Below are 57,671 nucleotides of genomic sequence, written 5' to 3'. Positions count from 1 at the left end.
TCTCCTTTATACTGTTCTCAGGAACCTATGTTCGTATATATTTGGATTTTATGAGAACATAAAGGAGGATTATTATGAGTACTTGTTCTTCTTCCGTCCGCCATTATAGAAGCTATAATAGAGACTATCGAAATTATCGAATGAGAAAACTGCTAAGGCAACTATGTTCTTATTTGCTGCTTTTTCTCATGATATTTGGAAGTATGGGCTGGTTCTTCTGGGATTGGAATCAGGCAAACAGCAGAGTAGAGAAACTTGTTTTCCAACCGCAAATCGTTCAATCCGGAGATACTCTCTGGTCCTTAGCTGAGAACTCCGGCCTGCAAATCGATACCCGTACACTCGTTCTTAAGATTATGGAATACAATCAACTCACCGATACCACGATACAAACCGGTCAAGTGATTTATACTCCTATCTCAGAGAATCAACCTTAACTATACTTCTAATCCAGCCTTTCCTCCCATATTATGCATTGTAGAGAGGGGAGAGGGGAATGAGGATACGCAGAAGTATCAAACCGAGACAAAAGCACTGGACTTTATTCCTAAAAGTCCTTGTGATCATCCTGATCAGCACAGCCGTCTGGAAGGGCATACATAAGAAACCGGCTATCTCCTCCGATATCTATCCTTATCTCCTGAATCTACCGGCTGAGCTTGTTTTACAATGTCAGAAGGAAGGGAAAGAGATTTCTCCTACGGCCTGGGCAGATTTAATAGCGATACGAAGCACCGTCACTAAGGATGAGGAACTCTATCTCGTCCAACAGTTGCAACAGGATATAGATTTCGAAGAACTCTCCTGGCAAAACAGTGAATTTCAGATCAGTGAAGAAGCGGTCAAACAAATCCTCTGGAAGCGACATGTTCTTTTAACCTATCCCTTTTATGAACCGGGCCGTTTTGTCTTTCCGGTGATTGGTAAGGTCTGGTACATGGATACCTTTGGAGCAGACCGGGAGGGCGGGGTACGCAAACATGAAGGAACGGACATTTTCGGCGCAGAAGGTATTCCCGTCATCAGTATTGGGAACGGCAAAATTGAGAGGTTAGGCTGGAATCGGCTTGGAGGAGAACGGGTAGGTGTTAGGGGAGAGGACGGGAACTATTATTACTATGCTCATCTAAACACCATAAACCCTCATCTTCAGGAAGGTCAAAAAGTTAAGAAGGGGGATTTTTTAGGAACCTTAGGGCATACCGGAGATGCTCTTACAACTCCTGATCATCTACATTTTGGTATTGAGCTTCCTAATGGAGAGTGGGTCAATCCTTATCCTTTCCTAACTATTTGGCAGCAAAGTCAGGAAGAAAATGCCCTTTCACAGAAGAATTCGATTTCATAGAAAGGACTCTTCACGCAAAAGCTTGCCCTTATCCTTAAAATTAATTATTATATATAAGAGGTCAAGACTAAGATCACCCGATCTACAAGAAAGATTTCAATACATTCTATAAAGAAGGCAAGATATGAGTAAAAAATCAAAGAAAAGAATTCCCTTTACGCTTTTAACGATTATCATCACAGCGATAATCGTTTTAACCTTTTTTCCAGGTTTGTTGGACCGAACAGGTTTAGCGGATACCCTCCATACCCTAAGTTCCAGTCCATCAATTAACAAAAGCGATCCTGTTACAAAGGATGCAGAAAAGACTAGCCCAAACACACCCGGAACTTCTCCTGCTCAATTTTCGGATACCCCTGAATATAATCCGCCTGAAGACTCCAGTTATCTTATGCTTAACCTAAGAACAGGGGAGAGGCTTCTGGAGAAAAACGGAGATACACGCCGAGCACCCGCCAGCACAGTAAAACTTTTAACTGGGCTTCTTGTTCATGAAAAACTTCAAGAGGATGAGCTCATTACCTTAGGAGAAGAAGTCAAGGTCGAAGGATCTGTACTTGGCCTTAAGCCTGGTGATAAGATACTTGTAAAAGACTTATTTACAGCAATGTATGTATTCAGTGCCAATGATGCGGCTAGTGCGTTAGCTGTGGCAGCTTATGGTTCCATGGATGACTTTATTCAGGCTATGAACCGGTATGCCCTTGAACTCGGCTGTACGGATAGTCAGTTTAAGACGGCCAATGGCATGCCGGCACAAGATCAATACACCACGGCAAAAGATTTAGCCATCATTGCCTCAAAATTCACGGAGAATCCAACTCTCATGGATTATGTTAAGCAAAAAAAGGCATCTGTAAACTGGACTGATGCCAACGGATGGAAACAGGTTCGGGAAATCTCTAACACAAATCAACTTTTAGGTATTTATCCGGGAGATCAAGGCCTTAAAACAGGAACCACCACTGAAGCGGGCCAGTGCCTTGTTACATATGTCACAATGGGGGATGGAGACCTCTTATTGGTCCTATTAGGCAGTGAGCAGCGTTATACGGACACAGTTGAGTTATTGGATCAAGGAATAGCTAAGATACGAACACGGGCGGCATTAAAAAATATCTTAAGCAGTCCGGAGGCATTTTATAATATGCCGGGATTTTTCGCACCATAGTCGAGAATGAATAGGGTCAGTTATCTGTTATTGCATAAAGTAGTATCAATAAAGTGATTACCATAAAGAAAACAACCGAAGTTTAATCATTAAATATTGGAGTGCTGAATCATGAAACAATACGGAGAACCTTGTGTTCTTGAACATCGACTCTGTACAGAATGCGGTGAATGCGATCGCTGCGAATTAAATAGGGAAAAAATCTGTGATAATTGCTGTCAATGTATAGAATCTACAGCTGACTATGTAGGGATTGAAATCGACGAAATTATAATCAATACCGAAGATATCCGAACCGAGCACCCTGGTAAAGCTTTTAAAATCAAACACTAAGACAAAACCTTCCCGAAAAGGGAAGGTCCTTATTTTTTTATTTTGGGTCCTATAATGAATATTATGTAAAGTAATAAGGATGGTTGGATAGAGGTGGCCCTGAATTAGCCTGAATTAGCCTGGTTGAATTATTTTGCTCATTTTATTTTGTAATGTGCCAAGTCTATGTGTAATTTCTATTATGTAATGCAATTTTGCTATTTAGCTTTTTACTTTGTAAGCATACCATTGCAAACACTTTAATACTTATACGATAGTATTTATGACGTATTCAATGACGCTGCTCACAAATGCAATTCAATCCGATAGTATAATTTAATTTTAGTATATTCAATTGACCTTTAGCTTGGATTACTCTTAAAATTACGGCTAAAGCAAGATACGGAGCATTTAAAAGCCTCAACAAGGTTTAAAAACTTAATGGCCAATGCCATTTCTATTAATACAGCGGTATTATTACAATTACAACTGTATCTATGTCAAACAATCAAAATTACACAGTTTTCTATAGAACATTTTTCTGACATTGACTCTAAAATCCGTCTAAGATTTGCATGGTTACATAGAACATACTATCAAACCCGATACTGCTTACCACCCAATTTCAACTCTGCGCTAAATATCGTTTTAATACATAGTTGATTTTGCCTCTTTTATCCCCTAGAATATGAGTTATAGAGATCAATATGATCAGCAAATCGATACTCAAATAACTGAATGTAGGTGAATCATCATGGCAGATATTTTTAATATCCCTCTACCCTCTTATGCATTTACATATATTAATCATTTAGGAGTAATCAATCGCTCCCCACATACACAAAAGGCCTATGCTCAGGAACTTTTTCTCTTCCTGCAATTTATTTGTGACTGTAAACCGGACTTCCCTCCCTCCCCTTCTTCCTTGACTATCGAACATATTCAGCAAATTCAACATACTGATATCGAAGCTTATTTAAACTGGGCCCGAACCCATAGGAAAAATGGCGTCAGAGCCTTAGCTCGCAAGCAAGCAGCCATCAAATCCTTTTATCGCTACTTATTGCGAGAGGACTTCATCTCAAAAGACATTACCATAAAGCTTAATCCAATTGCACAGAATCAAAAAGCTCCCAAAGCCCTTGAACCGGAGCAAATTGCTGACTTAGTGGATATCATAGAGACCGGTACGGGCTTAAGTGAAGGTCAACTTAAATACCATCTCTATACAGAGAAAAGAGATTATGCCATCTTCCTGACCTTCATAGGTACGGGCTTGCGATTAAGTGAGCTATATGGCCTAAACTTACAAAGCATCGACTTTAACAAGGGTTGTTTTTTCGTTATCCGCAAAGGAAATAAAGAAACCAACATCTATTTTAACGCCGAAGTCGCGACGGCCATACAGGATTATATTAAGAATGAACGCCCTCGCTATGTCATCCAACAAACCGATGCCCTTTTTCTTTCGATCCAGGGCAATCGCATGAGCAAAAGAGCTATCCAGGATCTGATCAAAAAGTATATGACCATTCTCCAAAACTTTGGTCATAATACGGAGAGCTTTAGTGCTCATAAATTGCGCTCGACCTTTGCGACCCTCCTGCTGCGTGAAACAGAAAACCTGGCCATCGTTCAGGACGCTCTTGGTCATAGCGACCCTAGAACCACAAGAATCTATGCCAAAGTTCTGGATGAGCAGTTAAGACGAGCAGCTGAGCATATTAAATTTCGATGATCTCATTCTCCCCCGTCATCAGCAATCTCTTCGATTGAGTCGATGGTATTGACATTAACCCGATCTCCGTCTGTAAGGGTAATATGATATTCCGCTTTAAGCAGCCCGGTAAAACTTTCTTCAACGGCCTCCAGGTCCTTTTCCGTTAAATAGGCTTGCCCCAAAAATCTCTCCTCATCACCAGTTAGAGTATAAATAGCGTATAGTTTCAACAAGCAAATCATCCTTTACAAAGAATTATTCTGATACTCCACATGAGTAAGCCTTTAATCTATACATAAGCCCATACAGCAAAAATCATAAAATTTCTCCGAAATCATAAGTTCTCTTGTAATCATTCCTTCCTGAACAAAGCCAAAACGCTTATATAGCTCAATCGCTTTAGCGTGATCACTTCTAACCCGAAGATTGAGCTTCTTAATCGTATTCGAATCCTTTGCCCATCGAATCAATTCTTTCAGCATAGCGCTGCCAATTCCTTGCCCCCAATAATCTTTTAAGACCGACAGTCCAAACTCTCCGGTATGCTGGGTTCGTGCCCTTGCCCCATTAACAAAGCTCAAACATCCAATCACCTTGTTGTCGACTAAGGCAAGTAGCATAATCTTATTCTTGGCATTGCGACTTTCTTCAATAATGGATTCCTCATCATTTGCTGATATACTAAGCTCTCCGGATCCGAAGGTCAGAAAATCGGATTCGCCACCAATCTTGTGTAAATAGTTAACTAATTCCTGAGCATCTTCTTTCACTGCTTCTCTGATTAAAATGAGTTGCCCATTTTTAAGCTGAATTGACTTCACATGTTCAACCTTCCTTCCTAACCATAGATTAATAACCACAATCTCATAATGTTCAGAGGGTTTGCGATGTCGGGTTAATGCATGACTATTCTCCCGATGTCCCAAACCCTCTGTCACATCTCATCAACATAGAGTTTTGCACTCTTTATAAAGATATTCTTCGTAAATCTAACTTTTCCTTCAAACTAGAAACCATCAATCATTGTATGAAATCGAAAAATTTGGCTGTTCTTGGATTAGGTTGTCACATCAATAGGCCAACTTCATATACTATATTAAAAACCCGGGAAGATATATGATATTCGCCAGGAGTACAGACTGGTGATGGGTGGCGCCTTGGGCGAAAAGAATTCAAAATCTTCATCGATGAAGATTTTGCCTTACTCTTAGACCTCAGTCCTGCTGGATATTAAGTATAAACCCTATAAAAAAAGCTGCGGTTTCCGAAGACCCCGTAGCTTTTTATTCTTTTTTAAAATTTAATGAGAACTTGCTTGGGAGGGACCAACCGGGGTCGCCCGCTTTTTGACGGAAAAGAGAATCAAGAAGAATACAAGCAGAGCTGTAAATCCGACCATACCGCTATAATATTGGAATCTCAGCGTGGTGATGCCCAATGCCCCCATGACGGCAGCGTAGATATAGCCGGAAAGGAAACCACCCAGATTCATGCCGGTTACAATGATAGACATCGCCATTGGAGTCTGACTGGGGTGTACTGAAGCTCCAGCCATCATATTGATGGAAGTCATAGAAAGGGTTAAGCCGATTCCCATCAAAGCTTCACCAACAATAAAGAGCGGTACACTTTGACTAAAGGCGAACAGGACCTGAGATAAGATGAAAAAGACGAGTCCGAGAGAGAGAGTTTGACGACCAATCTTATTGAATATTTTACCGAAGACTATCCCTGCCAACATACCACCTATGGTCATGAACATCAAGACTATTCCGGCAACTGCAGAATTGGCTCCGATAGTTTCAAGAACAGAAGACATATTGGTCAAGGACGGGTAGTCCAAGATGGTGACAACCCCAAAGGCAATTCCCCAGCCAAAGATCGAAACAGGCATTTTGAGTTTTTCAGCCGGCGCATCTTCCGTACCTGCAGGAAGTTCATGCTTTTTAGGTTCAGGCAGGAAAAATAGAGTGATCAAAAATGTAATTAAACCAAAAGCGTGGGCGAGGAAACTGTAATTCCACTGGATTGAGGCAAAAACTCCGCCCAGCAATTGAAGGACAATACCCCCGATATTCATGACAACTCCGTTGATCCCCATGATGTTTGCTTGCTTGTCAGGTGGGATAAGATTGAAAATCAGGGCAGTATTGAGGGGCATGATCAGACCCAAACCCAGGCCGAAGAACGCTCTGGATACCAGAATCAAAGTAAAATTCGATAAGAAATAAGGAATTATACCGCCGATAGTGAACATCAATGCTGCAAAAAGCACTAAAGTTCTGTACTTAACCGATTTCCCGGCAATGCTGCCTCCGATAATGGCTACCGGAATTGAAACAAGGGAAGGAATAGTGGAAACTAATAAGAGAGTGCTGAATCCAACGTGGGGAAAGGCTGCTCCGATCGCAGCTATGGCAGGTGTAATCGTTCCAACGCCCATCGCGATAAAGGCAAATGAAAAAATGGCCAATAATACTAGGGATTGTTTCTTTTCACTCATACTTACCATCCTTTCCAGTAAATCTTACAACGGATCCTGAGTCGGAGCTTTATTGCTTCTCAGCATTTAATTTGAGCACTTTTACACATTTACCCTCCTTTCCTAATATCGTTATTCCCAGAACTTGAATATATGTCTATACAAATCTATGTCTCATTCTTTATAATAATACGAATATTCTTTATGTCAAGAAATTTTTGTCTTTATATCCAGATTTATATAATAAAAGAGCTCATTCAGGATCAGACCACCTGAATGAGCTCAGAAAAGAGCCGTTAATAAACTAGTCTAAAAGGAGATACTCACCTATTTTCTGACTTCAGCCGGAACAACGATAGGGGTAAGGACACTATCTTTGAGCATTTCTACACATTGAACCATATAAGCTCCAACCTTTTCCGAAGGATCCTCTGCGGGAATTCCCAGTGCTTTAGACACCAATTCCGTCAGGTCTGCCTGCTGAACTTTCGTCCCCATTGCATGACACGTCGCGTTAAACTGAGAGCCGCAACCGGCACAATTGGTAACCAGCCATTCGGCCTTTGTATTCTCTGCTTCTTGGACCCTCTTCATGCCACTATGAGAAACAGAAGCCAAAGAGTCAAAGGCTGATACCAACCCGCAACAAAGCCCCTGTTCTTTAATATGCTCCATTTCCCGCAGCTCTAAGCCGGGAATAGCCCGAAGCACATTGCGGGGCTCGTCATAATGGCCGAACCAGCGGCCAACATGGCAGGAGTCATGATAAGTCACCGTACTATGAACCGGCACTTTGAATTTAAGTCGACCCTCTCCAATCAATTCACTTAAATACACCGCAATATGCTTGAAACGTATAGTGCACTCCAGGCCTAATTCCATAGCTATCTGCCGATAATTCTCATTAAAGGTAGCGTAACATCCGGGACATGAGAAAAGAATCGTGTCAACGCCGGATTCATTAAACATATTTAAATTTCTGCGGACTATAGTCTGAAAATCCTCTTTGTATCCGCCCAGAGACAAATACAGTCCACAGCATTGTTCCTTTTCTCCATAATGAACAAAGGGTATCTCCAATGCATTTAAAATTCTTGTACTATTTTGCGCCATAGTGTCCATAATGGTGCTGGCCCAGCATCCGGACCAATAAGCAAGTTTGCCGTGAGTTTGTACCGGCACATCCAGCCAATTCAATCGCTCATTTCCCGGCACTCCCCAGAAATTACCTATATTCAAAACATTATTGCGAATGATCTCTAAGCCTGTATTATGAAGTTTATTTTTGCTGAATTCATAACGCAAAGACATCCAATGATGAGCATTATGGGAACGCACCTGGCAGACTGTATCACATTTTTTACAGGTTGTGCACGGATAAAGAGCCCTCCCCACTTCATCATCCAGCTTGATCTTGCCTTTGATATATTGATTGAGAATAAAGTATTTTCCTCTTGGGGAATTGCTTTCCCAGGGCACAGCATCAAATACAGTACAAATATTTCGGCAGTATCCACACATGGCGCAAGCAAAAGTATCATCCGTCAAGTCTTCCTCCAAAGGAGAACTGAATTCTCCCTTTTGCCATTTCGTTAATAAACGCCCGGCTAAACCGATCACACCACTTCCCGCATTAGCAATCTTCATCGCCCCGCTAAGCATTTTGATGGGAGATTGTTTATCCAATGATGGAGGTATGACCTTGCCCGGATTCATAATTCCTTCCGCGTCAATCGACTGTTTATATTCCCATATCCTCTCCAGTTCTTTTTGTCCATAAAAAGATTTGGCCCGATCTGTAAAATACATACCCAGGGTAAAGACCCTTCCGCCCATTTTTTCCGCCGCATCAATGACATCCAGGGCACAAGCATAGGCAAGGGGAAAACCTAATTTTCTTTCATCTGTAAGCATAAAACCAAGAAGGGAGATCTCCCCCACTCCGACCATGGTGCCCTCCATGGCAAACTCACCTTTATATTTTTCTTCTACTTCACTGACAAATTGGGCCAGTTTGCCGATCGGTAATACAACCTCACTGGCAACAAAGGTAGGACCTAACTTTTTAAACCGCATAGGATAGAACTTTTCCCGCCACTCTTCTTCAGCCAGTTTGTCCCGCATTACATTCCCGCCGTGTTTCGCTGTTAATTCCTTAACCTGCTTTTCCGCCGCTGATCGGCGGTGCTTTGGAAATACTATGGTGACCAAATATTCGTCTTCCGGAAGAGAATAGTGTTCCTGGGCTTTTTGCTTTAAAGCCGTAAATGAGGGTGTCGAAAAACCTACATTCCATACCGGTACCTTGGCTTTTGATAAATTGGTAAGAAAATCTGCCGCACTTTTTAAGTCTGGAAATGAGGAAAGCATCACTCTTTCTTCATCGATCTCCCTTAGTTTAACGATAACTTTCACAATGATACCTGTAGTTCCACATAAACCATAGACATTGGCTATTTCTTCACCGGCAAAAGTTTTCAATTCTCCTGTCGGCAGCACAACATCAACGGAGACAATATTTTCCCCGCACTCCCCATATTCGTAACCGCCATAGCCGCATCCCCCTTGAGCTACCCATCCTCCAACCGTTGAACTATTCGAACTGGAGGGATAGGTTCTCAACGTCTGCCCCTGCTTTACCAACTCCGACTCCAGGTTACTCCAAATTACCCCAGGTTCAACAGTTGCCGTCCCCTTCTTATTATCGATCTCCAGCACCTTATTCATTCGCACAAGATCGAGAACAATTCCCCCTTTGGCAGGGACACTTCCTCCAAAACCGGCACTTGCTGCTCCTCTCGGAACTATGGGAATCTTTTCTGTTTGGGCCATTTTTACAATCTCAATAATTTCATCCACATTGATGGGCTGAACAACTGCGTCTGGAAGGCAACGGATCAAAGAGCGTATTTGTTCCGGCATAATCCCCATATCATGTGAATAAACCAACCGTTCAATCTTATCAAAACGAGCGCGGTCTCCCAACAATCTTTGAATTTTATTCATTTGACCTGTTGTCAGGTTGTTTTTCATGAACAAAACCTCCTTATACTCTTTGAATACACCCCTACCCCTAGTATCTTTCCGCAAGGTTCTTCATCCCAAAAGCAATCACATCCTTTTTGAGGTTAAAAATATTTTCACTAATATTAAATTATTATACAAAAAAATTTGATCCCCCCTTCTCTGTCTAAGGTTGAACGATCAGCAAAAACTTGCTTTTGAACCAAGGTTCAATTTAATTCAACCTCAACTAAATTATACTTAGCTATTCGACGGTAAACCCTATTCTCCTTCCGCTTTTTAGAGATAAAATGAAATTTTCAGATTTTACTACTCACTAAAAAAACTGCCTCCCGGCAGCTTTTATCTAATCTGAACTTAAACTGTTATGGTCTTTCTCCGCTTTAGAGGACAGCAGAGCTCTGTTGCGTTTGAAAAACTGAATATAATTAAGGATAAATTTCAAATCTCCGGCTTCAAAATCCCGAACGGCTCTTAATACAGATTGAACCCTGGGATCACCCAATAGGGATAAAACATCAGGATTAAGAGAAGATAAAAGATTTTCCACGTCTTCCTGCTCTAAGAGAAAGTAACAGACAGATACCCCTAATGCTTCTGCAATACTTTCCAGGGTATCAAGGGAAGGTTCCGCCTGATCATTCTCAATCTGGCTTATCATAGACGGACTGACTCCTGCCTTATCCGCCAATGTGGAACTTTTTAGCCCCAATTTTTCCCTTTCTCTTTTAATTCTCCCACCGATGGATAGTTTATCGGCTGACTTTTCCAGAAAATACCTCACCGTAACATTGAGTACCTCGGCCAACGTGTTCAGGGATTCAAAATCCGGCTTGTCGGAGCCTTCTTCATAAGCTCTGATAAGTTCAGGGGATATTCCCGAGAGTTCACTCAACTCTTCTATGGAGAGACTTCTACCTTGCCTGATAAACTTTATTTTTTCTCCATAAACCTTTTCTGTATCACTATCCAGAAGATAAGTGGGGGAAATGTTCAATACTTCGGAAATTCTTCGCACCATAGCTACAGAAGGTTTTTTTATCTCCCGTTCAACAGCACTGAGAAAAGAGCAGGAAACTTCCAACTGATCTGACAAAGCCTGAAGGGTTAATCCCCGTTGTTTGCGGAAATCGCGGACTTTCACACCTAGACCCATTTTAACTCCACCTTACAATCTATAGACTAGACTATTTTATTATAATTCAACACCTTCTTAAATACTCCTCCAAAACATCTCTATATAAGCGATTGTAAATAAATAAAGGGGTTGCCTGCCGACAACCCCTTTTGCTATCTTGGTTCAACTAATACACTCTTTTTGCTCCCACATAAGCATTTTTCCAATAGGGTGTAAAGCTATAAGTGATGACACCTTTACCGGATGTCGCACTGATAAATTGTCCGTCTCCCAGGTAGATCCCCACATGGCTGACAACACTGCCTGAGTTGAAATTAAAGAAGACCAGATCCCCTGGAATTAAAGAGTTAAAGCTCACAGCGGTACCTGTTTGGTATTGCTGGCTGCTGGTCCGCGGAAGAGTAATTCCATTTTTCTTAAATACATATTGGGTAAATCCGGAACAGTCAAAGCCGGAAGGTGTCGTCCCGCCCCAGAGGTAAGGGACACCGGTATAACCTTTGGCTGTGGATAAGATCTTTTGAGTTTTAAGGGAACGATTCGTGGTACTTTTGGAGCTCAAGGCTTTGGTCAATGCTTGTTGGGTTTTAGGTCCAACGATTCCGTCCACTTGAATCCGGGAATTCTTTTGGAAAGCCTGAACAGCTGTTTTTGTCTTGGCACCAAAAATTCCATCAACGGCACCCACCTCATAGCCAAGGGTTTTCAAATTCGATTGCAATGTCACTACAGCCGAACCTCTTGAGCCAACTTTAAGCAATGGGGTAGCGGCCTGAGTAATCTGAGCGCTAACCAGAACCATCACGAGTGTGACACTAAGCAGAAACACAATTCTATTCTTCAAAAAAATACTCCTCTCCTCGTTGATTAAGGAAGCTTGTCCTGTTGATTAAGGAAGCTTGTCCTTAAGTATAAGGAGAGGCGACTTAAAGGTAAATGCAAAGTTGTTTCATATTCTGGTCAATTTTTCCTCAATTGGCTTCCGATCCATGCGGTGCAGTTCAAATTATAGCCCCACACCAAAAATTTCTTGACCGCAAGAAGGACAATTTCCGTTGTGGAGAAGATTCCGGATTCGATAGTTCTCCCGTAAAATCACCTTTTTCCCACATTGAGGACAAATAGTGTTCTCTCCCCCAGCGATATTTCCCATATAGACGTAATCTATTTCTTCTTTGGCAATTTCCCAAAGTTCCATCAGCTTTCGGGGAGCCGTGGGCGGAGTATTGAGTTTATAAGCCGAAAAATAACGGCTTAGATGCCAAGCCAGAGGGGTATTGAGTCTGCGAAGCCATCTCCCTAATTCCCGAAACTCTTTAGGGTCATCATTGGCTTCAGGAATGACTAAGGTCGTGATCTCCAGATGGACGCGCCCGGCTAATCGTTCTACCGTGTCGAGAACCCAGGACAGTTTGCCGCCGCAGAATTTTTGGTAGAATCCTTCATTGAACGCTTTAATATCGATGTTTACAGCATCGATTAAGGGAATAAGCTCTTCTACATATCGCGGAGCGATGGTTCCGTTACTGACGAATACCACCTTACCACCGTCCTTATGAACAAGGGGAGCTGTGTCCCGGATCATTTCAAACCAAGTGGTGGGTTCCGAATAGGTAAAACATAAGCCCAAAGAACCCCGGGCTTGTTCTGCCAGCTCATCCGGTGTAACACGCAATCCCCTTTGCTGGGATTGAGAAATTTCATAGTTTTGGCAAAAGGTACAGTTAAGGTTGCAGCCGAAGCCACCCACAGAAAATACCCAGCTTCCCGGATGAAAATGGAACAAAGGTTTTTTCTCGATGGGATCAAGGTGCCAGGATGCTGCTTCCCCATAATTAAGGGATTCCACACCATTTCCCCTGTTTCCCCGCACATGACAACGCCCGACCTGTCCTGAACGAAGCTGACAATGCTGGGGACAAAGCAGGCAGCTTGCAGTTTTTCCTTCCATGGATAACCCTTACCTCGTTTCCTTTGCATCAGTTACATCAGATGATGATGAATGATCACTCAAAATAGCGAACGACCTCAAACCGCCACATTTCTACCGGCTCATCCGGGCCTAATCCAGCTTTACGCTTGGCTATGTCCACTTGCTCCTGGGCTGTGTTGATTCCTTCCAAGCGGGGGAGCAGCAGCCCAGTTCTTCCCCGTCCCCGTACAACCACACCATAACGCCAGGGATCAAGCTCATCCATACCGCTGATTTTTTCCATCTCTCCCAATACATCCACAGAAATCGTCAGGGAGGGTAATTCCTCTGCTTCCACCGGCCAAAAGCGGGGATCTTCCCTTCCGGCGGCAATCGCATTATGCTCAATTTCTTGAGCCAGATTTTCCCGAAAGGGAGCAGTGGTTCCAATACAGCCGCGCAAATCCCCATCTTTGTGAAGGGTTACAAAACAGGGGCGCCGCAGCTGCAGTAAGGGGACATCAGGAACTGTGAGTCCTTGAGTCGTGCCCTTGTTCAAATAGGCTTCAAGGCATTGTCTGGCCCATTGGGGTAAAGGAGAGGATTGGTACAGTTCAGCTGCGAGATATCCCACCCCGAAATGTCCTTCATAGGAAAGAACCCTGGGCAACCCTTGCTGTACCGCTAAGGCCAGGCGCAAACTCCGCCAACCGCATTCCCCGGCTTCCTCGGCCAAGTCCCGGGGGATCTTCTTGATGGCAGAGGGCTCTCTGGATAACCCTTCAAAAATCTTAGTGTCAAATTGAGGACCCGAAGGATGAAATCCATAGGGACCATCGTTTTTTAAGCGATGGGAAAGATCTCCACTGGCTACCAGGGCAATGGGCTCGGCATAACTTTTGAGAATATCACGGATGATCTCCCCATAGCCTTCAGGATTCTCCAAGGGCATACTCATTACCACAAGCTTACCGTCCCAACCTGCTTCCTGTAGGAAATACAAGGGGACAAGAGCTCCATGATCCAGTTTTCCGGATGTGAGCACCCCTCCGGGCAGTTCCTTGGCTAAAGTTCCGGCCAGGAGTTGATTATTGGAAAATAACAACTTAACTTTAGGCACTCCAAATTGGGCGAAATCCCCTCTAAGGGTCTCATCCTGAAGAATGACGACTCCATCCCGCAAGAGAGGAGTATGAGGAGAAACGAGGACAACGGTGTCGATCTGAGCTTCATATAAGCTCCTGGCAAGATATCGGTAAGCTTCCAGAGTAGCTGAGCATTTTCTTTCCTCTCCCTGTCCTATCTCAGGGACAAGGAGGGGCGGATGAGGGACAAAGATAGAATAAACCAAGGGCATAGCAATCACCTCTTTATATCTTCACTATCTTTACCGCCGGTGGTATTTCTATACCATCAATCTTACCTATCCTTTGACAATGAGTTCACTTATTTTCCCATCAAGCCGTTGGAGACATTCGCTCTCGTGTGCTTTCATTTCCAGCAGTTTTTCTATAATCATTTGCACCTGGTTTTTGATGTTTTCGACGCTGGCTTGGGATTCATTAATTCTGCTTTGCATAAACCAGTCCGCAATGATTCCATCAAAGAAGAAGTCGGCAAATTTGATAAATCCTTCTGTTTTAAGATTTAAGTCCGTGCCAATGCGGATATCTGTTAACTCCGTTCTAAACTGACGTAAGAGACTTTGGGTTTTCTCAATCTCGGCTTGGGCAGAATTAATATGGGAGTGCTTAGCCAGGCCGGAAATCATTCCCCCGCCGAGAAGATCCCAAGTTCCCCACCCTTCCGCACTTGAAAGACTACCCAGAGCATTGTTAAGACTATCGAGAACCCGGTTTCCCACCGCAATGGCTTCATTAATTTCCTTAAGATTAATGCGCCTGTGAGATACCTCATCAGTAAGCGCAATGATTTCCTGAGCTTTTGCTCCCTTCTCTTCCAGGAGCATTTTTCGCTTTTGGGCATAAAGATCCTTATATTCTAAGGGGCAGTCAACATAATTCAACCGCTCCAAAGAGAGCTTGGCTATACCGGAATGGACTTCTTCAATATCTTTCAAAGCTTGATCGTATTTGAGCCTGGCCGCAAGGGCCTCACTCCGCTCCTTCTCGATCCGCTCCTCTAAATTTCCCATCACTGAGTAGAAAAAAGCGGCCAGACCTTTATTTTCCAGCTTTTCTACATCAATATTCTCTTGCTCCAAAATCCTTTTCAGCTTTTTTTCATGGGTTTCGAGTTCCTGGAGCTCCCCTCGCAACTCCTTAAGCATGGCATCAATCTTCTGCAGACGGGCAGAGCCTTGTTGGGCTTGGGCCAGCCTTGCGTTGAGATCCTGATTCATTCTATCACTCTCCAGTCCTTTAAGGATCATACTGAAAGTCGCTACTTTCTTCATTCAACATATCTCCCAAACCTCCTCCCCTCCCAGACTATTTTTATTATTGTCCATGAGGATATGTAGGTTAAGGGTAAGAGTAAAGGCCGGACAAAGAACGTCCAGCCTTTCGAAATACTTGGCTATACTACATGAACGATATAATCATTAATAATCACATTGACCAATCCGGCCCCGCTCTTTACCCTGGACTCCCTCTTCAGGGATTGGGCTTCCACATGGGTCACCGTACCGCCGGCTTGAATGATGTGCAGGATCTTATCTTCTTTAGGTCCGATAGGGATCAAGGAGACCAGATACCCTGTCTTTTCAGCATCAATCTTGGCAATGGCTATCCCTCGTCCGGCACGGCCCTGGGGTTTATATTCATCAAAGGAAGTCCGCTTAACATATCCTTGCTCAGTCACCGTGATCAGATCTCCTTCCTCCCCGTCAGCGGCGGGTTGAATCAGGAGGGCATCCACCACATAGTCCTCTGCGTTTAAGGTCATGCCTTTCACTCCTCGGGATTTCCGGCCCATGGGATTCACTTCAGCCTCGGCAAAACGTATGGCCTGGCCTTGAAAACTTGCTAAGAACAGATCTCCTTCCCCTTCGCTGAGGAATACCTTAATGATTTCATCCTGGTCCTTTAAGCCCATGGCCTCGGGAGTTCTTGCGTTGAGGAAATCTTTTACCGGACTTCTCATGACCTGCCCATCCCTGGTGACAAAGACAAAGTGCTGTCCTTCTTTGCCTTCTCTTAAGGAAAGCATGGCAACGATGCGCTCTTCCTCCGGCAAGGGGAACAGGTTATTGACGGCTCTTCCCTTATCCTTGGCTCCTCCTTCAGGAACTAATTTTGCTTTGGCATCATAGTATTTGCCATTGTGGGTGAAGAAAAAGAGGGTATCCTTTGATGTACAGGACAGCTGTTCCGATATTACATCCCCGTCTTTAAAGGCAAAAGCAACGGCATTAATCTGGCTCTTCCGGGTTGGGGTGGGCATCTGTTTGATGAACCCCTTCTTCGTCAGTAAGACTTCCATGGGTTTTTCCGGCTCTTCAAAGGCGCTAAAATCGATGTCGTCCCCCGCATCCTCAGGAAGAATCAAAGTGCGGCGATCATCCCCGTATTTATCAGCGATCTCTTTAAGTTCATTTTTGATGATAGCATAGACTTTGTTCACATCAGCCAGAATGCTCTCCAGATCAACGATTAGTTTTAAGATGTCCGCATATTCCTTGCGGATACCATCCAGCTCAAGATTGGTTAAATGCTGAAGCCTCATATCCAATATGGCTTGGGCCTGAGCCTCGGAGAATTCAAACCGGGTGATCAAACCAGCCTTGGCCAGGGTTGGAGTTTTACTGGAACGGATAATGTGTAAGACTTCATCCAGATTATTAATGGCGATGACCAAACCTTCCAGGATATGAGCCCGGGCTTTGGCTTTTTCCAGTTCATATTCCGTTCTGCGTATAACTACTTCTTTGCGATGCTGAAGATAGGACCGATTAATCTCTTTTAACCCCAATACCCGGGGTGTTCCTTCTTCGGTAATGACCAGGTTGATGATACCAAAGGTTTCCTGGAGCTGGGTGTATTTATAGAGAAGCTTCAGGATCTGTTTGGGATCCGCGTCTTTTTTGCACTCCACCACAAGGCGTATCCCTTCCCGGTCTGATTCATCCCGGACTTCACTGATTCCTTCGATCTTGCCATTTTCCGCTTGAGTTTCTATTTTGGCAGCCAAGGTGGATTTGGAGACTTGGAAAGGAATCTCGGTAATGACAATGAGATTTTTGCCGTTTTTCCCGGACTCGATGACCGCTTTTCCCCTCATGATCACTTTCCCCCGGCCACTCCGGTAAGCCTCGGTAAAGCCCTGGGAACCGATAATCAGGCCTCCGGTAGGAAAATCCGGTCCCTTGATCCTTTCCATCAACTGTTCTAAAGTGACATCTGGATGATCGATCTGGAAGATCAGGGCTGCTACGACCTCCCGCAGGTTATGGGGAGGGATATTGCTGGCCATGCCCACGGCGATTCCCGAGCCGCCGTTCACTAAGAGATTCGGGAAGGGGCTGGGTAAGACGATGGGCTCTTTTTGGCGCTGATCATAATTAGGCTTAAAAGGAATAACGTTCTTTTCAATATCCTGGGTCATCAGCTGGGAAAGAGGAGTCATGCGCATCTCCGTATAACGCATGGCCGCTGCACCATCCCCGTCGATGGAGCCAAAATTCCCTTGTCCGTCAATCAAAGGATAGCGGGTAGCCCAAGGCTGGGCCATACGTACCGCGGCATCATAGATGGAGGAATCCCCATGGGGGTGATATTTTCCCATGCAGTCCCCTACCAGGCGGGCGGATTTGCTGTAGGGTTTATCAGGATTCATACCCAGCTCGTCCATGGCATAGATAATCCGCCGGTGAACAGGCTTGAGGCCGTCCCGGACATCAGGAACAGCCCGCTGTAAGATCACATGTTTGGAATAGCCCAGAAAGCTCTCCGGCAGAACTTCTTCCAGGGAGCGCTGGGTTATATTTTCTTCAGGAATGCTCATTCTTTCACCTCAAGTTGAATTTACATATCATCTTCCGTAAATACGATATTTTCCATTAAGAACTCCCGGCGGGGGTCCACTTGTTCGCTCATGAGGATCTTCAGTTTCCGCTCCGCCTCCAAAGCATCATCGATGGTCACCTGGATCATGCGGCGATTGACAGGATTTAGGGTGGTCTCCCAGAGCTGTTCCGGATTCATTTCCCCTAATCCCTTATACCGTTGAATCTTGGCGCTTTTACCCAATTCCCTTAAGGCATCCTTCAGCTCAGCCTCGTCATAGGCGTAGCGGACCACCTTACCCTTTTCCTTTTCTGCCTTATACAAAGGTGCTTGAGCGATATAGACTTTCCCTCCTAAAATAAGGGGTTTCATATAGCGATAAAAGAAGGTAAGCAGCAAGCACCGGATATGAGCTCCGTCAATATCGGCATCGGTCATGATGCAGACACGGGCGTAGTTGGACTTATCCACTTCAAATTCTTTACCGATACCTGCTCCGATGGCTGTGATCATACTGCGGATCTCTTCATTTTCCAGGACTTTATCCATCTTGGCCCGATAGGTGTTAATGACCTTCCCTCTTAAAGGAAGAATAGCCTGGAAACGGCGATCCCTTCCAGTCTTGGCCGAGCCGCCCGCACTATCCCCCTCCACAAGAAAGAGTTCATTGCGGCTGCGATCTTTTTCACTGCAGGCAGCTAATTTGCCGCTAAGAGCTTTGACTTCAGCGTCCCGGGCTTTCTTCTTCAACTCCTTGGCTCTCTTAGCCGCCAGACGCTCCAGACAAGTGGTCAATGCCCGATTGATGGCATCCTTGGCCACGGCCGGATTCTGTTCAAAGAAGGTACTGATCCCCTCATTGGTCAGGGATTGTACGATACCCTCCACCTCTGTATTGGAGAGCTTGGTTTTAGTCTGCCCCTCAAATTGGGGTTCACGGACTTTTACGGAAAGAACGCAGGTTAAGCCGTCCTTAAGATCATCCCCAATCAGGCTTTCATCCTTTTTGAAGATGTTGTTTTTCTTGCCATAGGCATTAAAGACTTTGGTCAGAGCCGTACGGAATCCCGACTCATGAGTCCCCCCTTCATCCGTGGGAATATTATTGACATAGGAACGAAGGTGCTCATCTTCCCCATCGTTGTATTGAATCGCACATTCAACGATAATTTCATCCTTTTCTCCCTTGAAGAAGATAGGCTTTTTATGCACGGGGTTATAATCGGACTCCTTGTTAAGGTGTTCAACAAAGCCGATGACTCCATTCTTGGATTGAAAGGTTTCACTTTTCGGCTCTTTGCGATGGTCTGTTAACACAATCGTTAAGCCGGGATTAAGGAAAGCAAGCTCCATCAGCCGGCTGCGCAAGGTGTCAAACTTAAAGGATGTGGTCTCTTTAAAGATCAGCGGGTCCGGCTTAAAGGTGACTTTCGTACCGCTTCCTTTAATCCCCTTTTTAATGACCTTAAGATCGGATTTCAGTTTCCCTCCGCCTTCATATTCCAGTTGAAAGATCTTCCCCTCCCGGCTCACTTCCACGACTAAGAAGGAGGACAGGGCATTGACAACGCTGGCCCCGACGCCATGGAGGCCTCCGGAGGTTTTATAGGATTGGCCGTCAAACTTCCCTCCGGCATGGAGTTGCTCAAAGGCCAGCCGTACTGCCGGAATCTTCTTGACAGGATGAATATCAATCGGCACCCCCCGGCCATTATCCAGCACGGTCAAAGAGCCGTCAGCATTGAGAGTGACTTCGATGCGGGTGCAAAAACCGGCCCCCGCTTCATCGATAGCATTATCGATGATTTCCCAGGCGCAATGGTGCAGCCCTTTGCTCCCTATAGAACCAATATACATACCCGGACGTTTGCGCACAGCCTCCAAACCTTCCAGGACTTGAATCGATTCAGCATTATATTTTGAATCCATGGACAAACTACTTCCTCCCTTTCGTCAAACCGGCAAATAGATAACTTGATCATACTACCATAAATAGCCAACAAATGAATGTGGCAAGCTTTACTATTATACCATACAGTTTTTTTATGGAGTATTTTTCTCTTTTTCGCTAAACACTAAACATTTTCCTTTTATGAGGACGAAAAATAGCCCCCTGCAATCCTTATTTAGAACAATAAGGTTGAAATAATAAGGACATTACATTGAGTCATCGTGACTATGTAATGTCCTTTGATGTTTAACTGCCTTTTTTATTTTGGGTTTTGATTGGGCCGTTTCATAATCTCGATCAATTTAGCTATTCCCCAGCCTATCACCGCATAGACAATCATAGCGACAAGGGTAGCCGGTTCTAAAATAGCCTGAGTCTCAACCCCTCGGGCAGAAGCGGTGTGGAAAATTCCCAGAAAAGGACTCATCAACAGATTCGTCAAGGAATAGATTCCGGATACAAATCCGCTGGCCGGATTTGCTCCCAGAAGTTTAAAGATGAGGCGGAAAGCTAACAAGACTTCAATGACGCCCAGGATGTAATAAACGATTCGTTGCCAAGCCCGTATTTCTTCACTATGGTTCATATAGTTTCACACTCCAAAGTTTAGTCTTAGATAGTATGTGAGATAACCGAACCCTTTTATGTATAAGGTATGGTCCTTTTTTCCTATTTTACATATTTCGTTCTAAACCAGGTAAATAGTGTGGTATAATCGACGTAAAAGGTCATAAGAAAGGATGAAATAGTGAAAAAGGTAATTTTTACTCTAATTGCTTCATTTACCCTTGTGGTAAGTGCTTCTATAAGCGTCTACGCCAGCCCTTTGGCTTATCCGATAGAGCGACTATCCGGCCAGGATCGGGTTGGAACAGCCCTAAGTATATCTGAAAAGGGCTGGACCTCAGCTGATACTGTAATTCTTTGTGAGTATGCTGATTTCCCGGACTCTATTGCCTCCACTCCCTTTGCTGCTAGTCTAAATGCTCCGATCCTTCTTACCCAAGGTACCGCTTTGGATTCAAGGGTTCGGGACGAGATCAAACGCCTGCAGCCAAGCAAGGTGATCCTCCTGGGAGGAACAGGAGTGCTTAAACCCACCATTGAAGAGGACTTGGGAAAATTCGATTTTCCGATCACGGTGGAACGAATCGGTGGCCAAAACCGTTACGAAACCTCCATCCACCTTGCCCAGCGGGTTCCCAATGATACCGTTATCCTTGCCAATGGGGATGACTTTCCTGATGCCTTATCGGCGGCAAGCTTTGCCGGGATAAAGCAGATTCCCATCATCCTCACTTCGAAAAAAACGCCGGAATCCGTCCTGAATTATCTGAAAGAAACCCAACCCAGTCAACTTATTGTCATTGGCGGAGAGAATGCCATACCTTCTGAGGGGCTTACGAATCATGGTTTTTCTATAGAAACCCGCCTCGGCGGCCAGAATCGTTATGAGACCAACGCTGCCGTCATTTCTTTCGTGAAGGATTCCTATGAAACCGACGATCTCTTCTTAGCATCGGGTATTACTTTTCCTGATGCGGTAGCAGGAACCGTTCTGGCTGCAAAATATAAGGCTCCTCTTTTATTGAGCGAAAAAGAAGATATCCCGGCCCCTGTTTATACATACATGCGCGAACACATGAAAGTGGAGCCCCCTCGTCAGAGCCCGGAAACTCCAGCGACCCAGCCCAAGCAAGGGAAAATCACACCCTCCGGTGGACTGAACCTTCGTGAAAGCCCCTCCTCCTCCGGAGCAAAGATTGTTACTATCCCCCAAGGAACAACAGTCCCCCTGCTTGAGGAACAAGAGGGCTGGTATAAGACTACTTATGATTCCCAGACCGGTTGGGTTGCTGCAGACTATCTGACCCTTATCAATTCATCGGATTCAGATAACCAGCCTGTAAAGCCTGCTGAGCCGAAAAAACTCGAAGGAATGATTACCGCCGACAATGGCCTGAACCTGAGAAATAATCCTTCCTCTACCGGGGATAAATTAGTGACTATTCCTAAAAACGCAACCATTCAGATCCTCGCTGAACAAAGCGGCTGGTACCAAACCACTTATGAATCCAAGACAGGCTGGATTTCCGCAGAATATGTATCATTAATCTCTCCACCTGCCAAAAAAAATGGCATCATCACAGCTGCCAATGGTCTGAACCTCAGAACTTCCCCTTCCTCCACCGGAGAAAAAATATCGACAGTTCCGGTGGACACCCTTTTTGAAATCAATGAAGAGCAAAACGGGTGGTACAAAATAAGTTTTGAATCCCATACCGGCTGGGTATCCGCTGAGTATGTCGATATTGTGGAAAATATCAAGGACGATACACCAGAGGACTCCACTGCTAAAAACCCTGATACCAAACCGAATCCCCCCAGTAAAGATACTCTTCCTGAGATAACCATAGATTTAAGTGTTAATGGGACAGTCTATATCTTAGGTGGTTCAGGAGTAATTAGTTCAACGGCTCAGTCCATTATTGAAGGCAAAGCATCTTCTAAATATAAGGAGAATTTGAGGGAATTCCCCGCCCTGCCTTCTGAAATCAAGAGCGAAGAGCCTCCGCAAGAAGAGGAACCTAATAACCCAGAAGACCCTACTCCGCCTGCCAACACCGATTATGATCCTTCCCAGGAAGTCCTGGTGGATCCTTTTGCCGGTATTCCTGAGTACGCTTTAGCTGGAAAAGTGATTATGATCGACCCTGGTCATGGCGGACCGGATCCCGGGGCTTCGGGGCCATCCAAAACCCACGAGAAAAATAACACCTTACCCATCGCCCTTGCTTTAAAAGATATCCTGACTCAAGCGGGAGCGGAAGTTCTGATGACCCGCGAAGATGACCGTTCACCCTCTACTGCTCCGGTATATACGGAATTAGAGGATCTTAAGGCCCGTGTGGCTCTGGCCAATTCCTGTAATGCCGACCTTTTTATCAGTATTCACAATGATTCCTTTACTAATTCTGAAGTAAGTGGTACCTCGGTCTATTATTCTTCGGCGAATCCCAAGAACGGCGAAAGTCTTCATCTTGCCAGCAATGTCCGCACTTCCCTCATCAGCACGATCAACACCAAAGACCGGGGGGTAAAGCAATTAGGATTTTACGTTTTAAGCAATACAAAGATTCCAGCGATTCTTGTCGAGACAGCCTTCATATCCAATCCCTATGAAGAGGCGCGGCTCCAAAATTCAACGTTCCGCCAAAATGTAGCGGCAGGTATTTTCCAAGGAATCTATGGTTATTTCACTACCCCTATACCTAAGGATTAAATAAGGCTCAAAAGCTCCGGACCTTTAGATAAGCCCATGGAACCTGGCATTCCATGGGCTTATGTTTTATTGACTATAATGATCAATCGATTGGACAAAAAGAAGCATGCTGTATTTAGCATGCTTCTAAGGTATATATAGTTCTGTTATTCATCTTCTCAAACTATGACTTTCCTTTCTTACTATAAATTCCAAAAGCAGCGACTCCAAATAGATAGCCTATTCCAGTTCCTAAAGCAACTGTAAATACTAGAAAGCTTGGTTTGAAAAACATGCCAATAATTACACCAATAGCACAGCCAAAAATCATTCCCATTGGTATTAAACTATCCATTAAATCTTTAGCGTCTCTTGATTTTATCATCATACCTAAAAGTTCCTTCCTATGTTAACTTTATCATTCATATTAAATTAAACTTCATTCCTATAATACCATACGCATGAATTGTTTTGAATACACACAAATTTCCATAAAGAGTTTTAGGTAGTAATAGTGAATTGTCTGTCGAAATATTGATAATTTTATATAATTATAGAATTATTGTCGATACAATTATATTGACTATGAGCATGAAAAATATAAAATAATAGTGAAAGAGTACACTTTCTTTTAATGGTATGACCATTCAGCCATATGACTATAAAACGAACACTTTCGTCTAATTACAAGTCTTTACCCTAATTTTCTTCGCTTATCCTTAAATTGCGGATAAGGTCTATCAAAACAAAGGAGGGCTGTGTATGGGACCATAGGTGTTTTCTTTTAATGAAAACTGAATAGAAGAAGATGGAGGCGGATCCTTTATGACATGGACTCAAAACTATACTGCCCTTGGGGACAATTTATTTCTAACAGCCCTTGTCGTTGCTATCCCAATATTCTTCCTCTTCTGGGCGTTGGCCATTAAGAAGATGAAGGGCCATATTGCCGGTGTTTTGACTCTTATCATTGCCTTTGTGGATGTAGTGCTCCTTTATGACATGCCTGTTAGTGTGGCGTTCTCCGCTACGATTCTTGGTATTATGAATGGTTTATTTCCTATTGGCTGGATCATTATTACGGCTGTCTTCTTTTATAACCTGACAGTTGAGGCGGGGGCTTTTGATGTCATCAAAGGTTCTATTGCCTCCTTATCCAGCGACCGACGTCTACAAGCCCTGCTCATTGCCTTTTCCTTCTCTGCTTTCATGGAAGGGGCCGCCGGTCAAGGTGCTCCTGTCGCTGTAGCTGCCGCCATACTTATCGGTCTGGGTTTCCCGGCTTTACCGGCAGCTGTAATCTGCTTGGTTGCCAATGTTCCTCCTGTACCCTTTGGTCCTGTGGGAACGCCTACTATTACAATGGGTAAGGTAACCTCGATGAGTGATGCTGTACTGGCTCATGGATTAGCTATCAATATGTCCTTATTCTGTATTATTATCCCCATTGCCATGCTTCTTGTTCTATGTGGTTGGAAAGCGACCAAAGAAGTCCTTCCAGCAGCCCTTGTGAGTGGACTGAGTTTTGCCATCCCCTTCTATTTTCTGGCCAAATTTAATGGTCCTATGCTGCCCAGCGTAGTCGGTTCCGTTGTTTCCATAGTCGCCACAGCATTTTTCATTAGAGTTTGGAGGCCCAAAACCCTATGGCGTTTTGAAAATGATCCGGAGGTTCCCAAAGTAGCTCAGCATCAGTACTCCGGCGGACAGATCTTTAAAGCATGGTCTCCTTATCTCGTACTCATGATTTTAATGGGAATCTGGGGAACCCCCCAGTTTAAGAGCTTTGTCGCAAATGATCTCCAATGGTTCATCAATATTAAAGAATGGCCGGGTCTTCACGGCTTTGTTATGCAAGCCGCTCCCATCGTCTCCGAACCCACGATCTATGCCGCCAGCTATAAATGGGATATTTTTGGTTATGCTGGAACGGCAATGCTCATCTCGGCTATCATCACCCTGTTTATTTTGAGAATATCTCCTTCTACCGCCGTCAAAGTTTTTGGGAAAACCATGAAACAATTAGCTTTTTCCCTGATTACAGTTATGTCCGTCCTCGGTCTTGCCTGGTTGGCCAATTATTCCGGAATGTCCTTTACCCTTGGCTTAGCCTTTGCCTCGACGGGTATGCTTTTCCCCTTCTTCTCTCCGGTTCTCGGATGGCTTGGTGTATTCCTTACCGGATCCGTGACCTCTTCAGGTGCCCTGTTTGGAATGCTGCAAAAAGTTACCGCTACTCAGCTTGGTATGAACCCGGTTCTGACCGTCACGGCAAACTTGCTGGGGGGGTCTATGGGTAAACTCATTTCCCCTCAATCCATTGCTATTGCCTGTGCTGCGACGGGATTGATTGGCAAAGAAAATGAAATCTTCCGTAAAACGGCCAAGTATTCCGTTTATCTTTTGCTTATCGTTATGGTGATTATCTTCCTGGAAGCCTATCTTACACCTGGGCTGATGCCCGTCATTACCAGCGGTGGCTAATCCCTCCTGAGGATTAGATGAAACAAAATGCCCTTCTGGCTTACTAGCTCAGAAGGGCATTTTTATTTCCCAAGATCTTCCCAGTGTTCATAGGCCTCATAGAGCAACTGCAGACCGCTGGATTTATCCTGGGCCTCTATCGCTCCTCTTAAGCGGGCAATACTTACGGTGAAATCATTGATCTCATTGCGTTCCGCACTAAACTGGACACGCTTAACGACTTTATCCCAGTCCTTAGATAAATTATCCCAATGATTCTTGGCTGAATCCCAATTTTCTGTTTGGATTTCTTGGATAATCTGCTCTATCCTTTCCGGTATCCCCATTTCATTTCCAAGTGGATTTTTCAAATAATTTCCGCTTTGCATTATGAGAACAAAGAACGCAATGGTAATTATCGGCATACCAATCACTAAAAACTTTCTCATGAATTTTCTCTCCTTAGTAAGGTCCTTTATAATCCCCTATGTCCACAGGATTTTGTAAGCGGTCCTCATAAAGATCGACATAAAGGCTGCCCGCGGGATTCAGGGAGGCAAAAAACACTTCCGATACATCCTTTATCCCTTGTTTTTTCAACTCTTTACGAAGCCATTTTTCATCTCTTTTAAGCTGCCTTAAATTTTGCTCAATAATTATACCATCATAGATCAGTTCAGAACTAATGCCTGAAAAAGAAGCTTTCATCTTCATATCCTTAGGAGTTAAAGGCAGATACTCCGGCTTTTGCAATACAGAGAGCTGGCCATTAGGTTCCAGTATGGCAAAATCCACTTGATTGGCATCGAAAATCCCTTTGTTGCGGAGAAGTCCCATAATCTCGGTTACACGATAGTTCATCTTTCTTAGCACATTTTCCATAATCTTACCGTTCATAATGACGATGACTGGCTCCCCTTCTAAAACTTTAGCTGCATAAAGCCATTTCACCGTAATCTTTTCCATGATGTATCCCAGAGCAGCCCATGTTATCAAGGCCACCCAATGGGGCCACGCTCTGCTGGACAGATCGGTTGCTAACGAAGCCGCCATGGAGCCAATCGTAATCCCCAGAACATAATCAAAAAAAGTCAGCTGACTGATTTGAGATTTGCCAATAATTCTCGCAAAAATAAACAGGGAAAAGAACCCGATCAGCGAACGTACAACAACAACTAAACCCTCACTCATTTTTTCACCCTCGACATGTTCATTACTTACCCCTTATTATCCATTCATTAGCGCTGTTTTATTCTCTAATTTATTGATCAGAAATAATAATCTTTTTATCTTATAGTCGCGGGAAATCTAAAAACCCCCTAGGCCTGAGCTTAGGGGGACAGCTTCACTATGGGTAAATGACACTTATTCATATGGAACTAAAAGATATGACTGAGAGGCATGATGATAATTCCGGCAAATGTAGCGAACAAGGCCAGGCGAGGGTGTCCGTATTGCCGGGAAGAGGGAATGAGTTCTTCAATGGCAATATAAATCATAATTCCGGCCACGATGGCGAAAATTGCCCCTAAGTTAAAGCCGTTGATGAAGGGACGAAGCACCAAAAAAGCCAGTAAGGCACCTAAGGGCTCCGCCATCCCCGATAGAAAAGTGTATTTAAAAGCGTCTTTCTTTTTTCCTGTAGCATAATATATGGGCATAGCCACGGTAATCCCTTCAGGTATATTATGCATACTAATAGCGACCGCTATGGAAATACCCATGGCTAAATCCTCATAACCGGCACTGAAGGTAGCTATCCCTTCCGGGAAATTATGAAACATGATAGCCAGCATGGAAACAAACCCCACGCGATATAGATTCTGATGAGGCTTATCCTTTTCGTTGGGGTCAGGCTCTTCGTGAGGAACAAAGTGGTCGATACCCAAAGCAAAGAGAATTCCGCACAATAAAAAGGCTACAGAAAGAACCAAGCCCCTTTTTTGTCCCATGTATAGAATTAAGGACTGTTGGCTCTGAGTCCATAAATCCAAAAACGAGACGGAAAGCATCACCCCGGCAGCAAAGCCCAAAGAAGCTGACAGGATCTTTTCGTTTTTTGATTTAGTGATAAAGATAATTAAAGCCCCTAATAAGGTAGCCATCCCTGCGATGAAGGATAATAAAAGTGCAATCAATGCGCGTTCGTCAAGCATTGTTATTCTCCTAAATCCTAAAATAGTTCGTAGCTTAACTAGTGTAAGGTCTATTATATCATTAGGATACAGGATTTTCTACGCTCAATCCTGGTTAAACAGTGTTACAGAGTAGCCATTCATAAATCCTGGAGAATTGACTTTCGGCCCTTTTTCAGGGCAGAGTAGTCAAGAAATGGCTGCCCATACTCCATAAAGGGCAGCCATTTTCAAGACATTTATTCTGATAATAATCGCTTCTCCCCGGTAATCGCTTGAATATCCTTGATATCCTGGGAAATTTCCATAATTCCCAGATATTCACCCTCTGCATTCCGTACTGCATAATAGCGAATCAAGACATATTTATCCCCCATTTTAATCCAAAAATCTTCATGGTCTTTCTTACCGGACCTAAGCTCTTCCACCACTTTTTCAACCACATGAACGCTGGCGGGGGGATGGCAGTTTTCTACTCTGCGTCCCAGTACGGTTTTAGCACGAGCGAAGATCCGCTCTTTTCCCTGAGTAAAGTATTTTACAGTGCCGTCACTGCCGACAAAGGTTATATCGAAAGGCAAGGTGTTCATCATTGCGTTGATCTCTTCTGGAAGCAATTTTCCAGCGTCAAGCTCTACATATCCATCTTGAATGGATCTATGATCCTGTTGACCGTCATTCCGAGCATTGCCCTGACCTTGAACATGGCTTGGCTTCCATACTCTTTGGGGCTCATCAATCAGACAATAGCCGATCTCATGGCCGGCTTCAGCAATAGCAATCCACTCATCTTCAGAAAATGTCTCCAAAATCATGGGGAAAAGAATGTTTTCTTCTTTAAAGATCATCTCAGGAACCCGGGTTACTGCTTCTTTAGCTTTTTCCAGGATCTCCTCTTTATTGGGAGGCTCACTGCTCAGAAGTTTACGGGTTTCTTTAATGACTGCCCGGATTTCATCATCTACTCCCCACATGACTTTAGGGGGTGCTGTAATTCCGTGTTTTTCCATGATGGGGAAGAGGAGATTCTCCTTACGGCTATAGTGTTTGTCGATTTCCCACAAGCTCTGGAAAGCTGTGCTTAAAGTTTCCAAAGCTTCCCGATCACTGCTGGCTTCATAGCGTTCTAATTCAGGAGTAATGACATTTTTCAATAAAGCTTCCAATGCCTGATTTTCCAATTGAAAAGTATGGACAGGATGTCCCCCTTGCTCTTCACCTTTATCCGCTGTATGAATTTGCTGGACGGAGGTCCCCAGAACAGCTGCATGGACATCGCAGAGGCGCTGGATCTCCTCCACCGGCATCCCTTCCTGAATGAGGGCTTGTTCCATCTGGGAGATTTCCGTTGCGGCAAGACCTTCAATCAGTTGACCAAAACGTTCTTTTACATCTTCTACAGGTTGACCGTTGTGCAATTCCATAATGAGCTCTTTTAATACTTTTTGACGATAACCGCGATTATTGATCAGTTCACTCATACTATTCACTCCTATTCAATAATTTCATAACCATTTTGCGCAAAGACCTCTTTTATATATTCCATGCTGATCTTTTTCATAGCCGCACCCTTTGGTACGGTCATAAAACGTCCGGCTGTATTAAGCATTCCTGGATTGGTTATATCCTTAAAGCCCAGTTCTTTCATGATTGCCACCGCTTCCGGGTTTGCGGAGCATATTTCGTAGACGGTCTTTGATAAATCGATGGTTTTCATAGCATCACTCTCCTACAAGACCAGCATAAGGCTTAGCAGCGATTCGATCTGTGATTTCACTCATACATTTAGATATTTTTTGCCTAGTCGCTAAAATCATACTTTAGATCTTGGTCTTTTCCCTATGAAGAAACCTCCATATGAAATAATAACCGGCTGCTGTGATTAAAGCCGTCAATGATCCGCTAAGCAGATCGGACATAGTGTCCTCTAGGCCTCCTTTCACCATTTTCACCGGCAATAGAATATCTCCCGTAAACTCAAACATTTCCCAAAGAGCACTGCAAGCGATGGAAAAACATAGTGAAAGTATCGCTAAAAACAGAGTGAACCTTGAATCCGATAGTTGGCTCACTTTTTTAAAATTAGATTGCATAATATACAAAGCAAATAGAACAGAGAGAACCCCAAAAGCTCCATGAAGAAAAATATCCCACCACCATAGCATTTGATAAAACTTCCTGATCTCCCCGAAATATTGAGCAAGAAAAATGAAAACAACCCCGGTCAAGAGAAATCCTGGCGGAAGCTTTAATTCCGCCCGATTGGCAAGATAGTTGAGTAAAAATGGTAGGATTAGGAGGGCCATTGCCAAAGCCGAGAGACCCAGATCCTCCCACTGCTTTCCCCATAATGCCGAAATCCCATTGATAAGGACAGTCATCTCAAAGATCAGCGCAATCACAACCGTAAATTTGCCAGTCTTATTCATTCCTCTTCTCCTTTAGAATAGCTCCATACGATGGCAAGCATATTGTCTCAATACTATGTTTCCCTTGCATAGGGTTATAATTCCCGCACTTTTCTTTTACAATTTGCTCTATAAAGGATACAATAAGAGTTGTATAATGATAGGCAATAACTTAATTTGTCGAGCTAGACACAAAAGGAAGGTATCTATGACCATAGAGAACGAAAACTTGACTCGCTTGACCCTAGATGGCAAGGAAATTATCTTAATTGGTACTGCCCATGTGTCCAAGCAAAGTGCCGATTTGGTTAAAGAAGTGATTGAAGCAGAAAAACCCGACTCCGTCTGTATTGAGCTGGACGATCAACGCTATAAGTCCATTGTCGAAGGGGAACAATGGAAAGAAACTGATATCTTTAAAATCATTAAGGAAAAGAAGGCGACCCTGCTTTTAATGAACTTGGCGATTTCCTCCTTCCAAAAGCGTTTAGCCAAGGAATTTGGCACCAACGCCGGGCAGGAAATGCTGCAAGGGATTGAATCTGCCAAAGAAGTGGGAGCCGACTTGGTACTTGCTGATCGTAATATTCAAATCACCTTCTCCAGAATATGGCATAATGTTGGCTTCTGGGGAAAATGCAAGCTTCTCATGGAAATTATCCTCAGTATCTTTGATGATGAATCCATCTCCGAAGAAGAATTGGAAAAATTAAAATCTCAGGATATGCTCAATGGTATGCTCAAGGATTTCACAGAAAGCTTTCCCAAGCTTAAAACCCCATTGATCGATGAGCGGGATCAATATTTGTCCCAAAAAATCAAAGAAGCTCCTGGAGATAAAGTCGTAGCAGTATTAGGAGCGGCTCATGTTCCGGGTATCAGAGAAGAAATCCATAAAGAACATGATTTGAAGGCTTTAACTGAGCTCCCTCCCAAATCTATTGTCCCCAAAATTATCGGTTGGTCCATACCTGCCCTGATTATCGCCATCATTGCTTATACCTTTTACTCCAATCCTGATGCGGGAATTCAACAGACCCTGAGTTGGGTTCTGTGGACGGGCTCTCTCTCTGCCTTAGGAACTACTCTGGCCTTTGGTCATCCCCTGGCTATCGTGACGGCATTTCTTGCCGCCCCCATTGCGGCCTTGCATCCCCTCATCGCCGCCGGCTGGTTTGCAGGGTTGGTCCAAGCCTATTTCAAACGTCCTAATGTCAGGGATTTTGAGAACCTTTCCGAAGATATTCTCAGCGTCAAAGGCTTTTGGAATAATAAAGTGACGAGGATCCTCCTCACCGTCGTTTTTGCCAATATCGGCAGCTCCATGGGCACCTTTATTGGTGGAGCGGATATTGCCCGTTTATTTTTCCAGAATCTATAAAGGAAACTTACTTCAGGTGGAGTTGTGACTCCGCCTGAAGTTTAGTTGACTTATCCTCTCGAGGATAAAGGAAACTTGACTCATCCTCTCGAGGATAGAACCGGCCTATTAAACAGCGAAAGCCAAGAACCGCCTTTAACTATGGATGGCGTGGTTCTTGGCTTTCTTCATATTCTTCATCTAAACGTCTTTCAATTTCCTCATCCGTGAGATCAAATTCCTGGGCATAGTCTCTGGCCCGTTGACGTTGTTCATAGTAATATTGGCGGCGCCTTTCCCTTTCCTCATAGGGATCTGGATTTCTGCGTTGGCGATGGCGTATAGTCTTAAAAATCATATAACTTATCAATGAGGTCAAGAGAAGCATAAGTATGCTTTGTATAGGATTCCCGAATCCAAAACCAATGATCATCCCTATCACGTTCCTTCGCTCCAACCTTTATCAATAACCAGTTTCACTTCCATTAGCCAAGCGGAACTCTCCGACCTGGCGATCATAAATAAAAACTTCGCCGGTTTCGATCATATAGTGCCAGCCGCTAAGGAGAAGCTGCCTGCCCATGACCTTCTCATAAATATACGGGTAGGTCATTAAATGCCGCAATTGCTCCACCACATTGATCTGCTCCATCATCCATTCGCGGACCCTTGGTTCATCCTCCGGGAATTCTGTAAGGACTCTATTTCTTACAGATTCCATAAGCTCCAGCCACTTTTTAGTGTGGGGCAGCTCTTCCAGTTTATGCGGTGCATTTAAACTGGCTGAACAACCTCCGCAGTTTGAATGTCCGCAGACGATGATGTTCTCCACTCCCAGCATTTGTACGGCATACTCTATGGCTGAAGTAGTGCTTACATATTCTGTTGTTTCCCGATAAGGGGGAACAATATTAGCTACGTTGCGTACAATGAACAGCTCTCCGGGCAAGGTTCCCGTAATCATACTGGGATCGATGCGGGAATCTGAACAGGTAATAAAAAGGGTATGTGGTTTTTGGTTGTCCTTCAATTCATTAAAAAGTTGCTTATGAGTCTCGAAATCCCCATTGCGGAAATTCACGATCCCTTTCAATAGTTTTTCCGTATCGATCACTCTCCCTTAACACATTATACTATGATTCTATTGCAGGTGTAAAAAACTAAAAACAAAGCGTGTACGCCGCTTTGTTTTTAGCTGCTATGGTCTATATACTTTAGTATAATCCCGACTGGACAAAGCTCTGATACTCTACAGGATTTTTGAGCAGTCCTTTTTCTTGAAGCCAGTCCAGAACCTTATTGACGTCCTTTTCTTCAGGAAGCTGTGGTTCGGAGTAATGCTGGACCTTATAGGATGCGGCGATGCTTTCTGGTATGTTCACATTCTTAACCAGAAGCTCCTTATACTGATCCGGTGAGGCATTGATAGCCTGAACCCCTTTGGTATAGGCTTGATAATAACGGTTTAAGGCATCTTTTTTCTCGTTGAGGGTGTTACTGCGGACAATGGTCACCGATTGAGAAAGATTCTCCCCTTTAGTGTCTTCCGCAATGATTTTGGCACCTTCTGAAACCACGTAGGATATCTGAGGATCCGGTACCACAATAGCATCAATCTGATTGCTCAAGAGCATTTCCACACGCAGAGGGAGTTTCGCAACCGTCGTCTTATTGACTTCCGATGGATTGACTCCTCCTTCTAAAAGGAGCTTATCTGTAACGTATTCAATAATGGAATTGTTGGAGATGCCGATACTTTTTCCTTTTAAGTCGGAAACGGTCTTAACATTGCTGGCGGGTGAGGCTATAATGGCAAAACGTCCTTCCTCCGGTGTTGCACCAAGGGCTATAGAAGTAACCCGCAGATTTTCTCCCGAGCTTTTAAGCAAAGCGGCAATCATGATATCCGTAATCATACCATCCAGCTGTCCCGTCTGAAAAGCACTTTGCAACTCCACCGGGCTCTGGAAAGGAATTAATTGGACCTCCAGATTCTGTTCAGCAAAATAGCCATTTTGCTGAGCAACCAATATAGGCAGATTTTCTTCAATATTCATGGACCCGATGGTTAATTTGTTCGTTGATTGGGGGTTTCCCGGGTTGGCGGTATTCTGTTGTCCGCATCCTGTGACCAGGGATAAGACAAGAACCAAGGTCAACAAAAAGCTGAAAAAGGATTTACGAACCATTAGATTTTCCTCCTGCTTATTTCAAAATATGAACTTAAGTTCATTTCTTGATTTCTATTAAACTCTCTTTTTTTATAAGTGTCAATAGTTTTTTAATAGAATTAGGTTATCCCTATTGTTATGGATTAACCCAAGAGCAGAAGAACTTTTCGCAGGTATCGAGCAGAAGATAGATAAAGAATCCCATTAAACCCATGGCGATGATCCCGGCAAACATTTTTTCATAGGCTAAACTGCTCCAGGAATTCATGATAAAATAGCCAATCCCCTCTTGAGTCGCATAAGTCTCCACTAAGAAAAGGATGGCCATTGCCGTTCCTAAGCCCAGTTTTAGTGAGGTCAGAATGGACGGAAGGCAGGCAGGAAAATAAACATGCCTATAAAGCTCCAGGGTTGAGGCCCGCAAGGACTCCACGGAGAGGACATATTCATGCTGCACATTACGTGCAGCATCCCTTGTCGTTACAACAATCTGATAGAAAACAATCAAGGTAATCATGACAATTTTAGAAACATCGCCAATTCCCAGTAAAATAAGAAAGAGCGGCAGGAATACCACTTTAGGTACCGGAAAGGTCAGGTAAAGAAAAGGAGCGGACAAGTCATCGGCCCGTTTGTTCTTTCCTAAAAATAAGCCAAGAGGGATTCCTAAAACAGCGGCTACAATCAAGCTGATTCCCACCCGATAAAGGCTCACCCGCAAATGGGGCATAAGGTCGCTAAAAAACAATTCCCCAAAAGATTGGAGGGCTTCCATAGGAGGGGGGAAGGCCACGGTCTGAAGAAGCATTGACAGCATCTGCCAAACAAATCCGATGAGGATTACTGTTACAAGGGTGGCCAACAGTTTGGAGGTGAAGGATTTTAAAGGCATGCCTCACACCTCCCACGCAGGCTTAAGCGCAAAGTGTTGCATACCTTAAGAAACTCCATTTTTCCCCGGGCTTCATAATCCCCTGCTAAAGGATTGTGGATCTCTTGGGTAATGGTTCCTGGACAAGGGGACATGACGAAAATCTTATGGCCTAAAAACACGGCTTCCTCAATATTATGTGTAATAATCAGGATGGTAAGCCCCGTCTCCTGCCAGACATTGAGAACCAAATCCTGCATCTCTTCCCGGGTCAGGGCATCCAGTGAAGAAAAGGGCTCATCCATAAGGAGAAGTTCCGGACTAAGCACCAAAGAACGTGCAATAGCCACCCTTTGCCTTTGCCCTCCGCTTAATTGAATAGGAAAACGCTTCCGTAGATGCAGCAAGCCTAACTGCTTGAGAATCTCTTCTGTACGTTGAGCGGCTTGAGCAACCTTTATTCCTTTTATCTGCAAACCCAGTCTGACATTATCCCATACCGTTTTCCAGGGCAAAAGTCCGTATTCCTGCAAAATCAAAGCAACCTCGTTGCTTTCTTTGGGGGGAGCGCCTTTTAAAAGAACGTTTCCCTGATAGTTCTTATTCAGGCCTGCCACCACACTTAAAAGGGTACTTTTGCCACACCCGGAGGGACCAATAATGGCTCCTATTTGTCCCTTGGGAAGATTTAAGTTGACATCCTTCAGGGCGGGGGTTAATTGACCGTGCTGGGAATAGACCACATTTAATGATTCAATTGCTAAATAATCCATACCTTTATCCTTCTTCATTAACTTTAAATCTCCCAATCCCGCGCATGTTGTAATCAATGAGGGTCTTATAGGCCAAATCAATATCCTTGGGTTCACCCTTGCCAATCCAGGAGAGAATGACTTCACGAAAGGTTCCCACAAAGGCTGTAGCGGTGACCTGGGTATCCTGCCAGGGAATCAAATGCTCCTCCATGAGCTCATCCAAATCAACCTTAGTCAAGCGGATCAAATCTTCTTCAATATCTGCGTATTTAGTGTTCAATGCCGTATGGATCTGCGGAAACTGTTCCAGAAGGATTTTGGCTAAGTACTTCTCTTTCAAAAACAAGTGAATACAAACTTCCATGGAGGCTTGCAGCTTGTCAAAGGTATTGCTGTACTGAGCCCGTTCCTGCTTGATTTTTGCTAATAATTCCGCATAGATCTCTTTAACAATCATGTCCACCAGGGACTCTTTATCGGTAAAATAAAGATAAAAAGTCCCCGTAGCGATTCCGGCCCGTTTGGCGATGGACTTAATGGAAACCTTGCCGATCTCTTCCTCTTCAGATAGGATTTCCTTCGCGGCTTTGATTATCCTTTTCCGACGCAATTCTTGTTTCTCAAGGACTTTATCCGTTTTATTGTAAACCATAACTAACTCCCTTTTTATAATGAAAACCCCGAAAACGCAGCTTACCTACCAGTACAAAAATGTCCATAAACTGAACTAGGATTCAATTTCTGGACAAATTGTACTCTTTATTATTTTTCCAGTCAAGTAGTAAACATAAGTTGATTTAGAATACCTGCGATATCATTGGAAACACCAAACAAACTACAGTTTAAAATAATTAGAAAAGGATTTATCAGGGAGACACCTAATTAATAAAGGAAAACCAAAGGGTTATCGGAGGTGCTTTATGATTTATGAAGGAGCTGTTTTTCGTCCTCCCAGTGAGGCTTCCAGCCTGATTCTGCAAGTCACTCTTGGCTGCCGCCATAATCAATGTACTTTTTGCAGTATGTACAAAGGAAAAAGCTTTCGTATCCGCAGTATTGAGGAGATTATGACCCTTATTGATGCCGGATATAGGGCCTATCCCCATACAGAACGAATTTTCCTCGCCGATGGTGATGCACTGGCCATTGAAACAGATGTATTGGCTAAAGTTCTAAAAGCGCTTTATCAGCGTTTTTCCCGCCTGAAGCGGGTAGGAATCTACGGAGGGCCTAAGGATATCCTGGAAAAAGGCCCCGAAGAACTTGCCCTGCTTAAGGAGCAAGGGTTGAGTATCGTCTATCTGGGGGTGGAAAGCGGCTGCGGGACGATCCTTAACCTTATCCATAAAGGAGTCACCCCTGAGGAAATGATCAATGCTGGTCAAAGAATTGTGGCCAGCGGGCTGAAATTATCCTGCACCATTATTTTGGGGCTTGGGGGCAAAGAACATTCCCAAGAACATGCCGTTGAGACCGGAAAAGTCATCAGTGCTATTGATCCCCACTACCTGGGAGCTCTCACCCTCATGCTGGCACCGGATGCTCCCCTCATCCAAAAGATACAATCCGGCGAATTTACCCTTCTCAGCAAATGGGAAAGTCTGATCGAGCTGGAACTCATGGTTCAAGGCTTAAACTTAAAGGATTGCTTGTTCCGCAGCAATCATGCTTCCAACTACCTCCCTCTCAAGGCCCATCTTCCTCATGATAAAGAGGTGCTTTTATCCACCTTAAAGGAAGTCATCGAGGACAATCGAGAAGAAGCCTTAAGGCCGGAATACTGGCGAGGGCTCTAAAAATAAAAATCCTAGCAAGGCATGCTGCTTTTGCTAGGATTTTTTAGGGTTATTCCATCAATACAGAAGGGGTTTGAAGATTATCGGTTCTGTTTTCTATTAACCCGATATAGGCTTCTTTATATTTTACTGCAATAAGCCCTATTGATATCCCTATAAACATCAGACCGCTCAAGATAACCATACTATCATCTCCCTGAGTTGTATTCTATAAGCATTTCACTGTTTAAGCTGCGACAGTTGTAATTCTATATAAATAGTATCACCATTTGCGGCAATAAAAAAGACTGCCTAAAAATGTCAGGCAGTTCCCTATAATCTGTATTATTCGAAAATTAATGCAACTATCCAATTGATGTGTAAACGCACTTTATTGTGCTAAATATCTCCTATAGTGCTAAAGCCGCTTTCCTTTTTTGATGAGGAGAAACCAATTTTTAGATTCTTGACGCATGAGAAAGTAAACGGCTAAAACTTGGATAGACATATCGATAAACTGCAGCAATCCATTTAAAGGGGTCGTAACAAAAATAGCAAGCAATTGAGGCAAATAAACGAGGAAGGTGACCAGGGTTAAGATGATATAAAATTTACGTGCCCAGTCTTTATTCCGGGAAACATGATATACAAAATATATATTAATCAGAACACCTAGGAATATAAGATAAATATAAGCTTGAAAATAGTCTTGACCCGGAGCAGTAGGGATATTAAGATATCCGACCAAGGCCCCTAGAGCTGTAGCAGTGAGCATTAGCTTTATAGCATAGTCGACCTCTTTAGGCCGAATCACTACCGGTGAATAGATTTCTTTCGCCATACAACTCCCTCCTCATTCGAAAGCTTGAAAAGAAATACTCTCATCAGCGGCATAGGCTTCAACTAAAATTTGTACAGGATGGACGACTTGAACATCAGAGCCGGCTTGCTTCAGTCCATAACCTAATTGCATAGTGCAGGTCGGGCAGGACGTTGCGACAAAATCCGGATTAACAGCCAGGGCGGCGTTAATCTTTTTTTCTAAGACTTTCATGGACAGGTCATGATGCATCACTGTAAAGCTTCCGGCGGAGCCACAGCAGCGGTCTGCATTTTTCATTTCTACAAATTCTACACCTGGAATTTGGGTGAGGACTTCCCGCGGTTCCTTGAATATTTTTTGTGCCCTTTTGAGATGGCAAGGATCATGGTAAGTCACTCTAATCTTACGTTCTTTTTTACCAGGTCGGATTCCCGTTTTCTTCACAAGGAATTGACTGAGATCCCAAGTCTTTGCAGACAACTGCCTGGCCATTTCATATTCGTATTCCCCTTCCGAAAAAAGATGAGTATACAGCTCTTTAAAGGTTGAGGAACAGGATGCACAGTCAGATATAATCGCGTCATAATCTTCTTTGAATAGAATCTCCATGTTGTGCTTCGCCATCTCTTTTGCCGTAGCTAATTCGCCATAAGCCATATGAGGCATTCCACAACATTTTACCCCTTCCACTGTAACGACTTCACACCCGTTATAACTCAACACCTTTACTCCTGCCACAGGAACATCCGGATAGATATGGTTGGTGGCACAACCTAAGAAATATGCAACTCTAAATCTCTTTTCCCCTTGGGCTGGGGTTACCACGGGAATACGCGAACGGGCCGGTTTTTTATTCACATCCGGCATTATCTTTGCACAAGCATTTAACTTCTTGGGAAGGAGATCAAAAAGCTTCGTCTTACTTAGAGCGCTGTGTAAGCCTGTTTTTTGATAAAGCCCGGCTAAGGACATGCTGGCATAAAGCAGCCCCGGACGGGTTAAGAATCCTTTGAGCAGTGCTCCTTTCATAGCAGGCTGTCTCATCACTTCATGGAGATAATTGCGGGAAGCCATGATAATCTCATCGGTGATCACACCGGAGGGACATTCTACGGCGCAGGTCTTGCAGAGCAGGCATGTATAGACAATCTCCGCTAACTCCGGGGTGGGCTTAATCTTGCCCTCCTGAAGTTGCTTAATGAGAGCCAGTCTTCCTCGGGGAGCGCCATATTCTCCCTTAATCTCGGCAAAGAGGGGGCAATGGGCGCGGCAGGTCCCGCATTTGACGCATTTCTTAAGTTCTTCCGCAAAGTTTAAATGGTACGTAGATTGCATCTTAACCCCTCCCCAGCGTCCATATTTTCCCGGGATTCATAATGAGTTTGGAATCGATAGCTTTTTTAATAGACCACATGACATCGAGAGCAATTCCATGCTCTTCCTGCATATACGGAACTCGTGCAAAGCCTACCCCGTGTTCTCCAGTTGTTGAACCACCCATTTCTAAGGCCAGGCGATGAATAGCTTCAGCCACTTTATGAGTTCTTTCCACTTCATCCGGATTTAAAGGATCCATGATCGGTGCAGTATGCATATTGCCATCCCCAATATGACCATAGATCACCACGGGAATCTCGTATTCAGCACCTATATTGCGAATAGCTCTTAGGGCTTCAGGAACTCTGCTAATGGGAAAGCAAACATCTTCACCGGCAAATATCCGTGTTTTTCCTTCCATGAACCGTGCAGAAGCTGCCCCTATAACCGCTCTCCCTTGCCAAAGCTTCGCCATACGGTCCGCATCAGTGGCCCACTCCACACTGGAAGCTCTTTTTTCAGCTATCGCCTTAACTTGGGCCCCTTCCTCCATGACCGCTGCCTTTGACCCATTAATCTCAAAGAAGATGGCTGCTTCCATTTCAGGAATGTTCAAATCAGGTTTAAACTTATTGGCACAGCGGATTCCCCCATCGTCGAGGATTTCGATTCCAGAAGGTATCAAACCAGCCTTAAAGACATCAAGAACAGTCAGGGCACTATCTTCGAGCTTCTCAAAAAGCGCTAACATAATTCCACGCGATTGGGGCTTAGGCAGAACCTTCAAACGGATTTCCGTAATGACACCCAAAGTCCCTTCAGAACCACAATAAAGCCGGGTTAAGTCAATACCGGAAACGCTCTTTAAAGCTTTAGATTTTAAACCGCCGGTTTTCATGACCTCCCCGTTAGGCAGGACCACTTCTAAGCCCAGAACATACTGAAACGTTGCTCCATATTTTACCGCCCGCAAGCCACTGGCATTGTTACAGACCATCCCCCCCACTGTAGCCATTTTCGAACTTCCAGGGTCCGGCGGAAAAAATAGCCCATAGGGGGACAAAGCATCATTTAAATCCGCATGAACAATTCCCGGCCTGACAATCACCTGCATATTCGCATCATCGATCTCAACGATACTGTTCCACCCGGAAAGATCGAGAACAATACCCCCGTTAATAGCTACACTACCGCCCGTTTGACCGCTTCCTGCTCCTCTGGGAGTTACCGGAACTTCGTTTTCCCAGGCATACTTCATCAACCGGGATACATCTTCTGTACATTCAAGACAAACAACCACGTCCGGATAATATTCTGTTTGCTGAGAAACAAAGGAACTGTCATAGGTGTAACAATAACGTTGAAGCTCACTCTTGAGCACTCTCTCTGGTTTAAACATCCCTTCCAGGTCTTGAATAAGCTGTTCTTTTGAAACCATAGACTCTCCCTCCTAGAATATTAAGTGTGTAGAATTTTAAACTACTGCCGGGGTTCCGAGATTTTTCCCCTAAGGGCTGATTGGGCAACGGTCAAGGGGGAAGCTAAATAAATCTCAGCATCTTCTGAGCCAATCCGTCCCGGTGAGTTTCTAATGGTCGTTGTAATGGCTTTATCCCATGGCGAAAGCAATCCGAAGTGCTTGCCTGGGCATGGACCGCAGCCGGGTGGCATAATGACTGCACCACTGCTGCGTAGGATCGTGGAAAGGCCTAGTTCATCCATTTGATTAGCCACAGTCCTTGAAGCGGGAGTAATAATTAACGTAACTTGAGGATGGATCGTTTTCCCTTCCAGTACAGAAGCACACACTTTCATATCTTCCAAACGGCCGGCTGAACAACCGCCGATTATAGCTACTGTGATGTTTCTCCCTTCGAGATTCTTTACCGGTAAGACGCTTGTTGGCGCCGGTGGTACAGCAATCATAGGTTCCAGGGAACCGGCATCAATGGTAAAATCTAATCCTTCCCCTTTTTCTGGGGTAGGTATGATAAAGGCCGTAACGGCTCCTCCTTCAGGAAGTAAATTGCATAATGCCATTTTGGAATCCATACTAGCCTGCTCAAAATAAGAGCCTGATAAAGCCACCGCTTTCCCTTTGATCTCCCCACTAAGGGTTCCGAGAATTTTTAATGCGATATCCCGAGCTGAAATATTGGCCCGTGGATTATTTTCTATGGTAATGTTCACTAGTTCAGGAACGATTAATGTAAAATAACCTGTTTCCAGCGGTGTAATAAGTTGTTCAGCTGAGAGGGAAAAAGCAAGGACACCAAAAGCTCCCGCTGTAGCCACATGTCCATCCGCCCCCACGATGATCATTCCAGGTGATAGAGTCTCTTCTTCAGCGAGAACTTGATGCAATACCCCTTCACCATGGGTATACAACTTAAGGTCTTTCTCTTTTCCTAACTGATAAAGTTCTTGATGAAACATCCGGTCTGAGATCGATGGGGCCGGATAAGCATGGTCCAGTGTGACCATTACCTTAGCCTGATCAGTCAATTTGTAACCAGAGTTCTTCCAGGCTGTTAAAACCTTGGGCCATGTACCATCATGTCCGAGAATAAGATCCGGCTTGAGTTTAATGTCTTGCCCGGCAACGACATTCGGCAGAGAAGACGCTTGAGCTAATGACTGATAAAAAAAGTTCAAATCAATTCCCCCTCTTCTTAAAAAGTGCATTGGTTGGCTCGTTCCGATTGTGTATTCAAGGGGAGCCCCCCTATGCAGGGGGGCTAAAAACCAGTGATTTCTACGCGAGACCAAGAACCGTAAAGAGCAACCAACAAAGTATTGCGCCAAAGACCGACATGGAAAGACCCCAAATCATCATCCCCTTGAAAAGAGGCTTAGAATCAACGGAATCCGGAGCACCCGAGATAAAGACCGCTCCTGTCGTGGAAAGTGGACTCATATCGGTGAGGTGACCTGCCACCACAATCGTTGTGATTAATGCCGGCAGCGCCGAAGGATCTGAGCCGATTTTTTCCAGGAGAAGGGGAGCCATGGGCAAGAACGCAGGCATAATAACTCCTGAAGTGCTGGCATAAGCAGATACTATGGCTGAGAAGAAACCAACCACCAAGGTTGCTGTAAACGGTGTTGAAAAATTGGCCATGATTTCGGCGAAGAGTTCGATTCCGCCGATGTCTTGCATGAGACCAACCAAGACGCTAACCCCTGTGACCAGAATAATTGCTCCCCAGGGCATGGCCTTAAAGGCAGACTTTTCATCAGCACAGTTCATTAAGATCAGGATAGAGCCCAGTAGGAACGATACTAATCCGATATCAAGCTTGAAGCCGATAACACAGATAATCAAGATCCCGACTGCCCCAAGAGTTGCTTTTTGAGCAAAATTGAAAGGTTCAACCACCATTGCGGCTAATACTTTAGCAGGGCTATTGGTATCATGGCGTACTTTCCAAAGCTTTCTTCCCCCAAAAAGGAAATAAGCAACTCCTGCAACCAAGATATGGACGAGCAGCATGCTGATCCACATACTTATGGCCATATCCGTGATCCCCATTCCGGCCAGAACGCTGTTCCCGACGATTCCATTGGGTGCAAGGGGAGACATAGCACCGGCTTGGGCACCGTTTCCTACCACAAGCGCCATAAGAAGTGGGGGAATCCCGACTTCAGCGGCAAGAACCATGACAGGAGCAGCCATCAGGGCAGAAATTGAAATCTGTCCCGGGCCAATTGAGGAAAGAATGAAGGCAAGAAAGAAAAGCACGATTGGGATTATGGCCACATTCCCTTTGGCCGATTTAACGGTATACTTTGTAATCTTATCCAAAGTTCCATTGACTTGGGCGATTCCAAAAAGGAAGGTTACCCCGGCCAGCATAATGAACAAACTTACAGGATACGCTTTAATAAGCTCTTTAACCGGAACACCACCGATCAAATGCCCAATGACAAGAGTTAAACCCAGGGCCAAGGTTCCCAGGTTTGTATTTCTCCAGATGGATACAATAATAGCTAATACCAAGGCGACTAGAGACAGTACATCCATATTGCTCGCTAGAAAATCCAACATACTACTCCCCCGCAATTTTATTTTTTAGCATTTCAGTTTGCCTATAGTACACTATGTTCTTTAAGCGCTCGCATCAATTCATCTTCACAATCTGCTCCACCCTTGACATTTGAGTCGAAGGGGATAAATCGGTAATTGTCGGCTTTCTCTCCCAAAACTTCGGCTGTAACTCCAAGAGCCATGACCAGGCCATTAGGTTTTAATCCCTTGGTTACATCACTTACTGCAAATAAGCTATTATCCAGTACTACGATAACATCTGGAGTGGTCTCATGTTCTGAGCGTTCAATAATGACCTTTTCAGAAATTCTTATGGTAGAGTTGGTGGGATTGCCAGGTCGAAATGCTCCAAATCCATCAAACACCTGGACATGTTTACCTTCGGTCATAAGCTGTTTTCCTATTGTTCTGGTTATTTTTCCTACAGGCTGCCCAAAACGCCCCAAGAATTTTATTTCGATCATGGATCTCACTCCCCTCGCCCATAATAGGTATCCACAGATTTTTGAAAACTTGAAATGTGATCCTCATTTAAATGTTTAAAACGTCCTTGGGATTTAAGATAATCTGCTACTGGAGTAAAGCTCGGCTCGTAAGTCCGGGTTCTTTTTCCTTCATCGACTTCAAAGAGTTCCCAGAGCCCGCATTCAGTTGCCTTCCTGGAGATTTCAATCGTTTCTTCGGGTTTGATCTGCCAACCGCGGTGACAAGGGGCCAGGATATGAATATAGGAGAAACCTTTCTTAGCGGCAGCCTTTTGAAACTTCGCCATGAGATCTTCAGGGTAAGCTATATTCGCACTGGCAACATAATCAATACCGTGAGCTTCCATAATAGCCAGCATGTTCTTCTTATGAACTGTTTTCCCTAAAGCACTATTACTGGTCATAGCATATAAGGGAGTTTGGCTGCCGGTTTGACCGCCTGTATTCATATACATTTCATTATCATAGAGAACATGAATCATGTGTTCTTGACGCTCAGCCGCACCTGTAAGGGATTGGAACCCGATATCCGCACTCCCTGCATCTCCGCCCCAGGATACAACATGAACATCCTTAATTCCCTGGATCTCCAGGGCTGCTCGAATTCCTGAGGATACCGCCGGAGCACATTCAAACAAGGTATGGTAGAAAGGCACTCCCCACGTTGTTTTGGTATTATTACCACCCAGGGTGGCCATACAAGATGCCGGGATTGTGATAATAGTCCGTTCGCCAAGAACCTTCATAGCCTGTCTTCCGGCGATTGCTGCTCCGCATCCTTTACATCCCACATTGCCCTGTCCAAACAGTTCTTCTTTTGGAAGCTCTTTAAAATCTATCATCATTCATCCCCCCTTTATAATCCGATCCATGCGGAAGTATTTGTCTTTGAGTTACTGTTCTCCGTATGTTCCACTGCTTCTTTTACTTCTGGAATGCCGCATTGGCGTCCGCCTAGTCCAAGGATTACCCCATTGATCACTTGGTTTCCATAACCATAGGAAGCTGCCTTAATCTCTGTGGCTAAAGCTCCTCCCACACCGAAAACAATATTTTTATCCAGCACTGTCACATACTTAGCATTTTTTATTTGGGCTAAGATCGCTTCTGCTGGGAAGGGCCTCCAAACCTTGACTTTTAATACTCCGATCTTCTTGCCCTCTTTTCTCAATTCATCCACTAAAACCCTTGCTGTACCGACAATAGACCCCATGGCCACGATCACATGTTCAGCATCTTCTGTTTTATATCCCTCTACAAGCCCACAAGAGGTTGTGCCGAACTCAGCATTATAGGCTTCAGCTGTTTGCGGAATCAGGGTTAGTGCCTGAAGCATAGCCTGGTTTTGTTGATACTTATAATCAGTGTAGAATTCAGGGCCGGTGACGGTATTTACTCCCCTAGGGTTATTAATATCAAGAGCAGGTTGACGGTTTAAAGGGAGGAATTTTGCCACTTTCTCCTGTTCCGGTATATAGACCTCCTCCAATGTATGGGATTGGATATAGCCTTCGTAGTTCACCATAACGGGAGTGCGTAGTTCCTCGGCAACACGGAACGCCTGAATGGTGTTATCCATAATATCCTGATTGTTTTCGCAGAACATTTGAATCCATCCGCTGGCTCCTTGGGAGATCGCATCACCATGTTCCGGAAAACGGCTGTGAGGAGCTGATAAAGCTCTATTGGCTACTCCCATGACAATGGGTTGACGAAGACCTGCCGCGTGATAAACGACTTCCGTCATGAGCAATAATCCCTGAGAGTTCGTTACTGTATAACTGCGTGCTCCGGCTAATGAGGCCCCCAGCACCGCTGCAAGGGCACTATGATCGGATTCCACTCTTATGAACTTACAATGAAGTTCTCCGTCCTCAATATATTTGCTTAGTCTTTCCATAGCTGGAAAAGCAGGGGTAATAGGGTAATACCCCAGCACTTCGATCTGAGCGAGCTTGGCACCTAGGGCAGCTGCTTCACTTCCTGTAATAAGTGCTTTATTCATTAGATTTTCTACCTCCTTGCCCTAAAAAATTCCTCGTGGACCTGTGTATTCCGGCACCATCTCAATTCCTTCACTTTCTTTGGCACAGATGCCGCAACCTTTGCAATGCTTATAACTCACTACGATCTCGTCTCCCTTTAAAAAGAGGGCTCCATCCGGGCAATAAAGCAGAACAATGGGGTTGACCAAGGTCTGATCAATAATCACCGGACGAACAATACGTTGAATGGCTGAATTCGGTGATTCCGCCAGGGAACCTGGTTCAGCTGAAGGAACAACAGGCAGCTCCTTTAATACCATATCTTCAACACCTCCTTGCTTTTTGGTTACGCCATAGATTAGAGCAAGAAGCATGCCAACCCCATTGCCATAAATGGATAATCTCAAAAATAGCGGCTATTCTTATTGAGAAATTTTTTTTAAACCCTTGATTTTCAAGAATTTATTGAATTAAATAAAATAGTATTTTCGAATACTTTATTTAATTGTTCAATTTAATTGATGGATAATTTCGAAGATAAAAAAATAAACGCCCTGAATGTTTCAAGTCTGAAACATTCAGGGCGTTCAGATATGTAACGCTTGTTCACTTATGAAACACTCACCCCTTCTGTGTTACAGCTAGATTACCCCTGAAGTTTTCTCCACAAAGTAGTCCTACTTATTCCCAAGCGTCGGGCGGCTTCCGTTTTGTTTCCTCCCACTTCCTCAAGAATTTGTAGGATCACTTGTTTTTCTAATTGATTCATAACTTTGTCGCCAGAAGCGGGCAGAGGAGCAAAAGAAAACGTCTTATTGTCGGGGTTCTGGGGCTTTGGAGTAGCTGGTCTTTTTTCCGCCGAAATTGCCCCTTCATCCATGAAGAGGACATTTGAGATTTCCTGGGACGTAATTTCGTCCACCCATGGGCGCATAGCCAATCTTTCCATGGCATTGCGGAGCTCGCGAAGGTTTCCGGGCCAGGCATAATCTAAGAGGCATTTCTCTGCTGCGGGAGAAAATTTGCCCATAATCTTTCCTCGTCGGGAACAGAATTCATTTAAGAACCGGTAAGCGATTAATAGGATATCCTTGTCTCTGACCCGAAGGGGAGGGATTTTGAGGGAGAGCACATTGAGTCGAAAATAGAGATCCTCCCGGAAGGCATTGCTCTCTACCATTTTCCTCAGTTCCCGATGAGTTGCAGCGATAAGGCGTATATCCACAGGAATAATGCTGCTATCCCCTAAGCGCATAACCTCACCTTGCTCAATAACCCTTAACAAACGTGCCTGCAGCATGGGAGACATTTCCCCTACTTCATCAAGAAAAAGTGTTCCTTGATGAGCCATTTCAAACACACCTGCTTTGCCACCCTTGCGGGCACCTGTAAAGGCTCCCTCCACATATCCGAATAACTCACTTTCCAGAAGGCTTTCAGGCAAAGCTGCACAATTTATCGCTACAAAAGGCTCATTTTTTCGTTTGCTTGCATTGTGAATAGCGTGAGCAAACATTTCTTTTCCAGAGCCTGTTGCTCCTTGAATCAAAACAGTTGAGTCAACCCCCGCATATTCTTTGGCTAAATTCTTGGCATTCACCAAAGCCACACTATGACCAAGGATATCACGAAAATGATATTTGGCCGCTAAGCCTCGATCGGCAAGCTTTCGTCTGACTTTCCCTTCTAATTTTTGCAACCTCTCGATTTGCTGAAAGGTGGTAACAACCCCTTCGATCTTATGGTCAACAAGAATAGGCACCCGATTAGCCAGAACTTTGGTGCCTCCAATCTCCATGAATTCTGCGATTTCAGCCTGACCACTGCTCAGTAATCTTTGACATCCAGCATTGGGAATGATATGGGTAATGAATTTTCCGATAGCATCTTCTGCCTTCCAACCGGAAATAGTTTCGGATGCCTTATTAAAGACCGTAATCTTTCCTTCCCTATCAAGAGCAATGATTCCGTCATAAGAAAATTCCAAAATGGCTTTGAATTGTTCCGCTTTTTTCGCTTCTTGCTTGCGGACAAAATTAACCCGGCGGGCCTCCTCTATGGCTCGCCGAACAGAATCCATCCCTGAAGAAATAACCACGGACTTCATCCCTTGTCTCCCAGCTTCATTAGCCATAGCGACTTTACCCATGACCACTTCCACTCCCTGCTCCCGCAGGTATTGAACCCCTTTGCTGATATCTTCCAGATCATTATGGCAAATATATTTCACGAGTTCATCCTCGACGGTCTCGGTGAAAGCATCTAAATCTAAATTATTCACAACTTCCTCTACATCCACAATTCCGACGCGCCGCCCCATTTTCTTCGCTTCGAAAAAAGCTCGGACAATATCATATCCGCCGATGGAAACTTCCACTAAAGGAAGATCAAGGCCGGCATTGTGCAACTTCCAAAATGTAACTCCCCGAGTAATCAATACATGATAACCCATCTTTTCCGCTTTCCTGGCCAGTTCTACAGCAGCATCCATTCGGGATACACTAATGGTTACATCATTGCTTCCCTGGCAAACTTTTTGAGCCACCTGAGCAATATCTGAATAAGGTGCTAAGAATAAAATCTCCGGCACAATAGTTACCTCCTGGATTAATTCTATTTCTTAAAAAAGGATTCGATAAAGATTTCTAAGATTCCTGCTTAATAGTTTGATTTTTCTAATTATTTAAAACAGCTCTTCAATAGGAATTTCTTCATATATAAATAAAAAACACTCACAGGGAGTGTTTTTTATTTATAGGTAAACTTTATCAATCTTTAATTTATTTCATCAAACCTAATCTTTGGATCAGATGAGGAAGTGCCCGCTCGAAGCAGACTCCATATCTGCGCTCTTGATTAGCTTCTACGGTAAGTTGAATGCATTTCAAGGTATAATCCACCGCAATTTGAGTAGCCTCTGCTAAAGAAAAATTATTGAGAAGACCGGATAATAAGGTACTGCCAAAGACATCTCCTGTGCCATGGAAGTAACCTTCCACCCGCTCATTAAAGGCATAGCTTACACTATCCGTCTTCCGATCATAGCAGGCTGCGCCAAGTTTTGCGGAGTCAAAAGAAATACCCGTTAAGACGACTTTTTCAGCTCCCATGTCGGAAAGTTTTCTTAGAGTTTTCTCGATATATTCCTGGGAATAGTCATCTCCTACATACTCTTCCTCAAGCATAAAGGCTGCTTCAGTTAAATTCGGCACGATGATATCGGCCATGGAGCAGAGCTTTGCCATCCCTTTAGCCATCTCCGGAGAGTATACCGAGTAGAGAACCCCATTATCCGCCATAACCGGATCCACCATAACTAAGGTGTCTTCTCCTCCAAAGGTTTTAAAGAGATCGGCCACTAAATCTATCTGGGCAAAGGAGCCTAAAAAGCCGCTGTATAAGGCGTCAAACTTTAGATTAAGAGATTGCCAATGCTTGGATATGGGCTCGATATCTTCAGTCAAATCCCGATAGGTGAACCCTTCAAATCCTCCCGTATGGGTTGACAGGACTGCTGTGGGCAATACTCCTGTATCAAATCCTGCAGCCGAAAGAATAGGCAATGCTACGGTTAATGAGCATCTTCCTACACAGGATATATCATGGATAGCCCCTACTCGTTTTTGTCTTTCCATAGTCACTTCTCCTTAACAAGATAATTAAATAAATTAGCAACGGTTAATTATAGCTTAAATAGTTCCCATTGAAAAGGTCAGCTATAAAAGCAGGATCATTAAGTGTTATGCTTTCTTATTTAGTCTTAGGTTTATTCTTTATGAAGTAATGAATAATATTCGGATTGCTGGTTTTGCGGGGTTGGATTTCAAATTGCTTTAATGAGGAAATAAGGGGAGTCAGCTTAGTATGCCCATAGTTTCTGGTATCAAAATCCGGATAGCGTTTATTCAGTCTTTTACCCACTTCACCTAAAAATGCCCAACCATCCTCGTCAGAGCTTTCTGTAACAATAATGCGAATGGTGCGAATCAAATCATCCAGGGAAGCCATCCCATCTTTCGTAGGATCATGCTTCTCATTTTTTAATTGAGCACCATTATCAGATGCATTGGTAGAGACGCCGGCGAGAACTTCTAAATACTTAAATTTCTCGCAAGCAGCGATAAAAGGTGTGGGGGTTTTTTTCTCGCCCATACCGATGACATACATTCCCGCCTCCCTTAAGCGAGCGGCCAGCCGGGTGAAATCACTATCGCTGGACACGATACAAAATCCATCTACATTTCGGGAATACAGGATATCCATGGCATCAATAATCAAGGCTGCATCGGTTGCATTCTTACCTGTAGTGTAACTATATTGTTGAATGGGTGTGATGGAATAATTAAGGAGAACGTTTTTCCAGGACGATAATTGAGGTTTAGTCCAGTCCCCATAAATTCTTTTATAGGTAGGAATGCCATGATTGGACACTTCATCTAAAATCGACTTAATGTATTTTTCCGAAACATTATCAGCATCGATGAGTACTGCAATATTTTTATCATTATCCATAAGATATCCCCTTCAAAACGAATTAATTTCAATATGTAGCGCAATCTATCCTTACCAGTATTAGTATAATGGAACTTCATTTTACTTACAATACGAATCGCACCCCCTTATAAAAAACCGCTTCTTCAAGCGAAGAAGCGGTTCGTTGTTTTGTTTTGTTTATTTTATGATAAGGATTTTAGTCGCCCATGGCTAAGGCTGGCTTTTTGTACTTTTTAAGTTCAAAGAACAAGAATGTTCCTGTCACAAAAACAGCCAAACCATCCGCTATGGGTGCAGTGACCCATACCCCTTCAATACCGTAGAACTGAGGGAGCACCAGCAGGAGGGGAATAAAAAGAAGCACTTGTCTGGAAAGACTTAGGATCGTAGATTGAACCGGTTTTCCTACTGCCTGGAAGTAGCTGGAGCCCACGATTTGAAAACCGATAATTGGCATCAATGCCAGGAAGATGAGGGATGCATGGACGGTTAGTTCTGTGAGTGCTACGTCGTTTTTACTAAAAAGCCCCACCACTGGAACGGCAAAAAGATGCAGCAGAATATATCCGCCTGTGGCCATAGCGGTGCTTACAAGAACTGCCTTTTTCAAAGTCTCTTTGACCCGCTCATAATTTTGAGCTCCGTAATTATAGCCGATAATGGGTTGTGCTCCCTGGCTGACTCCGACAATGGGCATAAGGAGCAGCATGGATATACTCATGAGAATTCCCACTGCTGAAAGAGCCAAATCTCCGCCATATTCCCTTAACGTATTGTTCAATAGAGTTTGTTGAACACTGTTCGCTATTTGCATGGCAAAAGGTGCAAAACCAATGGTTAAGGTCTTTAAGACAATGGACATATCCAGCTTTAAATATTTGGCTCTCAGCTTAATTTTACTGCGTCCAAGAAGGAAATGGCTCAGAACCCATATTGCCGAAACGGTTTGACCGGTAACTGCTGCCCAAGCGGACCCTTGAATTCCCCAATTAAAAATAAAAATGTAAATGTAGTTGCAGACAATGTTAATGACAGCACCTATAATCTGAGTCAACATGGCGATACGAGGATTACCTTCGGCACGAATAAAGTTGTTCATACCAAAGGCGATAGAACCCGGTACTGCACCCAGCATAATAATGTGGCTGTATTCTTTGGCATAGGGCAGAGCCTCCGGGCTGGCGCCAAACATAATTAAAAGAGGTTCGGCATTAAGGAAGTAAACGATGGATAAAAGAAAAGGCAAAAAAATAAGAAGAGCGGTAGCGTTGCCCGCGATTTTTTCTACTTCGTCCATCTTTTTTTCACCCATGCGAATGGAGATTAAGGCAGTGGCCCCCACACCCACCAGCATGGCGACGGCCATCAGCAGAATCATCACCGGCATGGCGACGGTAACTGCTGCGATCGCTATATAACCAACACCCTGACCAACGAATATGCGGCTTATAATATTGTAGAGAGCATTAACCAACATCCCGATAATCGCCGGTAAGGAAAATTCCCAAAGTAATTTTCCAATGCTATCATTTTTAAGACTAATCATTAAAACACTTCTTTCTCACTCGATAATCTTCTTTTTATTTTGATGCAATGCGTTAAACTTGCACCCGTTTAAGGAAATCAACGACCAGCTGCAAATTATCTTCAAAAGACTGAATATCCTTTGCATCAAAAGCAGCCAAAGACTCTTCCATCTTTTTTGTAAAAGCAGCAATACGCTGATTGATTATATCTTTTCCTTTAGGACTTAAGTAAATCAAATTTTTTCGGCGATCCTTGGAGTCAACGGAACGTATAATCAGTTCCCTTTCCTCCAGTAGATCAATCAAGGCTGTCAGGCTTCCTTTTTCAATATCCAAACCCTTACCGATCTCAGTTAGGGTTTTCGGATTTTCATGATAAAGGAGATTGAGAATTTTTATATGGTTTTTCTTCAAATCGGAAGGATTATCTACATCATTACGAAATTGGAGACAAAACTTCTCATGGTATAACCCCATAAATGCAATCATTAATTTATGAATCTGCTTTGTATTATCATAGTTCATTACAACCACCTACCTTTAAACAAAGAAAATAAAACATAAGAATTCAGACAGTTAGTAAACTAACAATAAGCATACTTAAATATTATAGTGATAAACAGTCTATAATGCAAGCCCTTTATTTCGAAAGCTAGGGCATGGGAAACCTGATATGCACAAAGAAAGGGATATCCTTAAGACATCCCTTTCATGAGTAACTATGTATTTCACGATTTTCGATGATTATCGGTCTTGAAAGACGGGTTTGCGTTTTTCAAAAAATGCCGCTACCGCTTCATCCTGATCTTGGGTTCCGCAGCAGAAAGCCGTTTGAATCTGTTCCAGAAGCAGACCTCCCGCAATGCTGCTATCCGCCGCCGCATTGATCGCTTTTTTGCCGAAACGCACGGCCCATGGCGGATTATTGGCAATCCGTTTGGCTAATTTCATCGCTCTTGCTTGTAACCCTTCGTAATCCTCTTCGACAAGCTCAATAAATCCTATCTGCAATGCTTCCCGGGCATCGATTTCCTCACAGGCTAGAATCAGCCGTTTAGCTTGCCCCGGACCTATAAGGCGGGGTAAACGCTGGGTCCCTCCCATATCCGGTGCTAAACCAAAACGAGCCTCGGGTATTGCAAAGCGGGCATCGGCTGAAGCCAGCCGAATATCACAAGCCGTGATCATTTCGAATCCCGCTCCATAACAAATCCCGTTGACTGCGGCAATAACCACGGCATTCATCTCTTGAAAACGGGTGTAGGTACGCTGGATTTTCGGAATATTGGTAATGACCGATTTTGAGTCGAAGCTCTTAAGTTCTTTCAAATCGATTCCGGCAGAAAAGTTGGGTCCTTCGGCATTGATAATAAGCACACGAATTTCAGGGTTATCTTCGATGTCATCCTGTATTTTTTGGATTTCCATCCAAGGTTCGTAACCGAGAGTATTCATCTTCTCAGGCTGGTTTAAGGTCATGGTAGCTATTGGGCCATTGCTCGTTACACGAAAATATTTATACTCCTCCATGTTATTACCTCCATAAGTTTTATTTGAGTTTTAAGTGCTTAAGAATAGAGTAATCAAAGGGTGGAAAGGATTCTAATAGCATTTGGATGGTCACCTTTCCTAAAGATTCTTCAAGAGCCTTTTTCGCTTCCTCAAAAGGTGGTCGAAGCACTTCGTTGATCCGGCTACCTATAGGACAATATAGATTAGGATGATCGTGGAGACCAAAGAGGGCATTTTGATCTGTTAATTCCACCGCTCGATAGATATCCAATAAAGTGATCATCTCCGTATTTCTGGTTAGCTTCGCCCCTCCGGTACCCGAAGGAATGGAAATAAGCTCTGCTTTTTTTAAATACCTCATAATGCGCCGTATCAGAGCCGGATTGGTATTGACACTCACGGCAAGGACTTCACTGGTTACTTTTACATCCTCAGGACACCAGGCAATAATGATTATAATTTGCACAGCTACAGGAAATCTGCTGCTTAATTGCATTATCTAGTACCTCGATTCATTTGGATGACTTTACTTCCACCCGGCAGGGAATCCGGCGATGAATGGGAGTGCACATCTCATCTCTGTCCGTGCTATGCACCAATTCATTGACATTGACCCCATATTGAGTGCCCTCATAGATCAGCCCGCCCCCGTGTCGAATATAGACACAGCCTTGGGCAGCGTAAGGACTAATCTCAACTTCGATCTCCGCCGCAGATGCCTTTGTGGTTATTTTAGCTTTATCCCCGTCGCTAATTCCCAAATCTTTGGCATCTGCCTCGTTCATAAGCATAGTTGCCCAACGCTCTGATCCATTCCACTGAGGATTGCGCATCATGGTGTTGGCAACGGTCTCATGATGAAGTCCTGCGTGCAGTATCAGGGGATAGTTCTCAGGCAACTTCAAATCGGCCCTTTCCTTATCAATAGTGGCTGCTTGAAGAGGTTCAAAGAGTTCTTCAATTTTCAAGGCAAGCTTTTTATCTTCCGTGCGCAGCATTTGGAAATTGTCGCCCTGAAATTTGGCCAAGACTAAACCTTGGGGATGCTCAAGGATATCCTGAAACATCTTTTCAACCATAGTCATATCTGCGGGATAGCCCATGGCCACCGCTCCGGTTTTAAAGGCTTTACTGCTGTTTATCAGCAGACCCACGATTAAAGCCTGGTTAACGGATCCGAGAGCCTTTCCCAGAGTTTCCGCCAGGATAAGAGGGGCAAACCTGGCGTATTGAGGGTTTTCCATAAGATAAGCATTCATAGTCCCTAAATATGGGGTAATTCCTTTCTTCCCTGCCTCATAGAGACTATCCGGCAGTTGCGGCAAAAAACCCATGGCCTTGATTAGTTCTAAAATGATGGCTGAACCCTCCTTGGCTTCAGGACTGATGGGCTCAAGGACAGGCTGACGCATCTGAAAATAAAACTCCGGGTAGGAGTAATTAAAGCAAGTCGTATCGTAGGACTCCAAATAACTGAGACTTGGCAGGATATAGTCACACAATCGGGCGGTTTCTGTATAAGCAATATCAATACAGACTGAAAGCTCCAAGGCCTGGAAAGCCTTTTCATAAGCCAAGGTATCCGGCCAGGAGCGGAGCGGGTTACAAGCGCTGACGATCATTGCGCGGATCCTCTCCGGATGATCGCTGATTATCTCATCCGGCAATATGGTCGGTGGAAATACCCCCAACACGGGAAACATCTTATGTTTGACCGTACGCCAGGTTTTAGGGTTTCGTTCATCACTGTCACTTCCCATAGGATAAAGGAAGGCGGGGAAAATCTGACCCCCTTCCACAGCCAAGCGTCCCGTCATGGCCCGCAAAATATGCAGTAAGTAATTATTGATAGTGGAATTGCGATTCATATAGATTCCCAAATCCTGATGGATACAGGACTTCGTCTGGGAAATCACGCGAGCTACTTCTACCACATCCTCATAATTAAGTCCACAGACCTCTTCCACGGCTCTCTTAGACTCGAAGCCGTTAAAGAGTGGAGCAACTTCATCCCACCCGTTCACATGGTCTTCAATAAACTTTTTGTCTTCCCATTCCTGATCCAAAATAATACGGATGATGGCTTTTAAGAGCAGAGTATCGGACCCTGGGCGCAGGGCTAAATGAATATCCGCAAACTTAGCCGTTTCGGACAGGCGAGGGTCAATAACAATCAGTTTTTTCTGGGGATTCTCAGCAAATTCCTTAAGTAAAATACGAGTGCGTGGTTCCTGGTGACTCATCCAGCCGTTCCAACCCCAGGCCACTAAAGTGTCCGCCCGATGGGCATCCGACATCGAGGTCAACCCCTGTTTTCCAGCAATACGGCCATCCACCCAAAAGACATTGGAAAACTCCTGTGCCAATGAAGAGTAATAATAACGTGAACCCAGGAAGCTTAAGAGTCTTAATCCTGTCCCTACTTCCATCTGTCCGCCGACATTACCTCCGCCCACATAAGCAAAGGATTTAGGTCCATAGTGTTCTTTTATGGACAACAACTTTTCGGAAATTTCACCAATGGCCTGTTCCCAGCTGATTCTCTCATGATGGTCTCCTACTTTTTTCAGGGGGTAATGAAGGCGATCCCCGTTGCGCGCATAATGGGCAATCCTTAGGCCTTTTCGGCAGCAATAACCAAGACTTCGGGGATTATCCTTATCCCCACGTACTTTAATGATATGATTCTTTTCTATCTCCAGTTCCAAACCGCAATTCTGTGCACAGAGTATGCAACCGCTCTTTTTCCATTCTCCCATGTTTTCTCCCCTCTTTTGCAATCTATTGTTGTAACTATTTTAGTTACATCTTAGCATGTATCTAAATATTCTGTCAATTGCGAGGTAGAAAAAAATGACAGCGCGAAACACTCCGCAAACTGCCATTTTGAGACTTCCATTCCTTAATTGCTTATCTATAGTATTGGTTCTCCTGATTTTCGCAGGGGAATTTTTAATAGGCAGACCATCCTCCATCAGCGACAATAACAGCTCCATTGACGAAGCTGGATTCCTCCGTAGCCAAGAATAATGCTACCTGAGCAATTTCATCCGGTTTGCCCATTCGGGGATTAGTAGCCATACCAACATAGGCACGTGAGGAACCGAATTGATGAGGATCGGTAATCGTGGTGCTAATATTAGTCTCTACTGCCCCCGGGGCGATGGCGTTGCAGCGAATACCCTGCTGAGCATACATAAAGCCTGTATTTTTAGTGAAACCGATGACAGCATGCTTAGAGGCAGTGTATGTTGCCCCTGCTCTCGCACCATTTAAACCACCTGCAGAGGCAATATTGACAATTACACCACTTGTTTTTTCCAAGAATATGGGAATAACTTTCCTTGTTGCACGCATAACGCTTGTGGTGTTTACCGCAAATAGTCTTTCCCAATTCTTATCTTCTATATCAGCGGCAGGTTCGAAATTATCCATTATCCCTGCATTATTAACGAGAATATCTACCGTACCATAAGTACTTACAGTAGTATCAACCAAGGTTTGAATATCTTCTTCCACAGCAACATTGGTCTTGATTGCAAAGGCGGTACCACCTGCCGAGGTAATTTCTTCAACTACCTTATTTGCGCCATCAAGATTGAGATCCGACACAACAACTTTCGCCCCTTCTTTTGCATAAAGAAGAGCGATTGACTTACCCATACCGGAAGCTGCTCCCGTTACAATGGCCACCTTATCTTTTAATTTCATGATTTTTTCCTCCTTAATCATATTTAAAAACTATTTCCTATACCCCCTTCTCTTAATTATAATCACTTAAACGTTTTGACTATTTTGAATTACCTAAATTCTAGCGTATTCTTATCCTTTTGACCAGGTTTAAATCATAAAAAATACAATTTAGATAAGATTATGTTTTAATTATGGGTTTAAAAGAGTTATTATGAAGTCAGGATAACTTTAAACTTATAAGTCCATCCTATGCTCAAGGGAGGGAAGAATTCATGACAGTTGATACAATGAATGTGGAGGTTGCCACCTTAGCCGGGGGTTGCTTTTGGTGTATGGAGTCAGTATACAGACCATTGGATGGGGTTCTGGAAGTTCTATCGGGCTACACCGGTGGCCATGTCGAAAACCCGACCTATAACGAGGTATGTTCCCATACAACCGGACATATGGAAGCAGTCCAAATCAAATTCAACCCGAACCGTGTGAGCTATAGGGAAATATTAGATCTCTTTTGGCAGCAAATCGATCCCACCGATCCCGGCGGACAATTTCACGATCGTGGC

The 57,671-nt window shown here is 44.0% G+C and carries 54 protein-coding genes (1 of these 54 cut by a window edge); 10 read left to right on the top strand and 44 right to left on the bottom strand.

Features of this window, described 5'->3' with window-relative positions; translation table 11 throughout:
• Positions 1–188: 188 nt before the first annotated feature.
• The 5 genes from DESDE_RS10625 to DESDE_RS10605 all read left to right on the top strand — a co-directional run bounded on the left by DESDE_RS10625 (position 189) and on the right by DESDE_RS10605 (position 4,569).
• Positions 189–437, top strand: coding sequence for a LysM peptidoglycan-binding domain-containing protein (locus DESDE_RS10625; RefSeq protein ID WP_242831226.1), 249 nt, complete (start codon positions 189–191; stop codon positions 435–437).
• A gap of 59 nt (positions 438–496) precedes the next feature.
• Positions 497–1,348 (top strand): M23 family metallopeptidase, encoded by an 852-nt coding sequence (locus DESDE_RS10620; RefSeq protein WP_014794012.1) that lies wholly within the window; start codon positions 497–499, stop codon positions 1,346–1,348.
• Between the two features lie 124 nt (positions 1,349–1,472).
• Entirely contained in the window at positions 1,473–2,519 is a 1,047-nt protein-coding gene (locus tag DESDE_RS10615) for a D-alanyl-D-alanine carboxypeptidase family protein (RefSeq protein WP_014794011.1), read from the top strand.
• Between the two features lie 111 nt (positions 2,520–2,630).
• Positions 2,631–2,852 carry a hypothetical protein gene (locus tag DESDE_RS10610; protein ID WP_014794010.1) on the top strand — a complete coding sequence of 74 codons (222 nt, stop codon included), beginning with the start codon at positions 2,631–2,633 and terminating at the stop codon, positions 2,850–2,852.
• Between the two features lie 733 nt (positions 2,853–3,585).
• Positions 3,586–4,569 (top strand): tyrosine-type recombinase/integrase, encoded by a 984-nt coding sequence (locus DESDE_RS10605; RefSeq protein ID WP_014794009.1) that lies wholly within the window; start codon positions 3,586–3,588, stop codon positions 4,567–4,569.
• A 2-nt stretch (positions 4,570–4,571) separates the two neighbouring features.
• Here DESDE_RS10605 and DESDE_RS10600 read toward each other — a convergent pair whose 3' ends face one another.
• From DESDE_RS10600 to DESDE_RS10545, 12 genes are all read right to left on the bottom strand, one after another.
• Entirely contained in the window at positions 4,572–4,781 is a 210-nt protein-coding gene (locus tag DESDE_RS10600) for a hypothetical protein (RefSeq protein ID WP_242831225.1), read from the bottom strand.
• A gap of 54 nt (positions 4,782–4,835) precedes the next feature.
• Positions 4,836–5,372 (bottom strand): GNAT family N-acetyltransferase, encoded by a 537-nt coding sequence (locus tag DESDE_RS10595; RefSeq protein WP_019850471.1) that lies wholly within the window; start codon positions 5,370–5,372, stop codon positions 4,836–4,838.
• A 479-nt stretch (positions 5,373–5,851) separates the two neighbouring features.
• Positions 5,852–7,054 carry an MFS transporter gene (locus DESDE_RS10590; protein ID WP_014794006.1) on the bottom strand — a complete coding sequence of 401 codons (1,203 nt, stop codon included), beginning with the start codon at positions 7,052–7,054 and terminating at the stop codon, positions 5,852–5,854.
• 306 nt (positions 7,055–7,360) lie between these two features.
• Positions 7,361–10,066, bottom strand: a complete 2,706-nt coding sequence (locus DESDE_RS10585) for an FAD-binding and (Fe-S)-binding domain-containing protein (RefSeq protein WP_014794005.1) — start codon at positions 10,064–10,066, stop codon at positions 7,361–7,363.
• A 337-nt stretch (positions 10,067–10,403) separates the two neighbouring features.
• Entirely contained in the window at positions 10,404–11,213 is an 810-nt protein-coding gene (locus DESDE_RS10580) for a helix-turn-helix domain-containing protein (protein ID WP_014794004.1), read from the bottom strand.
• A gap of 148 nt (positions 11,214–11,361) precedes the next feature.
• Positions 11,362–12,039 carry a C40 family peptidase gene (locus tag DESDE_RS10575; protein WP_014794003.1) on the bottom strand — a complete coding sequence of 226 codons (678 nt, stop codon included), beginning with the start codon at positions 12,037–12,039 and terminating at the stop codon, positions 11,362–11,364.
• A gap of 162 nt (positions 12,040–12,201) precedes the next feature.
• Complete coding sequence (amrS, locus tag DESDE_RS10570) at positions 12,202–13,146, bottom strand: AmmeMemoRadiSam system radical SAM enzyme (protein ID WP_014794002.1); 945 nt, start codon at positions 13,144–13,146, stop codon at positions 12,202–12,204.
• Between the two features lie 55 nt (positions 13,147–13,201).
• Complete coding sequence (gene amrA, locus DESDE_RS10565) at positions 13,202–14,464, bottom strand: AmmeMemoRadiSam system protein A (RefSeq protein ID WP_014794001.1); 1,263 nt, start codon at positions 14,462–14,464, stop codon at positions 13,202–13,204.
• A 66-nt stretch (positions 14,465–14,530) separates the two neighbouring features.
• Positions 14,531–15,523 carry a V-type ATP synthase subunit I domain-containing protein gene (locus DESDE_RS10560; RefSeq protein ID WP_014794000.1) on the bottom strand — a complete coding sequence of 331 codons (993 nt, stop codon included), beginning with the start codon at positions 15,521–15,523 and terminating at the stop codon, positions 14,531–14,533.
• A gap of 122 nt (positions 15,524–15,645) precedes the next feature.
• Positions 15,646–18,072, bottom strand: coding sequence for a DNA gyrase subunit A (gene gyrA / locus DESDE_RS10555; RefSeq protein WP_014793999.1), 2,427 nt, complete (start codon positions 18,070–18,072; stop codon positions 15,646–15,648).
• 20 nt (positions 18,073–18,092) lie between these two features.
• Positions 18,093–20,009, bottom strand: coding sequence for a DNA gyrase/topoisomerase IV subunit B (locus DESDE_RS10550; RefSeq protein WP_014793998.1), 1,917 nt, complete (start codon positions 20,007–20,009; stop codon positions 18,093–18,095).
• 275 nt (positions 20,010–20,284) lie between these two features.
• Positions 20,285–20,611 (bottom strand): YggT family protein, encoded by a 327-nt coding sequence (locus tag DESDE_RS10545; protein WP_014793997.1) that lies wholly within the window; start codon positions 20,609–20,611, stop codon positions 20,285–20,287.
• 162 nt (positions 20,612–20,773) lie between these two features.
• Between DESDE_RS10545 and DESDE_RS10540 the strand changes: the two genes are divergently transcribed.
• Positions 20,774–23,308: a cell wall-binding repeat-containing protein gene (locus DESDE_RS10540; protein ID WP_014793996.1), complete on the top strand. Its 2,535-nt coding sequence runs from the start codon at positions 20,774–20,776 to the stop codon at positions 23,306–23,308.
• A 163-nt stretch (positions 23,309–23,471) separates the two neighbouring features.
• Here DESDE_RS10540 and DESDE_RS10535 read toward each other — a convergent pair whose 3' ends face one another.
• Positions 23,472–23,675 carry a hypothetical protein gene (locus DESDE_RS10535; protein ID WP_014793995.1) on the bottom strand — a complete coding sequence of 68 codons (204 nt, stop codon included), beginning with the start codon at positions 23,673–23,675 and terminating at the stop codon, positions 23,472–23,474.
• A 437-nt stretch (positions 23,676–24,112) separates the two neighbouring features.
• On the opposite strand from DESDE_RS10535, the gene DESDE_RS10530 reads away from it, so the two are divergent.
• Entirely contained in the window at positions 24,113–25,771 is a 1,659-nt protein-coding gene (locus tag DESDE_RS10530) for an L-lactate permease (RefSeq protein ID WP_014793994.1), read from the top strand.
• Positions 25,772–25,833: 62 nt separating this feature from the next.
• Here DESDE_RS10530 and DESDE_RS10525 read toward each other — a convergent pair whose 3' ends face one another.
• From DESDE_RS10525 to DESDE_RS10500, 6 genes are all read right to left on the bottom strand, one after another.
• Positions 25,834–26,199 carry a DUF4363 family protein gene (locus tag DESDE_RS10525; RefSeq protein WP_014793993.1) on the bottom strand — a complete coding sequence of 122 codons (366 nt, stop codon included), beginning with the start codon at positions 26,197–26,199 and terminating at the stop codon, positions 25,834–25,836.
• A 13-nt stretch (positions 26,200–26,212) separates the two neighbouring features.
• Positions 26,213–26,941, bottom strand: coding sequence for a YetF domain-containing protein (locus DESDE_RS10520; RefSeq protein WP_014793992.1), 729 nt, complete (start codon positions 26,939–26,941; stop codon positions 26,213–26,215).
• Between the two features lie 188 nt (positions 26,942–27,129).
• Entirely contained in the window at positions 27,130–27,906 is a 777-nt protein-coding gene (gene zupT / locus DESDE_RS10515) for a zinc transporter ZupT (RefSeq protein ID WP_014793991.1), read from the bottom strand.
• A gap of 218 nt (positions 27,907–28,124) precedes the next feature.
• Complete coding sequence (locus DESDE_RS10510; RefSeq protein ID WP_014793990.1) at positions 28,125–29,366, bottom strand: DUF438 domain-containing protein; 1,242 nt, start codon at positions 29,364–29,366, stop codon at positions 28,125–28,127.
• 11 nt (positions 29,367–29,377) lie between these two features.
• Positions 29,378–29,602: a DUF1858 domain-containing protein gene (locus tag DESDE_RS10505; RefSeq protein WP_014793989.1), complete on the bottom strand. Its 225-nt coding sequence runs from the start codon at positions 29,600–29,602 to the stop codon at positions 29,378–29,380.
• Positions 29,603–29,705: 103 nt separating this feature from the next.
• Positions 29,706–30,314 (bottom strand): DUF2238 domain-containing protein, encoded by a 609-nt coding sequence (locus tag DESDE_RS10500; protein WP_014793988.1) that lies wholly within the window; start codon positions 30,312–30,314, stop codon positions 29,706–29,708.
• A 187-nt stretch (positions 30,315–30,501) separates the two neighbouring features.
• Here DESDE_RS10500 and DESDE_RS10495 point away from each other — a divergent pair, with 187 nt between their 5' ends.
• Complete coding sequence (locus tag DESDE_RS10495) at positions 30,502–31,674, top strand: TraB/GumN family protein (protein ID WP_014793987.1); 1,173 nt, start codon at positions 30,502–30,504, stop codon at positions 31,672–31,674.
• A gap of 139 nt (positions 31,675–31,813) precedes the next feature.
• Here the strand turns inward: DESDE_RS10495 and DESDE_RS10490 are convergent, their stop codons facing one another.
• The 6 genes from DESDE_RS10490 to DESDE_RS10465 all read right to left on the bottom strand — a co-directional run bounded on the left by DESDE_RS10490 (position 31,814) and on the right by DESDE_RS10465 (position 36,102).
• Positions 31,814–32,086 (bottom strand): hypothetical protein, encoded by a 273-nt coding sequence (locus tag DESDE_RS10490; protein ID WP_174270167.1) that lies wholly within the window; start codon positions 32,084–32,086, stop codon positions 31,814–31,816.
• Positions 32,087–32,116: 30 nt separating this feature from the next.
• Positions 32,117–32,767, bottom strand: a complete 651-nt coding sequence (locus tag DESDE_RS10485; RefSeq protein WP_014793985.1) for a carbonic anhydrase — start codon at positions 32,765–32,767, stop codon at positions 32,117–32,119.
• A gap of 100 nt (positions 32,768–32,867) precedes the next feature.
• Positions 32,868–33,842 (bottom strand): ABC transporter substrate-binding protein, encoded by a 975-nt coding sequence (locus tag DESDE_RS10480; protein WP_014793984.1) that lies wholly within the window; start codon positions 33,840–33,842, stop codon positions 32,868–32,870.
• Between the two features lie 118 nt (positions 33,843–33,960).
• Complete coding sequence (locus DESDE_RS10475; RefSeq protein WP_014793983.1) at positions 33,961–34,716, bottom strand: ABC transporter permease; 756 nt, start codon at positions 34,714–34,716, stop codon at positions 33,961–33,963.
• Positions 34,707–35,486: an ABC transporter ATP-binding protein gene (locus DESDE_RS10470; protein WP_019850456.1), complete on the bottom strand. Its 780-nt coding sequence runs from the start codon at positions 35,484–35,486 to the stop codon at positions 34,707–34,709. Before DESDE_RS10470 ends, DESDE_RS10475 begins: the two co-directional genes overlap by 10 nt.
• Positions 35,473–36,102 carry a TetR/AcrR family transcriptional regulator gene (locus tag DESDE_RS10465; RefSeq protein WP_014793981.1) on the bottom strand — a complete coding sequence of 210 codons (630 nt, stop codon included), beginning with the start codon at positions 36,100–36,102 and terminating at the stop codon, positions 35,473–35,475. Before DESDE_RS10465 ends, DESDE_RS10470 begins: the two co-directional genes overlap by 14 nt.
• Before the next feature lie 268 nt (positions 36,103–36,370).
• Here DESDE_RS10465 and DESDE_RS10460 point away from each other — a divergent pair, with 268 nt between their 5' ends.
• On the top strand, positions 36,371–37,246 hold the full coding sequence (locus tag DESDE_RS10460) for a radical SAM protein (RefSeq protein ID WP_014793980.1): 876 nt from the start codon (positions 36,371–36,373) through the stop codon (positions 37,244–37,246).
• A 49-nt stretch (positions 37,247–37,295) separates the two neighbouring features.
• Here DESDE_RS10460 and DESDE_RS22760 read toward each other — a convergent pair whose 3' ends face one another.
• From DESDE_RS22760 to DESDE_RS10370, 19 genes are all read right to left on the bottom strand, one after another.
• Positions 37,296–37,430 carry a hypothetical protein gene (locus DESDE_RS22760; protein WP_014793979.1) on the bottom strand — a complete coding sequence of 45 codons (135 nt, stop codon included), beginning with the start codon at positions 37,428–37,430 and terminating at the stop codon, positions 37,296–37,298.
• Between the two features lie 213 nt (positions 37,431–37,643).
• Positions 37,644–38,066: a hypothetical protein gene (locus DESDE_RS10455; protein WP_014793978.1), complete on the bottom strand. Its 423-nt coding sequence runs from the start codon at positions 38,064–38,066 to the stop codon at positions 37,644–37,646.
• Positions 38,067–38,078: 12 nt separating this feature from the next.
• Positions 38,079–39,383: a (Fe-S)-binding protein gene (locus tag DESDE_RS10450; protein ID WP_014793977.1), complete on the bottom strand. Its 1,305-nt coding sequence runs from the start codon at positions 39,381–39,383 to the stop codon at positions 38,079–38,081.
• Between the two features lies 1 nt (position 39,384).
• The gene (locus DESDE_RS10445) at positions 39,385–40,803 is read right to left on the bottom strand and encodes an FAD-binding oxidoreductase (RefSeq protein WP_014793976.1); all 1,419 of its coding nucleotides are present in this window, start codon (positions 40,801–40,803) and stop codon (positions 39,385–39,387) included.
• Between the two features lie 41 nt (positions 40,804–40,844).
• A complete protein-coding gene (locus DESDE_RS10440; RefSeq protein WP_014793975.1) occupies positions 40,845–42,020 on the bottom strand; it encodes an aconitase family protein in 1,176 nt (391 codons plus the stop codon).
• Between the two features lie 100 nt (positions 42,021–42,120).
• The gene (locus tag DESDE_RS10435) at positions 42,121–43,413 is read right to left on the bottom strand and encodes an SLC13 family permease (protein WP_014793974.1); all 1,293 of its coding nucleotides are present in this window, start codon (positions 43,411–43,413) and stop codon (positions 42,121–42,123) included.
• A 41-nt stretch (positions 43,414–43,454) separates the two neighbouring features.
• Entirely contained in the window at positions 43,455–43,877 is a 423-nt protein-coding gene (locus tag DESDE_RS10430; protein WP_014793973.1) for a 2-oxoacid:acceptor oxidoreductase family protein, read from the bottom strand.
• A gap of 5 nt (positions 43,878–43,882) precedes the next feature.
• The gene (locus tag DESDE_RS10425) at positions 43,883–44,743 is read right to left on the bottom strand and encodes a thiamine pyrophosphate-dependent enzyme (protein WP_242831384.1); all 861 of its coding nucleotides are present in this window, start codon (positions 44,741–44,743) and stop codon (positions 43,883–43,885) included.
• A gap of 11 nt (positions 44,744–44,754) precedes the next feature.
• On the bottom strand, positions 44,755–45,903 hold the full coding sequence (locus tag DESDE_RS10420) for a transketolase C-terminal domain-containing protein (RefSeq protein ID WP_014793971.1): 1,149 nt from the start codon (positions 45,901–45,903) through the stop codon (positions 44,755–44,757).
• Between the two features lie 21 nt (positions 45,904–45,924).
• Positions 45,925–46,290 carry a 2-oxoacid:ferredoxin oxidoreductase subunit alpha gene (locus DESDE_RS10415; protein ID WP_242831383.1) on the bottom strand — a complete coding sequence of 122 codons (366 nt, stop codon included), beginning with the start codon at positions 46,288–46,290 and terminating at the stop codon, positions 45,925–45,927.
• A 239-nt stretch (positions 46,291–46,529) separates the two neighbouring features.
• Positions 46,530–48,473 (bottom strand): sigma-54-dependent Fis family transcriptional regulator, encoded by a 1,944-nt coding sequence (locus DESDE_RS10410; RefSeq protein ID WP_014793969.1) that lies wholly within the window; start codon positions 48,471–48,473, stop codon positions 46,530–46,532.
• Between the two features lie 190 nt (positions 48,474–48,663).
• Positions 48,664–49,518, bottom strand: coding sequence for a pyridoxamine kinase (locus tag DESDE_RS10405; RefSeq protein WP_014793968.1), 855 nt, complete (start codon positions 49,516–49,518; stop codon positions 48,664–48,666).
• Between the two features lie 115 nt (positions 49,519–49,633).
• Positions 49,634–50,395 carry an NYN domain-containing protein gene (locus DESDE_RS10400; RefSeq protein WP_014793967.1) on the bottom strand — a complete coding sequence of 254 codons (762 nt, stop codon included), beginning with the start codon at positions 50,393–50,395 and terminating at the stop codon, positions 49,634–49,636.
• Between the two features lie 178 nt (positions 50,396–50,573).
• Positions 50,574–51,923, bottom strand: coding sequence for an MATE family efflux transporter (locus tag DESDE_RS10395; protein ID WP_014793966.1), 1,350 nt, complete (start codon positions 51,921–51,923; stop codon positions 50,574–50,576).
• Positions 51,924–51,975: 52 nt separating this feature from the next.
• Positions 51,976–52,428, bottom strand: a complete 453-nt coding sequence (locus DESDE_RS10390; RefSeq protein WP_014793965.1) for a MarR family winged helix-turn-helix transcriptional regulator — start codon at positions 52,426–52,428, stop codon at positions 51,976–51,978.
• A gap of 219 nt (positions 52,429–52,647) precedes the next feature.
• A complete protein-coding gene (locus DESDE_RS10385) occupies positions 52,648–53,433 on the bottom strand; it encodes an enoyl-CoA hydratase/isomerase family protein (protein ID WP_014793964.1) in 786 nt (261 codons plus the stop codon).
• Between the two features lie 19 nt (positions 53,434–53,452).
• Complete coding sequence (locus DESDE_RS10380; RefSeq protein WP_014793963.1) at positions 53,453–53,911, bottom strand: Rrf2 family transcriptional regulator; 459 nt, start codon at positions 53,909–53,911, stop codon at positions 53,453–53,455.
• Between the two features lie 16 nt (positions 53,912–53,927).
• Positions 53,928–56,174, bottom strand: a complete 2,247-nt coding sequence (locus DESDE_RS10375; protein WP_014793962.1) for a molybdopterin-containing oxidoreductase family protein — start codon at positions 56,172–56,174, stop codon at positions 53,928–53,930.
• Between the two features lie 193 nt (positions 56,175–56,367).
• Positions 56,368–57,126 (bottom strand): SDR family oxidoreductase, encoded by a 759-nt coding sequence (locus DESDE_RS10370; RefSeq protein ID WP_014793961.1) that lies wholly within the window; start codon positions 57,124–57,126, stop codon positions 56,368–56,370.
• Positions 57,127–57,380: 254 nt separating this feature from the next.
• On the opposite strand from DESDE_RS10370, the gene msrB reads away from it, so the two are divergent.
• Positions 57,381–57,671 carry the beginning of a peptide-methionine (R)-S-oxide reductase MsrB gene (gene msrB, locus DESDE_RS10365; RefSeq protein ID WP_014793960.1) on the top strand. The gene runs 675 nt beyond the window's last position, so 291 of the gene's 966 nt are visible here — the first part of the coding sequence; it begins with the start codon at positions 57,381–57,383; the stop codon falls past the right edge of the window.

It is taken from the genome of Desulfitobacterium dehalogenans ATCC 51507, assembly GCF_000243155.2.
In the GTDB taxonomy this organism is placed as follows: Bacteria; Bacillota; Desulfitobacteriia; order Desulfitobacteriales; family Desulfitobacteriaceae; genus Desulfitobacterium; species Desulfitobacterium dehalogenans.
This window is presented reverse-complemented; position numbering and strand designations above follow the sequence as displayed.

Bases quoted from the DNA above. Each gene is read 5' to 3' on its own strand.
- DESDE_RS10610 (WP_014794010.1), top strand. From the start codon at position 2,631: ATGAAACAATACGGAGAACCTTGTGTTCTTGAACATCGACTCTGTACA.
- DESDE_RS10470 (WP_019850456.1), bottom strand. From the start codon at position 35,486: ATGAAGAAGGATAAAGGTATGGATTATTTAGCAATTGAATCATTAAAT.
- DESDE_RS10500 (WP_014793988.1), bottom strand. From the start codon at position 30,314: ATGAATAAGACTGGCAAATTTACGGTTGTGATTGCGCTGATCTTTGAG.
- DESDE_RS10455 (WP_014793978.1), bottom strand. From the start codon at position 38,066: ATGGCGAAAGAAATCTATTCACCGGTAGTGATTCGGCCTAAAGAGGTC.
- DESDE_RS10435 (WP_014793974.1), bottom strand. From the start codon at position 43,413: ATGTTGGATTTTCTAGCGAGCAATATGGATGTACTGTCTCTAGTCGCC.
- amrA (WP_014794001.1), bottom strand. From the start codon at position 14,464: ATGCCCTTGGTTTATTCTATCTTTGTCCCTCATCCGCCCCTCCTTGTC.
- DESDE_RS10430 (WP_014793973.1), bottom strand. From the start codon at position 43,877: ATGATCGAAATAAAATTCTTGGGGCGTTTTGGGCAGCCTGTAGGAAAA.
- DESDE_RS10395 (WP_014793966.1), bottom strand. From the start codon at position 51,923: ATGATTAGTCTTAAAAATGATAGCATTGGAAAATTACTTTGGGAATTT.
- DESDE_RS10380 (WP_014793963.1), bottom strand. From the start codon at position 53,911: ATGCAATTAAGCAGCAGATTTCCTGTAGCTGTGCAAATTATAATCATT.
- DESDE_RS10425 (WP_242831384.1), bottom strand. From the start codon at position 44,743: ATGATGATAGATTTTAAAGAGCTTCCAAAAGAAGAACTGTTTGGACAG.
- DESDE_RS10490 (WP_174270167.1), bottom strand. From the start codon at position 32,086: ATGATCATTGGTTTTGGATTCGGGAATCCTATACAAAGCATACTTATG.
- DESDE_RS10520 (WP_014793992.1), bottom strand. From the start codon at position 26,941: ATGAGTGAGGGTTTAGTTGTTGTTGTACGTTCGCTGATCGGGTTCTTT.
- DESDE_RS10400 (WP_014793967.1), bottom strand. From the start codon at position 50,395: ATGGATAATGATAAAAATATTGCAGTACTCATCGATGCTGATAATGTT.
- DESDE_RS10615 (WP_014794011.1), top strand. From the start codon at position 1,473: ATGAGTAAAAAATCAAAGAAAAGAATTCCCTTTACGCTTTTAACGATT.
- DESDE_RS10585 (WP_014794005.1), bottom strand. From the start codon at position 10,066: ATGAAAAACAACCTGACAACAGGTCAAATGAATAAAATTCAAAGATTG.
- DESDE_RS10590 (WP_014794006.1), bottom strand. From the start codon at position 7,054: ATGAGTGAAAAGAAACAATCCCTAGTATTATTGGCCATTTTTTCATTT.
- DESDE_RS10460 (WP_014793980.1), top strand. From the start codon at position 36,371: ATGATTTATGAAGGAGCTGTTTTTCGTCCTCCCAGTGAGGCTTCCAGC.
- DESDE_RS22760 (WP_014793979.1), bottom strand. From the start codon at position 37,430: ATGGTTATCTTGAGCGGTCTGATGTTTATAGGGATATCAATAGGGCTT.
- DESDE_RS10465 (WP_014793981.1), bottom strand. From the start codon at position 36,102: ATGGTTTACAATAAAACGGATAAAGTCCTTGAGAAACAAGAATTGCGT.
- DESDE_RS10505 (WP_014793989.1), bottom strand. From the start codon at position 29,602: ATGAAAACCATCGATTTATCAAAGACCGTCTACGAAATATGCTCCGCA.
- DESDE_RS10480 (WP_014793984.1), bottom strand. From the start codon at position 33,842: ATGGTTCGTAAATCCTTTTTCAGCTTTTTGTTGACCTTGGTTCTTGTC.
- DESDE_RS10495 (WP_014793987.1), top strand. From the start codon at position 30,502: ATGACCATAGAGAACGAAAACTTGACTCGCTTGACCCTAGATGGCAAG.
- DESDE_RS10370 (WP_014793961.1), bottom strand. From the start codon at position 57,126: ATGAAATTAAAAGATAAGGTGGCCATTGTAACGGGAGCAGCTTCCGGT.
- DESDE_RS10545 (WP_014793997.1), bottom strand. From the start codon at position 20,611: ATGAACCATAGTGAAGAAATACGGGCTTGGCAACGAATCGTTTATTAC.
- DESDE_RS10605 (WP_014794009.1), top strand. From the start codon at position 3,586: ATGGCAGATATTTTTAATATCCCTCTACCCTCTTATGCATTTACATAT.
- DESDE_RS10560 (WP_014794000.1), bottom strand. From the start codon at position 15,523: ATGAAGAAAGTAGCGACTTTCAGTATGATCCTTAAAGGACTGGAGAGT.
- DESDE_RS10420 (WP_014793971.1), bottom strand. From the start codon at position 45,903: ATGAATAAAGCACTTATTACAGGAAGTGAAGCAGCTGCCCTAGGTGCC.
- zupT (WP_014793991.1), bottom strand. From the start codon at position 27,906: ATGCTTGACGAACGCGCATTGATTGCACTTTTATTATCCTTCATCGCA.
- DESDE_RS10625 (WP_242831226.1), top strand. From the start codon at position 189: ATGATATTTGGAAGTATGGGCTGGTTCTTCTGGGATTGGAATCAGGCA.
- DESDE_RS10385 (WP_014793964.1), bottom strand. From the start codon at position 53,433: ATGGAGGAGTATAAATATTTTCGTGTAACGAGCAATGGCCCAATAGCT.
- DESDE_RS10450 (WP_014793977.1), bottom strand. From the start codon at position 39,383: ATGCAATCTACGTACCATTTAAACTTTGCGGAAGAACTTAAGAAATGC.
- DESDE_RS10445 (WP_014793976.1), bottom strand. From the start codon at position 40,803: ATGGTTTCAAAAGAACAGCTTATTCAAGACCTGGAAGGGATGTTTAAA.
- DESDE_RS10620 (WP_014794012.1), top strand. From the start codon at position 497: ATGAGGATACGCAGAAGTATCAAACCGAGACAAAAGCACTGGACTTTA.
- amrS (WP_014794002.1), bottom strand. From the start codon at position 13,146: ATGGAAGGAAAAACTGCAAGCTGCCTGCTTTGTCCCCAGCATTGTCAG.
- gyrA (WP_014793999.1), bottom strand. From the start codon at position 18,072: ATGAGCATTCCTGAAGAAAATATAACCCAGCGCTCCCTGGAAGAAGTT.
- DESDE_RS10525 (WP_014793993.1), bottom strand. From the start codon at position 26,199: ATGAGAAAGTTTTTAGTGATTGGTATGCCGATAATTACCATTGCGTTC.
- DESDE_RS10580 (WP_014794004.1), bottom strand. From the start codon at position 11,213: ATGGGTCTAGGTGTGAAAGTCCGCGATTTCCGCAAACAACGGGGATTA.
- DESDE_RS10475 (WP_014793983.1), bottom strand. From the start codon at position 34,716: ATGCCTTTAAAATCCTTCACCTCCAAACTGTTGGCCACCCTTGTAACA.
- DESDE_RS10405 (WP_014793968.1), bottom strand. From the start codon at position 49,518: ATGGAAAGACAAAAACGAGTAGGGGCTATCCATGATATATCCTGTGTA.
- DESDE_RS10375 (WP_014793962.1), bottom strand. From the start codon at position 56,174: ATGGGAGAATGGAAAAAGAGCGGTTGCATACTCTGTGCACAGAATTGC.
- DESDE_RS10510 (WP_014793990.1), bottom strand. From the start codon at position 29,366: ATGAGTGAACTGATCAATAATCGCGGTTATCGTCAAAAAGTATTAAAA.
- DESDE_RS10535 (WP_014793995.1), bottom strand. From the start codon at position 23,675: ATGATGATAAAATCAAGAGACGCTAAAGATTTAATGGATAGTTTAATA.
- DESDE_RS10390 (WP_014793965.1), bottom strand. From the start codon at position 52,428: ATGAACTATGATAATACAAAGCAGATTCATAAATTAATGATTGCATTT.
- DESDE_RS10530 (WP_014793994.1), top strand. From the start codon at position 24,113: ATGACATGGACTCAAAACTATACTGCCCTTGGGGACAATTTATTTCTA.